General features: G+C 50.5%; 46 protein-coding genes and 1 pseudogene (1 of these 47 running past the window's edge). 32 read left to right on the top strand and 15 right to left on the bottom strand.

What is annotated here, in order from left to right:
- Window positions 1-44: 44 nt before the first annotated feature.
- Complete coding sequence (locus TX85_RS00005) at window positions 45-1,088, bottom strand: anthranilate phosphoribosyltransferase (RefSeq protein ID WP_044477117.1); 1,044 nt, start codon at window positions 1,086-1,088, stop codon at window positions 45-47.
- A gap of 33 nt (window positions 1,089-1,121) precedes the next feature.
- Complete coding sequence (locus tag TX85_RS00010; RefSeq protein ID WP_044477118.1) at window positions 1,122-1,730, bottom strand: ANTAR domain-containing response regulator; 609 nt, start codon at window positions 1,728-1,730, stop codon at window positions 1,122-1,124.
- A 498-nt stretch (window positions 1,731-2,228) separates the two neighbouring features.
- On the opposite strand from TX85_RS00010, the gene nirB reads away from it, so the two are divergent.
- The 4 genes and pseudogenes from nirB (at window position 2,229) to cobA (ending at window position 6,730) form a co-directional block, all read left to right on the top strand.
- Window positions 2,229-4,649 carry a nitrite reductase large subunit NirB gene (gene nirB, locus TX85_RS00015; protein WP_044477119.1) on the top strand — a complete coding sequence of 807 codons (2,421 nt, stop codon included), beginning with the start codon at window positions 2,229-2,231 and terminating at the stop codon, window positions 4,647-4,649.
- Between the two features lie 78 nt (window positions 4,650-4,727).
- The gene (gene nirD / locus TX85_RS00020) at window positions 4,728-5,045 is read left to right on the top strand and encodes a nitrite reductase small subunit NirD (RefSeq protein ID WP_044477120.1); all 318 of its coding nucleotides are present in this window, start codon (window positions 4,728-4,730) and stop codon (window positions 5,043-5,045) included.
- Window positions 5,046-5,064: 19 nt separating this feature from the next.
- Window positions 5,065-5,949, top strand: a complete 885-nt coding sequence (locus tag TX85_RS00025; RefSeq protein ID WP_044477121.1) for a formate/nitrite transporter family protein — start codon at window positions 5,065-5,067, stop codon at window positions 5,947-5,949.
- Window positions 5,946-6,730 (top strand): annotated as a pseudogene (gene cobA, locus TX85_RS00030) (uroporphyrinogen-III C-methyltransferase). The gene TX85_RS00025 and the pseudogene cobA overlap by 4 nt, the downstream one beginning before the upstream one ends.
- 120 nt (window positions 6,731-6,850) lie before the next feature.
- Here the strand turns inward: cobA and TX85_RS00035 are convergent.
- On the bottom strand, window positions 6,851-8,239 hold the full coding sequence (locus TX85_RS00035; RefSeq protein ID WP_044479680.1) for a glycosyl hydrolase family 18 protein: 1,389 nt from the start codon (window positions 8,237-8,239) through the stop codon (window positions 6,851-6,853).
- A gap of 355 nt (window positions 8,240-8,594) precedes the next feature.
- Here TX85_RS00035 and TX85_RS00040 point away from each other — a divergent pair, with 355 nt between their 5' ends.
- Together TX85_RS00040 and TX85_RS00045 are read left to right on the top strand one after the other, a co-directional pair.
- On the top strand, window positions 8,595-10,226 hold the full coding sequence (locus TX85_RS00040; protein WP_044477122.1) for a formate--tetrahydrofolate ligase: 1,632 nt from the start codon (window positions 8,595-8,597) through the stop codon (window positions 10,224-10,226).
- A 53-nt stretch (window positions 10,227-10,279) separates the two neighbouring features.
- Window positions 10,280-11,470 carry a GNAT family N-acetyltransferase gene (locus tag TX85_RS00045; protein WP_044477123.1) on the top strand — a complete coding sequence of 397 codons (1,191 nt, stop codon included), beginning with the start codon at window positions 10,280-10,282 and terminating at the stop codon, window positions 11,468-11,470.
- A gap of 108 nt (window positions 11,471-11,578) precedes the next feature.
- Here TX85_RS00045 and TX85_RS00050 read toward each other — a convergent pair whose 3' ends face one another.
- A complete protein-coding gene (locus TX85_RS00050) occupies window positions 11,579-15,442 on the bottom strand; it encodes an endo-1,4-beta-xylanase (RefSeq protein ID WP_044479681.1) in 3,864 nt (1,287 codons plus the stop codon).
- Between the two features lie 292 nt (window positions 15,443-15,734).
- Between TX85_RS00050 and TX85_RS00055 the strand changes: the two genes are divergently transcribed.
- The 6 genes from TX85_RS00055 (at window position 15,735) to TX85_RS00080 (ending at window position 23,795) form a co-directional block, all read left to right on the top strand.
- Complete coding sequence (locus TX85_RS00055) at window positions 15,735-17,090, top strand: ABC transporter substrate-binding protein (protein ID WP_044477124.1); 1,356 nt, start codon at window positions 15,735-15,737, stop codon at window positions 17,088-17,090.
- A gap of 92 nt (window positions 17,091-17,182) precedes the next feature.
- Entirely contained in the window at window positions 17,183-18,139 is a 957-nt protein-coding gene (locus tag TX85_RS00060) for a carbohydrate ABC transporter permease (protein WP_044477125.1), read from the top strand.
- Window positions 18,136-18,999, top strand: a complete 864-nt coding sequence (locus TX85_RS00065; protein WP_044477126.1) for a carbohydrate ABC transporter permease — start codon at window positions 18,136-18,138, stop codon at window positions 18,997-18,999. Before TX85_RS00060 ends, TX85_RS00065 begins: the two co-directional genes overlap by 4 nt.
- Before the next feature lie 89 nt (window positions 19,000-19,088).
- Window positions 19,089-20,810: a cache domain-containing sensor histidine kinase gene (locus tag TX85_RS00070; RefSeq protein ID WP_044477127.1), complete on the top strand. Its 1,722-nt coding sequence runs from the start codon at window positions 19,089-19,091 to the stop codon at window positions 20,808-20,810.
- Between the two features lie 11 nt (window positions 20,811-20,821).
- Window positions 20,822-22,171 (top strand): ABC transporter substrate-binding protein, encoded by a 1,350-nt coding sequence (locus tag TX85_RS00075; protein WP_044477128.1) that lies wholly within the window; start codon window positions 20,822-20,824, stop codon window positions 22,169-22,171.
- A gap of 16 nt (window positions 22,172-22,187) precedes the next feature.
- Complete coding sequence (locus TX85_RS00080; protein WP_044477129.1) at window positions 22,188-23,795, top strand: response regulator; 1,608 nt, start codon at window positions 22,188-22,190, stop codon at window positions 23,793-23,795.
- Between the two features lie 85 nt (window positions 23,796-23,880).
- Here the strand turns inward: TX85_RS00080 and TX85_RS00085 are convergent, their stop codons facing one another.
- The 4 genes from TX85_RS00085 to TX85_RS00100 all read right to left on the bottom strand — a co-directional run bounded on the left by TX85_RS00085 (window position 23,881) and on the right by TX85_RS00100 (window position 27,505).
- The gene (locus TX85_RS00085; protein ID WP_044477130.1) at window positions 23,881-24,138 is read right to left on the bottom strand and encodes a GlsB/YeaQ/YmgE family stress response membrane protein; all 258 of its coding nucleotides are present in this window, start codon (window positions 24,136-24,138) and stop codon (window positions 23,881-23,883) included.
- A 130-nt stretch (window positions 24,139-24,268) separates the two neighbouring features.
- Window positions 24,269-25,969 carry a CotH kinase family protein gene (locus tag TX85_RS26185; protein ID WP_392391826.1) on the bottom strand — a complete coding sequence of 567 codons (1,701 nt, stop codon included), beginning with the start codon at window positions 25,967-25,969 and terminating at the stop codon, window positions 24,269-24,271.
- A 111-nt stretch (window positions 25,970-26,080) separates the two neighbouring features.
- Complete coding sequence (locus TX85_RS00095; RefSeq protein WP_044477132.1) at window positions 26,081-26,779, bottom strand: DUF4956 domain-containing protein; 699 nt, start codon at window positions 26,777-26,779, stop codon at window positions 26,081-26,083.
- Window positions 26,780-26,782: 3 nt separating this feature from the next.
- On the bottom strand, window positions 26,783-27,505 hold the full coding sequence (locus TX85_RS00100) for a polyphosphate polymerase domain-containing protein (protein WP_071784140.1): 723 nt from the start codon (window positions 27,503-27,505) through the stop codon (window positions 26,783-26,785).
- 176 nt (window positions 27,506-27,681) lie between these two features.
- Here TX85_RS00100 and TX85_RS00105 point away from each other — a divergent pair, with 176 nt between their 5' ends.
- On the top strand, window positions 27,682-28,953 hold the full coding sequence (locus tag TX85_RS00105; protein ID WP_049894725.1) for a purple acid phosphatase family protein: 1,272 nt from the start codon (window positions 27,682-27,684) through the stop codon (window positions 28,951-28,953).
- Window positions 28,954-28,973: 20 nt separating this feature from the next.
- On the opposite strand, the gene TX85_RS00110 is transcribed toward TX85_RS00105, so the two are convergent.
- The 4 genes from TX85_RS00110 to TX85_RS00125 form a co-directional block, all read right to left on the bottom strand.
- On the bottom strand, window positions 28,974-29,528 hold the full coding sequence (locus tag TX85_RS00110) for an HXXEE domain-containing protein (protein WP_081671593.1): 555 nt from the start codon (window positions 29,526-29,528) through the stop codon (window positions 28,974-28,976).
- Between the two features lie 45 nt (window positions 29,529-29,573).
- Entirely contained in the window at window positions 29,574-31,361 is a 1,788-nt protein-coding gene (locus TX85_RS00115) for a SulP family inorganic anion transporter (RefSeq protein WP_044477134.1), read from the bottom strand.
- Between the two features lie 24 nt (window positions 31,362-31,385).
- The gene (locus TX85_RS00120) at window positions 31,386-31,718 is read right to left on the bottom strand and encodes an ArsR/SmtB family transcription factor (protein ID WP_044477135.1); all 333 of its coding nucleotides are present in this window, start codon (window positions 31,716-31,718) and stop codon (window positions 31,386-31,388) included.
- Window positions 31,719-32,059: 341 nt separating this feature from the next.
- Entirely contained in the window at window positions 32,060-33,427 is a 1,368-nt protein-coding gene (locus TX85_RS00125; RefSeq protein ID WP_044477136.1) for a PepSY-associated TM helix domain-containing protein, read from the bottom strand.
- A gap of 322 nt (window positions 33,428-33,749) precedes the next feature.
- On the opposite strand from TX85_RS00125, the gene nikB reads away from it, so the two are divergent.
- The 9 genes from nikB to TX85_RS00170 all read left to right on the top strand — a co-directional run bounded on the left by nikB (window position 33,750) and on the right by TX85_RS00170 (window position 41,871).
- Complete coding sequence (gene nikB, locus TX85_RS00130) at window positions 33,750-34,667, top strand: nickel ABC transporter permease (RefSeq protein WP_262362639.1); 918 nt, start codon at window positions 33,750-33,752, stop codon at window positions 34,665-34,667.
- 28 nt (window positions 34,668-34,695) lie between these two features.
- On the top strand, window positions 34,696-35,544 hold the full coding sequence (gene nikC / locus TX85_RS00135; protein ID WP_044477138.1) for a nickel transporter permease: 849 nt from the start codon (window positions 34,696-34,698) through the stop codon (window positions 35,542-35,544).
- A complete protein-coding gene (locus TX85_RS00140; protein WP_049894727.1) occupies window positions 35,541-36,332 on the top strand; it encodes an ABC transporter ATP-binding protein in 792 nt (263 codons plus the stop codon). Before nikC ends, TX85_RS00140 begins: the two co-directional genes overlap by 4 nt.
- A gap of 70 nt (window positions 36,333-36,402) precedes the next feature.
- Window positions 36,403-37,218: an ATP-binding cassette domain-containing protein gene (locus tag TX85_RS00145; RefSeq protein ID WP_044477139.1), complete on the top strand. Its 816-nt coding sequence runs from the start codon at window positions 36,403-36,405 to the stop codon at window positions 37,216-37,218.
- A gap of 28 nt (window positions 37,219-37,246) precedes the next feature.
- Window positions 37,247-38,929, top strand: coding sequence for a nickel ABC transporter substrate-binding protein (locus TX85_RS00150; protein WP_044477140.1), 1,683 nt, complete (start codon window positions 37,247-37,249; stop codon window positions 38,927-38,929).
- Window positions 38,929-39,696, top strand: a complete 768-nt coding sequence (locus TX85_RS00155) for a class I SAM-dependent methyltransferase (protein WP_049894936.1) — start codon at window positions 38,929-38,931, stop codon at window positions 39,694-39,696. The genes TX85_RS00150 and TX85_RS00155 overlap by 1 nt, the downstream gene beginning before the upstream one ends.
- Before the next feature lie 86 nt (window positions 39,697-39,782).
- Window positions 39,783-40,109 carry an antibiotic biosynthesis monooxygenase gene (locus TX85_RS00160; protein WP_044477142.1) on the top strand — a complete coding sequence of 109 codons (327 nt, stop codon included), beginning with the start codon at window positions 39,783-39,785 and terminating at the stop codon, window positions 40,107-40,109.
- A gap of 149 nt (window positions 40,110-40,258) precedes the next feature.
- Complete coding sequence (locus tag TX85_RS00165) at window positions 40,259-41,026, top strand: exodeoxyribonuclease III (protein ID WP_044477143.1); 768 nt, start codon at window positions 40,259-40,261, stop codon at window positions 41,024-41,026.
- On the top strand, window positions 41,023-41,871 hold the full coding sequence (locus TX85_RS00170) for a lipoate--protein ligase family protein (RefSeq protein ID WP_081671595.1): 849 nt from the start codon (window positions 41,023-41,025) through the stop codon (window positions 41,869-41,871). The genes TX85_RS00165 and TX85_RS00170 overlap by 4 nt, the downstream gene beginning before the upstream one ends.
- A 38-nt stretch (window positions 41,872-41,909) precedes the next feature.
- Here TX85_RS00170 and TX85_RS00175 read toward each other — a convergent pair whose 3' ends face one another.
- Together TX85_RS00175 and TX85_RS00180 are read right to left on the bottom strand one after the other, a co-directional pair.
- The gene (locus TX85_RS00175; protein WP_044477145.1) at window positions 41,910-42,947 is read right to left on the bottom strand and encodes a hypothetical protein; all 1,038 of its coding nucleotides are present in this window, start codon (window positions 42,945-42,947) and stop codon (window positions 41,910-41,912) included.
- A 13-nt stretch (window positions 42,948-42,960) separates the two neighbouring features.
- Window positions 42,961-43,293: a PadR family transcriptional regulator gene (locus tag TX85_RS00180; RefSeq protein WP_044477146.1), complete on the bottom strand. Its 333-nt coding sequence runs from the start codon at window positions 43,291-43,293 to the stop codon at window positions 42,961-42,963.
- A gap of 219 nt (window positions 43,294-43,512) precedes the next feature.
- On the opposite strand from TX85_RS00180, the gene TX85_RS00185 reads away from it, so the two are divergent.
- Window positions 43,513-43,965, top strand: coding sequence for a flavodoxin (locus TX85_RS00185; protein WP_044477147.1), 453 nt, complete (start codon window positions 43,513-43,515; stop codon window positions 43,963-43,965).
- A gap of 213 nt (window positions 43,966-44,178) precedes the next feature.
- Complete coding sequence (locus tag TX85_RS00190; RefSeq protein ID WP_044477148.1) at window positions 44,179-45,591, top strand: deoxyguanosinetriphosphate triphosphohydrolase family protein; 1,413 nt, start codon at window positions 44,179-44,181, stop codon at window positions 45,589-45,591.
- A gap of 81 nt (window positions 45,592-45,672) precedes the next feature.
- Here TX85_RS00190 and TX85_RS00195 read toward each other — a convergent pair whose 3' ends face one another.
- The gene (locus TX85_RS00195) at window positions 45,673-46,242 is read right to left on the bottom strand and encodes a thymidine kinase (protein WP_044477149.1); all 570 of its coding nucleotides are present in this window, start codon (window positions 46,240-46,242) and stop codon (window positions 45,673-45,675) included.
- A gap of 1,128 nt (window positions 46,243-47,370) precedes the next feature.
- On the opposite strand from TX85_RS00195, the gene TX85_RS00200 reads away from it, so the two are divergent.
- From TX85_RS00200 to TX85_RS00235, 8 genes are all read left to right on the top strand, one after another.
- Window positions 47,371-48,999, top strand: coding sequence for an alkaline phosphatase (locus TX85_RS00200; RefSeq protein WP_199558813.1), 1,629 nt, complete (start codon window positions 47,371-47,373; stop codon window positions 48,997-48,999).
- 179 nt (window positions 49,000-49,178) lie between these two features.
- On the top strand, window positions 49,179-50,171 hold the full coding sequence (locus TX85_RS00205) for a LacI family DNA-binding transcriptional regulator (RefSeq protein ID WP_044477152.1): 993 nt from the start codon (window positions 49,179-49,181) through the stop codon (window positions 50,169-50,171).
- 208 nt (window positions 50,172-50,379) lie between these two features.
- Entirely contained in the window at window positions 50,380-51,720 is a 1,341-nt protein-coding gene (locus TX85_RS00210; protein ID WP_044477153.1) for an extracellular solute-binding protein, read from the top strand.
- Between the two features lie 45 nt (window positions 51,721-51,765).
- Window positions 51,766-53,139, top strand: a complete 1,374-nt coding sequence (locus TX85_RS00215; protein ID WP_101781114.1) for a carbohydrate ABC transporter permease — start codon at window positions 51,766-51,768, stop codon at window positions 53,137-53,139.
- 4 nt (window positions 53,140-53,143) lie between these two features.
- Entirely contained in the window at window positions 53,144-53,989 is an 846-nt protein-coding gene (locus TX85_RS00220) for a sugar ABC transporter permease (RefSeq protein ID WP_044477154.1), read from the top strand.
- Between the two features lie 19 nt (window positions 53,990-54,008).
- A complete protein-coding gene (locus tag TX85_RS00225) occupies window positions 54,009-55,160 on the top strand; it encodes a glycoside hydrolase family 53 protein (RefSeq protein WP_044477155.1) in 1,152 nt (383 codons plus the stop codon).
- A 15-nt stretch (window positions 55,161-55,175) separates the two neighbouring features.
- Window positions 55,176-57,239 (top strand): beta-galactosidase, encoded by a 2,064-nt coding sequence (locus TX85_RS00230; protein WP_044477156.1) that lies wholly within the window; start codon window positions 55,176-55,178, stop codon window positions 57,237-57,239.
- Between the two features lie 178 nt (window positions 57,240-57,417).
- Window positions 57,418-57,671, top strand: the start of a protein-coding gene (locus TX85_RS00235; protein WP_044477157.1) for an oxidoreductase. The gene runs 421 nt beyond the window's last position; only the first 254 of its 675 coding nucleotides appear in the window; it begins with the start codon at window positions 57,418-57,420; its stop codon lies off the right edge, out of view.

The following is a 57,671-nucleotide window of genomic DNA, read 5'->3' on the forward strand; positions in this document are numbered from 1 at the left end:
AACACAAAGAGCACTGCCGATAATCCGGTGGTGCTCTTTTTTGCTTATAAACTATTTACTTGAGCGTCCGACAGGGCTTCCCTCCACCGACAGAACAATTGCCACGGAGATTTGCCTTCGAGTAGGGATTTACTCGTATAAACACCTTCTTCTACAGAATCGAATAGCCCGGCCAGATGAAGGCGAAGCCCTGCGTTTAGAATCGTCTGATTGATGAATGCCATGTGAGCTTCCCCGGTTAACACCGTTTCCGTGACATGCAACTGCTTGGCGGCGGTCCATGTGATGTCCGGCAGAGAAGACTCCAGCCCGTACGTTTCCGGATCGATCAAATGAAGCTTGGCATTACCGTTTTCAACAAGATAAGTTCGGGTAGGGCGGTCGACATAAACATCCTCCGAGCCTTCAGCGCCCTGAACGATCAGGGCCTTGCGGTAATCTAGCCGTTGAAGCAGTTGGGCCGTCCGGTCGAACATCGTATTATGAAATACCCCATAGACAAGGTAAGGGGAGTGGCTGTAATCGGCGAGCTTTTCTACAGTATTAAGGATCGTCCGCAGCCCGAGCTCTACGCGGATTTGCCGTAGCCGTTCGAGAGGCGGGCACCATGACTCTGCCGGTACGAATAGAACCCCGGTCTGCTGGGAGGCTCGAATCGTCTGCTCCCGTCCCCTCACCCCCTCATCTATGCCCATTTCCCGGAGCACGTCGGGCAGGGTGATGCCCCACTTGGGCGGGAGTGATTCGGTACCGTGCAGTGTCACTGGCAATCCTGCGGAAGCCAGAACAAAGGCTGCAGCAAAGCTGGCCATAAAGGAAGACTTCCTGCCGTCATAGGGGCCGGCACAGTCGAGCGAGTCAGGGCGGGGGAAGCGGATGGCATGGCTGCGGCAGGCATTTACGAAGGCATAAAGCTCATCCACGCTCTCCATTTTGATGCGTTCCGCCAGAAAGAAAGCGCCGATTTGCGCCGGAGTTGCAGACTGGTCAAATATCATTTCCGCTGCGGCAACAGCTTCCTCGTAGCCCAAGTCGCGAGCTCCGCGCTTGCCCCGGCCCACTTCTTTTAAAACTTCCGTCATATTCATGTAGGGCTCCTCCTCGTCGATACTTCTTATAGGCTAAGTTCTTAATTGTTGATGCGCTTTAACGATCAAGGTTGCGATGTCGACAATTCTCTTACGCTCATTCATCGCCCGTTTTCGCAGCACCTCGTAAGCTTCCGCCTCTGAAATCAGGTTAATCTCGCACAAAATCCCTTTGGCGAGGTCGATCCATTTCCGTTCTTCCAGCCGGGAAACGAGCTGAGCCCGTTCATCGATCCATTGCTGACGTTCAAAAAAATGCTTGGCACCGAGATGAAGCGCCCAATGAAGCTCTTGAGCAGACATGGACGGAGTCAGGATCCCGTCAACCGGGATATCGTCTTCACAGGATTCCAAGGATGATGCAGCCATAGCTGCACTACACCACCACATTAAAGGGACGGCCTTCGATTTGGACACCAGGCTCCCCCAGACAGAGATCCCGGAAATAGGCAGATGAAGGACAACAGCATCCGCCGTTTTGACCTTTTGGCAAATTTCTTCTTCTATATCAGAGACGAACACTTGATATCCGTTATTTTTCAGCATGCGTTCAGGCTCGGCAAGGGGAGGGGATGCATCTGGAGTGTAGATCCTCTCTCCGCTAGGGAAGCCCTGTTCGCGAATAACCAGCAGAAAACGCATCTGGAGTATGCCTCCGTTCCATTCCGTTGACGGACATATTTATTTTCGAATCAGCAAATTTGATAAGAAACCTAACATTGGATCAACCGACAGATAATTTCTATTTTATTTTCACGCTATTTTTCTGAAAAATCAATACACTTTTCGCATGCTACACTCAAATTATATAATATTTTAAATAAAAGCAGAACAATTTTCAATTAGTTAACGATATATGTTAATTAAGATAACATAATTTGAATTTTATTTTAATTTTTTGTTATATATATTGACATGATAAAAATAGTTAGGTTATATTAGCCTCAACGAATCAAATTTTAAATTATTTACGGACACAATGGCGTGTTCGGCATGAAGCGGCAATGGAGCCTGTCTTCGCAAAATAGGGATCAGCATGAAGGTTGTATGTTCATGTCCATTCCCAGGCGGAGCGGGCTTTTTCTGTACCTTTTTACTGCATGAACATGGAGAGGAAAGATTGGGAGGAGAGAACCGAATATGGGAGGAAAAAAGAGATTAGTATTGGTAGGCAACGGGATGGCAGGTGTGCGTACGATTGAGCATGTGCTGAAATTGGCGCCAGATATCTATGATATCACCGTATTCGGAGCGGAGCCTTATCCGAATTACAACCGAATTATGCTGTCTTCGGTGCTTGCGGGCGGTTCCAATATGAAGGATATCGTTATCAATGATTGGGATTGGTACACGGAGAATGGGATTCGCCTCTATACAGGTGACGCAGTCACTCGAGTTGATACCGGAAATAAGAAGGTATTCTCAAAATCGGGGGTAGAAGCGGCATACGACGAACTGATTTTGGCGACAGGCTCTAATCCGTTTATCCTTCCGATCCCTGGCGCGGATAAAGAGGGAGTGATCGGATTTCGGGACATTCAGGACTGCGACCGCATGATGGAAGCCTCAAAAAAATATAAAAGGGCGGCTGTCATCGGAGGCGGACTGCTCGGATTGGAAGCGGCCAGAGGACTGCTTCATCTCGGGATGGATGTCACGGTGATCCACATTCACCCTTATTTAATGGAACGTCAGCTGGATGAGCCTGCTGCCAAGATGCTTCAGTTGGAATTGGAGGCACAAGGCATGAAATTTATGATGCAAAAGCAAACAGCCGGTGTTCGGGGAGGGCGTCGGGCGGAGGGACTTGATTTTGCGGACGGCAGCTCTCTGATGGCCGATTTGGTCGTGATGGCCGTAGGCATTAAGCCGAATGTGGCGCTGGCGAAAGCATCGGGCCTGAAAGTGGAGCGCGGGATCGTAGTTGATGATTATATGGAAACAAGCATGCCGGGGATATACGCAGTCGGCGAATGCGCAGAGCACCGGGGGATCGCCTACGGACTAGTCGCTCCGTTGTATGAACAGGGGCAGGTCCTTGCCAAACGGCTGGCCGGGGTGGAGACGGGCGGATATGAGGGTTCTGTCACTTCCACAAAATTGAAAGTGTCGGGGGTGGATGTGTTCTCGGCAGGGTTCTTCCAGGATGTCCCTGGGACGCGGTCGCTGCGGATTCAAGACGATCTGGACGGAACCTATAAGAAGATCGTGTTACAGGACGATAGGCTGGTTGGGGCCGTCCTGTTCGGAGATACCACAGACGGAGCTTCCCTATTCGCAAAAATTAAGAAAGGGGAGTCTGTCGCCGGAAAGGAAAAGGAGCTTCTGCTTGGATTCCCGGCGGGGAGTGCCGGAGAAAACTCCCAAGCGGCCAGATTGGCAGCCATGGCTGATGATGAAATCATTTGCGGCTGTAACGGTGTCAGCAAAGGCACAATTGTCGAAGCGGTGAAGGGCGGTTGCGGCACGGTCGGCGAAATTAAGGCCTGCACGAAGGCCTCCGGATCCTGTGGCGGCTGTAAGCCGCTGGTGGAGGGGCTCCTCCAGCTGTACGGAGACGGGGTATCCGGTGAACCGGTCAAGGAAGGAATCTGTGGATGTACCTCCCTTGGTCGCGAGGAAATCGTGGAGAGCATCAGAGCAATGAGCTTGAAGAGTGTCAAAGAGGTCATGAACGTACTGGAGTGGCACGAGCCTGAAGGCTGTTCCAAATGCAGGCCCGCTTTGAATTATTACTTGGGGATGCTCTGGCCAATAGAATACGTGGATGAGAAGGAGTCGCGGTTCGTAAATGAACGCTATCATGCCAATATCCAAAAAGACGGCACCTTCTCTGTCGTGCCCCGCATTTACGGTGGTGTAACTTCACCGGCCGACCTTAAAAAAATTGCGGAGGTTGCGGAGAAGTACGATGTTCCTATGGTGAAGTTCACCGGAGGACAACGGATTGACCTGCTCGGGGTGAAGAAGGAGGATTTGCCTAAAGTATGGGCGGAGCTGGATATGCCTTCCGGCCACGCTTACGGTAAAGCATTGCGCACGGTGAAGACCTGTGTAGGCTCGACCTTCTGCAGATTCGGCACCCAGGATTCGATCGGTATGGGAATCCGGTTAGAGAAAGCCTTTGAGCGGCTCAACACGCCGGGGAAAGTGAAGCTTGCCGTTTCCGGTTGTCCGCGCAATTGCGCAGAGGCAACGATTAAGGACTTGGGCGTCGTAGCCATCGATGGCGGCTGGGAGATCTATGTCGGCGGGAACGGCGGCGTGAAAGTAAGAGCATCGGACCTGCTCTGTACGGTGAAGACGGAGGATGAAGTTATGGAGTGGACGGCTGCCTACTTACAGTATTACCGTGAGCAGGCCAGCTGGAATGAGCGTACCGCACAGTGGGTGGAGCGGGTTGGGCTGGGCAAGATCAAGGCAGTGCTGGAGAATCCTGAGGAACGGCAGAAGTTGGCCGACCGGATTGAGGAAACGCTAAGCCGCTCGACCGACCCTTGGAAAGAGATTATCGAAGATGAGTCGCTGCGTAAAAACTTTGAGCCTTTGGCCAGTGTTTAGCTGGTTGCCCTATAACCGGTCACGTACGGACTTATTACAGGGAAGTAGTATCCATATATTGAATAGGAGGGAACGGCGATGTTAACAAAAATGAAGGTGGCCCAATTGCAGGAGATTGATGAGCAGGGAGCGCGGACACTTGTGGCGGGGGATAAGGAGATCGCCGTATTTCGACTCAGCGACGGGAGTATCCGGGCAATTGAAAACCGCTGTCCTCATAAGGGGGGACGGCTGTCAGAGGGAATGGTGTGTGGTTCTTCCGTTCACTGCCCGCTGCACGATTGGAAAATTGATCTGCTCACCGGCCGCGTCCGAGAGCCGGATCATGGAGTAGTCACGGTGTACGAGACCGAAGTGGACGCGGAGACCGGCTCCATCTATATCACCTTAGATTAGAAGAAGGAGGATGAGACCGATGGATTATGTAAAGCCTGCCGAAGTGCTGGAATCGATGATTGAGACAGGGATGAACAAAGCCCGGTTAACTATTTTACAAATGCTGGTCAAAGGGTTTCTCGCCGGTGCGATTCTTGCCTGCGCCACGACGCTTGCGTTCACGGCGACCGCACAAACTTCGCTGGGGATTGTAGGAGCGTTGATTTTTCCCGTCGGTTTCGTCATTATCATTTTACTTGGCCTTGAATTGGTGACTGGCAGCTTTGCGCTCATTCCGCTCGCGGTTCTGGAACGCAAGACAACCTTCTCGCGAATGCTGGCGAATTTCGGCTGGGTCATCCTCGGCCATCTGCTAGGTTGTGCTGTATATGCGATTCTGTATGGTTTGACAATTACGAAGATGGGGACCGATATGAGTCACCCGATGGTGCAGACTCTGATTCAGGCCAGCGAGTCCAAAACGATCGGATATGCGTCGATGGGGTTGCCTGGCATGGGGCTGGTAGTCATCAAGGCAGTGCTGTGTAACTGGATGGTCACGCTGGGAGCCGTGATGGCCTTAACCTCACGATCCACAACAGGGAAAATCGTGGCGATGTGGCTGCCGATTCTAATCTTTTTCGGGCAAGGCTTTGAGCACGCGGTCGTTAATATGTTCGTCATCCCTGCGGGAATGATGCTGGGAGCGGATGTCAGCCTGTCCGACTGGTGGCTCTGGAATCAGCTCCCCGTGCTGGGCGGTAACTTTATAGGCGGTGTGCTGTTTACGGGATTGGGACTGTATATTTCCTATAAAAGGAAAGCTGCTTTCGGATCCAGTCTTGCCACTGTTCGCAGTACCCCGGAAGTACCGGATCATAGGACGACTTCCGCGGTAGCACCCGGAACGGGGGAAGGAGCATGATCCGGCCGGGGCTGGTAAGCATCGTAGGTGCGGGACCGGGCGATCCGGAGTTGATTACCGTAAAGGCGCTGAAAGCAATCCGCGCGGCAGAGGTGATCCTGTATGACCGCCTCGTGAACGAGGCGTTGCTCTCGTACGCCGATGCCCGGGCGCTGCGGATTTACTGCGGCAAGTCGCCCGGACAACACGCGATGACGCAGGAGATGATTCAGCGGCGCCTGATCGATTACGCGCTGGAAGGGAAACGGGTGGTCCGCCTGAAGGGCGGCGATCCGTTCGTCTTCGGGCGCGGCGGCGAAGAGGCGCTTGTGCTGGCCGCCCAGGGTATCCCGTACGAGGTGATCCCGGGTATCACCTCGGCGATTGGCGCGGCGGCCGCCAGCGGCATTCCGCTGACGCATCGCGGCGTAGCAGCGTCGTTCGCCTGCGTAACGGGCAGCCGATGCCGGGGGGAACGGATGGGCCGGACGGACCGCCCATTCGCTGGGATTTGCTGGCCCATGCCGTCGATACGCTTGTGATCTACATGGGAGTGGGCCAATTGCGGGAGATCCGCGCGGAACTGCTGAAGCACGGCAAGGCCGGCACCACGCCGGTGGCGCTGATCGAGAGCGGCACGACCGGACTCCAGCGCACCTTCGTCAGCACATTGGCGGAGGTGCATCAGTTGGCTGCTGCCGTCCAGCTCAGCAACCCGGCGCTGATCGTGGTCGGCGAAGCGGCAATGATCCGGGAACAGCTGCATCAGTTGCAGCATCAAGCGGCGGCTAGGATCGGGTAACCCAAATATAGACTTAAGATGCATCTGTGAAAAAGATGCATCTTAAGTCTATGCGTGTTTCTGTGAAGCTTTATCCGTTGTGCCGCGCACTCCCCGCTTGTTTAGAATACTAGACCATACTTAGTTGCTTTGCGCCCGTACTTTATTGCCGATCGCTTGCAGCAAGCTCTTGTCCAGATTGGTTGTATCTTGGGTCAGTTCCCAAATCATCACGCCACCCAGATTATCGAGGGCATATTGCGTTTTGCGCTCGATGGTCGGAATGCCGTTATAATGGGCTTCCATTCCGTTAATCATTGAAATATCGGTGTTGTAAGCATTGGGATTGGCTTGCAGGATATCTCGATAAGGCGCCCAGGATGGCCGCCCATAGAAAGGAACACCCAGGACAACCTTCTCTGCAGGCATATTGCGAGTTTCTTTCCAGTACTTAGCCGATAAGACAGCAAAATCATAAGTGGAGTGGCGATCACCGTCTCCTCCGTCATAAGCCATCACGTTAAACCAATCAACGGCATTGATGACCGCATTCGTATGAGCCGCTGCGTCCCAATATATAATGCCTTCCGGCGTCACACCGCTGAGCACGGCGGAGGTAAGCAGCATATTTTCCTTCTTCAGCTCTTGACTCAAATATACCATCAAGCTTTCATATTGCTGTTTGCTAGAACCGTCGCTTCTTGGATGCTCCCAGTCCATATCGACCCCGTCAAAGCCATATTGCTTGGCCATCGCGATGATTGCATCGCCGAATTGCGTGACTTTTTGCGGTGTACTGGTGGCGGCCATGAACGTGTTCTCCAGCGGAGTTCCGTTATATGACCAGCCTCCCACGGCAAGCAGAACCTTGACGTCTTTGGCATGGGCGGTTTGAATAATTTGAGTTGCCGCAGCGGGATTCTCCAGCGGTAACAACGATCCGTCACTGGTAGGAATCGCAAAGGCATAGTTGATATGCGTCAGGTTCTGATATTGGATCGTTCCGATTTTGTCAGGCTCCCAGCTTGGATAGTAACCGACGACCTTGAAATCGCCTGAAATCGGCGGATCGTCTGGCCCTCCTGGGTTCGGATTCGGATTCGGATTCCCGGAGATCAGTTCCCAAACCGCAGCAATTCCCGGGATTTCTCCCAAGGTCCACCATTTTGCTTTGTAGAGCTGATCATTGTATGAAACAATGTCGTTGCCGACATACGCCTTGCTGCTGCTCCATACGGGATATTCCCCGTTGGATGGAGGAACCAGTTCCCACACGTCCGTTTCTCCAGGAACATCTCCCTGAGTCCACCATTTGGCTCTGTAATCGTTTCCATTATAAGTGACAACATCATTAGCTAGGTAGACGGCATTGCTATCCCAAGCAGAATAAGCGGCTATAGTTACATTTTCACTGGCATCCAGAGCGATTGCTGCCTCTGTTGCTTGCGCATCGAACGGGAGCGGGGCAAACAGGGTGATTAATAGCGCCAAAATAGCCAAGATTGAAATTTTTCCTTTACGCTTCTGCATCATCAATTCATCCTCTCTTAAATGTTAATAATAGATTTGTAGAAGGCTCGGGTAGTAGAAGTAGACAAAAAGCAGCCTTCGAAAGCCATGACACCTCCCTTTGGCAGAATGGTACAGGCGCCCGTATGAAGTTATCTTTATTTCTCTTAAATGTTAAATATAGGCACTCTATACAATGAATACTTTGATAGAGTTGTTAGATTTTGTCAATGACATTTTATGAATCTGTCGATTGATCTCACTGTTTTGCAAAATAGTGAAAAAATGCGCATATCTCCTGTGCAAATCATGTAAAATAAGAGTGTGGAATTTTCATAATTTGCATGGAAAATGATGGTGGAGGTAGCTTGCTGGAATGAAGCCAATTTTGGAAGTAGCCGGATCCTTCGGGATCGCGGAACAATATGTGGAAATGTACGGGCGTTATAAAGGTAAATTGGATTTGAGCATTAACCATGATCTGCGAAACCGTCCTGATGGAAAATTAGTGCTGGTGACGGCGATGAATCCAACACCGGCTGGGGAAGGCAAGACTTTGACGACCATCGGACTGGCCCAAGCGCTGAATGCAATCGGAGAACCGACGATAGCTGCGCTGAGAGAGCCCTCTCTCGGCCCTTGCTTTGGTATGAAGGGAGGGGCGACAGGGGACAACCGAGCTCAAATCGTGCCCGCTGATGAGATTAACCTACACTTCACCGGAGACTTGCATGCTATTACATCTGCGCATAATTTATTGGCTGCGATGATAGATAATCATATATTTCAAGGAAATTCTTTGCAGATTGACTTAAGTCGAATCGTGTGGAAGCGCGCCATGGATATGAATGATCGGAGTCTGCGGCAAATCGTAGTCGGAATTGGCGAAGGGAACGGCAATGTTCATGAGTCCGGCTTTATGATTACTACTGCCTCGGAGGTTATGGCTGTCCTCTGTCTGAGTGAGGATCGGGATGATCTGAAGCAGAGGCTGGCACGGATGGTCGTAGCTTACACCATCTCTGGGGAGCCTGTTACAGCGGACAGCATAGGAGCTGTTGATCCTATGCTTGTCTTGCTGAAAGAAGCGATCAAGCCTAATTTGGTTCAAACTATCGAAGGTACTCCAGTTATTGTACATGGAGGTCCTTTTGCGAATATTGCTCATGGCTGCAGCAGTGTGATCGGTACGAAAACGGCATTGAAGCTGGCGAAAGTCGTAGTTACAGAAGCGGGATTTGGCGCCGACTTGGGTGCGGAAAAGTTCTTTGATATCAAATGCCGCCAAGCAGGATTAAGCCCGGATGCTGCGGTGCTGGTAGTGACTGTCAAGGCGCTTAAATACAATGGAGGAGCGCCAAAGACAGAGCTGGATCAACCGAATCAACCCGCGCTTATATCAGGGCTGGCGAACATGCGGCGTCATCTTGAGAATCTCGTAAAATTCGGGGTCCCTGTCATGGTGGCGATTAACCATTTCAGCAATGATGATGATGATGAAGTAGCGCTTATTATTGAAGAATGTAAACGGCTGGGGATTCAGGCTACGATATCTGATGTATGGGCAGAGGGAAGCCAGGGCGGAGTGGAAATGGCAGAAGCGTTAAGAGAGATGCTGAACAGCAAGACTGCGAGCTATGCGCCGCTATACCCCAATGATTTACCGCTGCGGGATAAAATTGAGACGATTGTTCACGAGATTTATCGTGGAGCAGGGATCAAGCTTTCAGCCAAATCAGAAGCGAAGCTTAAGGAATTGGAAAGCGGCGGTTACGGGACTCTGCCGGTTTGCATGGCAAAGACACCGTATTCCTTCTCGGATCAGCCAAGTCTGCTTGGTGCGCCGGAGAATTTTACAGTGCAGGTTAAGGACGTAACCCTCTCGGCAGGAGCCGGCTTCGTAGTCATTCACACCGGCAATATTGTAACGATGCCAGGATTACCTAAGACACCTGCTGCGCACCGAATTCATCTTGATGAGCAGGGACAAGTTGCCGGTCTGTTGTAATATATATTATGGAAGGAAGCCCAGCTACGAAAAAATACGAAGGAGGCGGCATGATGAATAATGCTCAAGAAATCCGGCAGCTTACGAAGGAAGAGTTCGATGTAAGCATGGAATTATCCCAATATGCATTCCAGTATAAGGTGAAGCCAGAGGAGCTTGAAGAGCGGCGGACCAAATTCAAGGCCGAGCGCTTTTGGGGGGTATTTCAGGAAAACGAGCTGTTGGCCAAGCTAACCTTACTGCCTCTTAATCTTTACATTCAAGGAGAGGCTGTTCCTATGGGAGGCATCGCGGGTGTAGCAACTTGGCCCGAGAATCGGCGTGAAGGCCTGGTTGGCCGGCTGCTTACGCATATGCTTGCTCATATGAAGGAGCAGGGACAGGTGTTGTCATGTCTGCATCCGTTTCTGATCCCTTTTTACCGGAAATTTGGCTGGGAAGTGTATACCGATTATAAGAAGTACACCATTGAGGTGCCTAACCTGCCCGCCAGATCGGAGCTTCGCGGCACAGTGGAGAGAAATGTGAAGGATATAGCGTTGCTCGATTCGATCTATCATGGCTTTGCTCCAAGATATAACGGCACGCTGGTAAGAGATATCGAATGGTGGGAGCAGATGGTGTTGGGAGACGAGAGTCATACTGCAGTATTCTATTCTGACTCCGGTGTTGCTGAGGGATACATTCTATACCAGATCAAAAATCAGCAATTCGTCATCGACGAATTTGTGTATTTGAATGAAAGCGCCCGCCAAGCGCTGTGGACTTATGTTGGCAACCACGATTCCATGGTGAAGCAAGTTGTTGTCGATCATGTGCCGGCGGATGACCTGTTACCGTTCTTGCTGCGTGATCCTCGCTGCAAACAGGAGACGGTCCCCTATTTCATGGCACGAATTGTAGATGTGCCGTCCTTTTTGCAATATTATCGTTTTAACCCTGTGTCCTCTGAAATGAGAGAGCTTCGCTTCGGCATCAAGGACGAATATGCGCCTTGGAATGAGGGGGAATGGGACCTGAGTATATCCCCTGACGGAACAGCACGCATGGAACGTGCAGCAACTTCCGGGCCTGGGCAAGACCTGCTTATGATCGACATACAAGCCTGGACAGCAATGCTGCTTGGCTATAAAAGACCGCTTGAGATGCATGCCTATGGGCGCCTGAATGGACCGCAGAAGGCTGCCGAACTGCTGGAGCAATGGATTCCGGCGAGCAAGACCGCATTGCTGGATTTCTTTTAATCGCTGGATAACGTTTAAAAGTTTATATTTGCTCAAAGGAGCCAAGCAAAGAAGACATCTTCCTCTAGAGGTTGATGTCTTCTTTGCTTAACAAAGCTGAATATTGGATTATAGCCGGGACCATACCCGATACAAAATAACTGCGGTCTCTGCTCGCGTAAGTGCGTCTTGCGGAGCAAGCTGACGGTTCTTTCCGTTAATAATGCCGAGGCTGATTAGTGCAGCTGCACTATCCCGGGCATATTCCGGAACACTTGCCGCATCGGAGTAAGTTGCCAATTGCGCGTCACTGCTATGGTCAATACCTGCTGCAGCCAATGCTTGGGCTGTCAGGACGAACATATCCTGGCGCGTGATGACCGCATCGTTAGACAATGCAGCGAAGGCTGCTGCCTCTTGCGCATTCAGCCCTAATGCATGGACCAGGGCTGCTGCGAATTCACTGCTGGTGACCGCTTGTGCCGGGGAGAAAGACCCGCTGTCATTCCCTGTAAGAACGCTGCGGGCTGTCATGGCCCCTATGGCTTGCCCGGCCCAATGCGCTGGCTGCACATCATTGAAAGCAGGAGGTATATAGGCGGTAGCATAATTACCTAATTTGTCTGTCTCAAATACGATCTGGTTGGTGGCTTGATTAAATCGGCTGTTTACAATAGGGGTTGTCTGCATGCCTGCCTCCTGGCCAATGAACCAGACGACCAATCGTTCCGGATGCTCTTGATCCACAGCAGTAAGTGTATAAGGCAGCTTCACAACGACAGGCCGCTCCAGCGTGGTTACAGTCTCGCCGCCATATTCAAGCATGAAGCCAAAGGTTGGCCGGCCTCCAATGTAAGCACGTTCGTCCGCGGACAGATCGGATAATGTGGCACGGCCGATGCGAATACGGAGGGCTCCTTCAGAATCAGGGTCTGATTGCAGTGAATTTGCAGGGATATCCAACTCGGCATAATCCGTAATGATCAGAAGCCCAAAGTCTCCCAAGGCTTTCAAGCTTTGTTCCGGAAGTTCTAGTTCGTAGCTGTCTACATCGGCCTGTGCCGGGAGCTCAATAGTCAGTGTCTTTGTTCCACTCATTTTGGCTTGTGCCACAGCCTTGTTTAGCAACGAGGCAGAAATTACGGCTTTAGCCTGCTTGGCGGAGGTTGTAATTACCGGCTGGATAATCACATTTCCGTTTTGCAGAAGCACATTCTCCGATGATGAAGCTGAGGGATTTGAAGGGCTGGCCGTATTGCTATTGCCGCTGCCATTATTGTTATTGCCCCCATCGCTGCCGCCGCTTCCAGGTGTGCTGCCGGGCTTGCCGATCAGACTCAGTACTCCATACACCGAGGTATCCTGATATCCATTGCCTGTCGTATCGTTCCAGGCTGCGACACTTTGGCGCGCGCCATCCTTGGCGTCGTTAATTTGAAGATCAAAGCCGATCTTCATCTGATTGGCAGGCGACACTGTCTTGAACGGCAATTTCGCTTCAACAGTATAGCTGCTGCCGCTAATCTTTGTTGCGGATACGAAGCCCTCTGACAGACTGTCAGGATTAAAGGAAGCTTCATTATCAAAGTTGATTCTGTATTGTCCGTCATCTGCCTGATAAAATGTAGTTCTGGCGTTGTTTTCATCCAGGAAGATTTCAACAGAATCCTGCTCCCAGGCATTCGTATTTGTCTTATCCAGCTGAGCATCATTGACTTGAATCAGCACGTACAGATTTTCATCGTCCCATAATACCCTGGCCGTGCCGCTGGCTCCTTGCCAGGCCGTCTGATACTGGTTAATCGGGACGGCCGGCGTATCATTCCAGATTGTGTCGACAACGCCATCTATTACAGGTGTCGCGTATTTGGCAGTTGATTGGCGGGCTTCGGATGAATCGGGTTGATGCTCTGCTATAAATTTAGCCGGATCAATAACGGCATAATAGGCTGGCTTGGCTTGAAGATTCTTGTCAAACAACAGCGGATTCGAGGAAGCGCGCCAGCTTGTTCCGTCGTCCTGCCCCCAGAACGTTACGCGGCTGATCTGTTCACTATGCTCCTTGTACAGCTGCATGAGTTGGGCATATAAATATCCTTGTGCTTCGGCCTGCTTTTCAGATAACTGATAATCGCTTCCAGCCTGAATATCTAACTCGGTCACTCCGACCTCGACACCTAATGAAATGAATTGCTCCAGAGATAATCTGACATTCTCGGGGTTCGTATTAATATTGTAGTGACCTTGCATGCCGATCCCATCGACCAGCAGCTTGCCGGGATGCGTCTCGGCATACCTCTCATTAAGCTCCTTGACCATGCTGTAGATCGCGGTTGCTTTGTTGCGGTTGTCATCATTGTAATCATTATAGTACAGCTTGATGTTCCAATTCGGATGGTCATCCAGCACCTCGCGGGCGGCAAGGAAGGCTTGCTCCAAATAATCAGGTCCGATGGCCTGATACCAAGGCGATTTGCGCAGAGCATTCTCCCAATCGGTCGGATTGGTTGGATTGTCATTCATCGCTTCATTCACAACATCCCAAGAGATCACCCGATCGCCGAAATGCTCCATGACGGTGCGAATATGGGTACGCAGGTTCTCCAACGCCTCTTCTCGCTGGAGCGGTGAACCGTCCGGATTCATATTTAGCCAGTCCGGTGATTGCTGATGCCAGACGAGCACATGACCGTGCATTTGCATACCTGCATCCAGCACTTGATTCACCATGGCATCTGCATTATCGAAGGTGAAGCTGCCTTTGGTATTTTGCAGCGCATCCGGCTTCATCGCATTGCCCGCGGTAACCAGTCCGTGATGCATCTTCAGCAGCTCGAATCGAATTCCTTCCAAATCCTCCGCTGTGATCGCATTTCCAATTAAAAAGTCCGAGGCATAGGCGTCTTTAATCGGTATCAGATCGCGCTCGATATCAACGGTGCCTGAGCCCGTAGCTTCAAAGGAGATGTCGTCAATATAGAACGAGGCATCCTTGCTGCTGGAGCTTTCCACATAGAGCGTCAGGAATTCGTTCCCCACACTGTTATACCGATAGTTCCCTTCAAGCAGGACCCATCCATCATCAACACGAATCGTTTTTGGCGCGAGGACAACATAATTGGCACTGCTGCCTTCGCCGATTTGGGTGGATAACTGCAGCTGTGAGCTTTCAGGTGAAATCAGCTTGACCCAGGCGGAAATTTTATACTCGTGGCCTTTGTCCACGTATTTCTCTATCCGGATAGTTGGTCCGTGCCAGGTCTCTGAACGTCCTTCTACCTTCAAGGCATAGCCTCCGCCATCCGTATGGTTGGCTTCGTTGGTGATGCTAAGTGTCTCTGTGCCCGAACGTCCTGCAAAGCCGCCCGTTGACTGCTCCTCGAAGGTGATTGTGTTAAAAGGCAGGGCAGGCTCTCGAGGAGGATCCTCCCCGCCTGATGAAGCTGCGCCCGTAATATGAATATCTCCGATATAGAATGGCACTCCTGCTCCGGCGTCGTTGGATTGTACTCGTATAGCCGAATCCTTGGCGGTATCAACCGTAAATTCCTTGGTCAGTGTAATCGCGCCGCCGCTGATTGCATTTTTGCCATCCAGCCATCCATAGCTGTCAACGGTCTGCAGCGCAATTTGCGCGCCATCAGGCACGATAGTGTCAGCGTCAATGTACACAGATACGGTTACAGTGTAGGTCTGCCCATTCGTAAGTCCGATATCGGCGAAGCGAAAATCTGCGCCATCCCAATTATTCGTCCGGTTGCTGACGTATAGTGCGGCGCCATCCTCATTGCCGGCAAAGCTCTTATCCGTCACCAGGGTCAAGGCTGAACCTCCTGCTTGTATCGCTGCTCCTTTCCCGTTAGCGAAATCCTCGCGGTATACCGTAACAGGATCATTAATACCGGATGATTCGGCTCTCGCACGGCTTGGCAGCAGCCCTGATGAAAGCAGCAGGGTGAGAGCCAGACTGAGTGCAAGGGTCCGCTTGATCATCTGTGATTTCACATGCTCACGTCCTTTCGATATTTTCCTGCAAATAAAGCGCTTACAAAAATCAGGCTAGGAAATCCTCCTTTCTGGAAGTCATAGTAACATGATCCCAAATCGTTTGTACTTCTCCAAATTAAAGAACCTTACTGCATTTTTTTAGTTGTTTCGTATTCAGGAGCAACAGCAATCAGAAGAATCTCCACCATAAATCGCAAAAATGCCTCCTCAAAAAATGAATCCGTTTCCATTAGACTGAATATGAAAAATATGGAGAACAAGAGAGGGGTAACAAGCAATGAAGAGAAGCAAGCCACTTGCGATTCTGCTCATCGCTGCCTTAATGATTCTTTCCTTGGCAGCCTGCGGAGGCAGCGGTAATAATGCCTCTAACAATGGAGGCAACACACCGGCACCTTCCACAAATGAAAGCACCGGAGGCGATACTAACGAGCCGACCGATAGTGCAGAACCGGTTGTATTATCCTTCTGGTCGCTCGGTACAACAAACTATGAGGAACTGGCCAAGGAATACACGCAAGAGCATCCGAACGTTACATTCAAGTTCCAAAATACGTCGGACCAAACAGCTCACCATAATAACCTGACAACGGCATTGTCCGCAGGCTCGGGAGCGCCTGATATTTTCATGCTGGAAATTGCATTTATCGAGCGCTTCATTAATAACCAGGACAAATTCTATAACCTGTATGATCTTGGGGCAAAAGATATCGAAAGCAACTACCTCGACTGGAAATGGAAGCAAGCCACATCGCTTGACGGTTCCTTCCAGCTTGGACTTCCAACTGACATTGGTCCTACAGTCGTATATTACCGTACCGACCTGATTGAGCAAGCAGGACTGCCAACGGATCCGGACGGATTCAGCGCAGCGATCGATACCTGGGATAAATTCGCAACGGTGGCTAAGGACTTCAAGGCTAAGACCGGCAAGCCTTTCACCGATTTGACGGACCTGCTCTATAACGGTCTTCGTGACCAATCGCCAGATCAAATCTACTTCAGCACAGAGGACGGTTCGTTCATCGGCGATACCAATCCGCAAGTGAAGAAAGCTTATGACTTTACCGTAAAAGGCATTCAAGAAGGCTGGGTGGGCAACTGGACACTGTGGTCTCCGGAATGGCAAAAGGCAATCAACGACGGCGACTTCGGCGTTCTGCTCGGACCGGCTTGGATGGCAGGAACCATTCGCAATGGTACAGACGGCTCCGGTAAATGGCAAATTGCACAGCTCCCTGAAGGTGCAGGGAACTGGGGAGGTTCCTTCCTGACCTTGCCGAAGGAAGGGAAGCATCCGAAAGAGGCTTATGAGTTCATCTCCTGGCTCGTAAGCAAAGAAAACCAATTGAAATCTTTCAAGGCAAGCGGTCTGTTCCCGTCGATTCCGGCGGTATACACAGAGCCTGCTTTCTCAGAGGATAAGGATGAATTCTTCGGCGGTCAAGTGATCTCGGATGCTTACGCCAAATCGGCAGAACGCGTAAAACCGGTTTACTACGGACCATTGCATGACCAGACAGATGCCTTCTTCAAGAACGCCCTGAAGAACGTGCTTGAGAAAAAGGCTGATCCTGAAAAGGAATGGGAAAGTGCAGTGAAGCAAGCGAAGACGCTGGTAGATCGCAGCTAAGCAATTTATAGATAATTTCAAATCCGAATCGCATCAGGGAGCCCTCCCTCCATGCGGTTCGGATTTATCAATGACTTCACGGAGGTGCATTCATGCCAGAACTTGCTACCGCGCATCCGGAGCCGAGCACTCCCCGGAGGAAGCCTTTTCTGACGGAGACACGGCGGAGCCGGATTACGGCGTATACGTTTATTTCACCGTTCTTTATTCTTTTTTCAATATTTGGACTCTATCCTATCCTCTTTACCATTTACTTATCCTTTTTTAAATGGGATGCATTAGGTCCGATGAAGTATGTAGGCCTGAAGAATTACAGACTGGTCACGGAAGACCCGACCTTCTGGATTTCCTTCAGCAACACCCTCATCATGGCGATCATGGGGACACTTCCCCAGTTGATTGTGGCCTTGCTGGTGGCCATCATGTTGAACTCGGCGCTTAACCGGTTCAAGAACACCTTCCGGGTGCTGTATTTTATGCCGAATATTACGTCCATTGTGGCGGTTACGCTGGTATTCAGTACGATGTTCGGCAACAACGGGATGATCAATTGGATCATGAATAATTTCGGCTTGGAAAGCGTGCCGTTCAATTCAGGCTGGTGGGGAGTCAAAATTGCCATCTCCACGATGGTCATGTGGCGTTGGATGGGATATAACGCGATTATATTCCTGTCGGGTCTGCAAAGTATCCCTAATGATATTTACGAGGCTGCCAAAATTGATGGTGCCAACCGCACCCAACAGCTGCTGCACATAACGTTGCCGATGCTTCGGCCGTTCATCTTGTTCGTCACGCTGGTATCCACGATTGGATCCCTGCAATTATTTACAGAGCCTTATGTCTTCCTTGGACAGGGCGGTACAGGCTCGACTCGTCAGGAAGGGATCACGATGGTAACGTATTTGTACAATGAAGCATTCAGTAACGGATTCTTTGGAACGGCTGCCGCAACGGCGGTGCTGCTGTTCATTGCTACGATCCTGTTCTCAGTGCTTAATATGGCCCTATCCAGCCGGATGGGCGGAGATACAGGAGGTGGAGCATGAATCTGACCGCTCGTATGCGTCGTAAACCGGATGAGCCGGGAATCGTAGGCAAGCTCTTCTTTTACCTGTTCCTGATCATCGGAGCTCTGGTATCCGTCTTCCCGTTCTACTGGATGTTTGTAGTGGCGACCAATGACAAGAATGCAGCCTTTCATATTCCTCCGCTGTTAATCCCGGGCGGAGAGTTCTTTAATAACTTTGCTCGGGTGCTGGAACGTACAGACTTCTTCCGGTCCATGTTTAACTCGCTGGTCGTGGCTACTTCCGTCACTGCATCGGTGGTGTTCCTCTGTACATTAGCAGGCTTTGCTTTTGCCAAGTATGAGTTTCCGATGAAGAAGACCTTGTTCGTATTTGTTATTGCGACGATGCTTGTACCGGCTCAGCTTGGTGTATTGCCGCAGTACGTTATTATGGCGAAGCTGCACTGGATCGACTCCTATAAAGCGCTGATCGTCCCGGCTATGGTTAATGCGTTCGGTATTTTCTGGATGAGGCAATATATCTCTTCGGCCGTCCATTCCGAGCTGCTGGAGGCCGGTCGTATTGACGGGGGAGGACATTTCCGGATTTTCTGGAATATTGCGATTCCTGTAGTAACACCGGCAATGGCTACCCTGGGCATTCTTAACTTTATGAATGTATGGAATGATTTCTTCTGGCCGCTGGTCGTACTCAAGAACCGTGAGAACTATACGATTCAGCTTGCGCTGCAGCAGCTCTTTACCAACAAGGACGGCATCGATTTCGGGATGATCATGTCCGCAACCTTTACGGCGACGCTGCCGCTTCTGATCGTCTTCCTGCTCTTCAGCCGTTGGGTCATTGCAGGTCTGACGTCGGGTGCGATCAAGAGCTAGTCATTCCGGATGGACAGTAGTTCGCACAAGGAGTTAGCCTCCTATATGAAGAATAATAGATGCAGTAGATCAAAGGGGGAGAGCCATTTATGAAGCTCCGTCGAAAAATCCTGCTGGCTATTATTCTTCTTGTGTTTATACCGGTCATTCTTATGGGCTCGGTATCTTACTTTAGTTACTCGAAGACGATGGAGCAGAAGTCCAGCAATTTTTATTGGGTCTCGCTGCTTGAGACGGATCGGAAGCTGAATTATGCGCTGAACGAGATCACTACGGTGTCTAATTCTGCCATTACCCAGAAGCAGATTCAGCGGATTCTCAAACAAGCAGGCAGTCCGGTTACCTATGAGCAACGACAGGAAATAAACAATTTGTTTAATCATTCCATGATTCTTTCCTTCGACATTTATTCCAAGGAGAAGTTGGTCTATTCATCCGCCAATTCGATGTCGTTTGAGCAGATGAAGCGTCAGAACTGGCATCAAGCTATGGAGGCAGCGGAAGGGAGGCCAATCTGGTCCGGTCCCGGAGAGAACGGCAGTGCGGAGGAAGGCAAACCTTTACTGATTCAGGCTCGAATCATTAAAGATTTTTATTCTCTCGAGGATATCGGGACACTGGTTATCTATGTGAAGCCGGATATTTTGGATCAAGTATTCTGGGATGCAGCTACCCTCAAGCAGGGAGACATTTTGCTGGTGAACCGCCAAGGGAATATCGTCTTTGATAAATCGGGTGCGCATATTGGAGAAAACACCGCATTTCCTTTCCTGTCCGTAGCGGACGGCAGCGGTAAGGGGGATTACGTGGACAAATATGCCGGGGAGAGCTCGCTCATTACGTATTTGCCATCCCATAATAAAGAGTGGTATCTCGTTGCGATCACACCGCGTAAGCTAATCAACTCAGAGTCGGTAAAAATCCGCAATATTGCCGTTGTTCTGGTCCTGCTTTCGTTAATCTCGGCTTTTCTCTTCGACCGTTACTTCATCCGGAGATTGGTCAGCAGCATTATTAGCGCCGTTAACGGGATGAAGCGGGTGCAGCAAGGGATTTTCATGCCAATTACCAAGCCCGTCCCAGCCTTGGATGAGCGGGATTTGCTGATTGATGGCTTTAATCGGATGAGCCGCCAAATCTCGGAGCTGATTGAACAGGTACAGCTCGAGCAGGCACGGAAGAAAGAGGTAGAGCTGCAGGCGCTGGTGGCCCAGATTAATCCCCATTTTATATATAATTCTCTGGAATCCATCAACTCGATGGCCGTTTTGGAGGGAAATAAGAATATTAGCAAAATGGTCGTTTCTCTGGGGAAGCTGCTGCGAATCAGTATCAGCGAGAGCCAGCAATTAGTTCCTCTTTCTACGGAAATGGAGCATGTCAAGCACTATATGGATATTCAGAAGTTCCGTTTTGAGGACAAATTTTCATATCGGATTGAATTGCCTGAGGAGCTTAAGTATTACAAGACGCAGAAGCTGATCGTACAGCCGATTGTGGAGAACGCGCTCTATCATGCGATCGAACCGATGGAGGGCCAAGGACAGATTTCAATTATTGCCCATGACGGCGGGGGAGATATTCTGATCGATGTGGCCGACAATGGCCCGGGCTTCGATCAGGACACGTTATTGGGGCTCTGGGACAAGGATTGGGAGCATTTGAAGAAGTATCGGGAGAACGGTGTTGGTCTGAAAAATGTGCATGAACGGCTTCGAATCCGATTTGGAGCGTACTATGGCATCATGATCTGCTCCTCTCCGGGATATGGATCAATTATTCGGATACGTATTCCAAAAATCGGGTCATAGGGGGCAGCGTCGTGAAAAAGTGGGTTTTGAATTGGGGCTGGCTGGCCCTCTATGCAGTTGTATTAGGAATATCGGTCTGGATCATCACCTTGAATGGCCCGGAGCCCATTGAAGAGCCACAGACAGAGAAGATCACACTGACCTTCCGTCACTTCTGGATTAAAGAGCATGACCGGAATATGCTGAACATCTTCGAGGATGTGGTCGACTCCTTCCAGCAGTCGCATCCCAATATCAAGGTGAATTTTGAGGGCATGGATCAGACGGTGCACCGCGAGCAGAAGCTGAAGAGTGAGATGGTGACGGGGACACCGCCGGATATGTTTGTTCTGTTCGCAGGTGCTGAAATTGAACCTTATGTCCGTTCAAACCGCCTGATGGATTTAACGGATCACATGAATACGAACCGTATTGCAGGGAAATTTCGGAACCTGGACGCCTGGACCTATGATGGAAAAGTGTACGGGCTCCCGATAGAAGGAAATGCCGAGCCGCTCTTCTACAATCGAGATATCTTTGAGAGGCTGGGAATTGAGCCGCCAAGGACGATTGCAGAGCTGGATGAAGCGGTGCATACACTTAAAGAGAACGGAATTATTCCGTTTGCGCTCGGGAATGAGGAGCGGTGGCCCGCAGCCATCTTCGCTCATTATTTAATGGACAGATATGCCGGTTCAGGCCTGATTAACGAGCTGACACGAGGGAATAGCACGGCGAGTTTCAATAATAGCGCTTATCTTCAAGCCTTAGTTCACTTTAAGGACTGGGTCATGGAGGGAGCGTTCAGCGATCCTGCCAACGACTTGTCGACAGAGGATGCGATCGATCTGTTTACTTCAGGCCAGGCGGCCATGTATTTGAACGGAAGCTGGGATATCAATTTGTTTCATTCCGCCTCGGGAGGGGAGGATTTCTCGGAACGCGTAGGCGTTATGTCTTTTCCAACGGAAAAGCTGGGCCAACAAGCCGCCTTGGCCGGAGGCTATACGATAGGAATTGCACTTTCAGCCAACCTGGAGGATGCTAAACGGGAAGCCGCGCTGGAATTGCTTAATGCTTTTTACACAGAAGAAGTACAAAGACGCATCGTATATGAGGGACAGCGGATCCCATCGATGGACATTACGTTTGATGCAGAGAAGACCGGGCCTGTGTTTGAACAGGTACTTGGATTGATTGAGCAAAGCGACCATATTTTCTTGCCTTATGATAATGCTATGTCTCCGGAAGTCAGCCAGGCCTTCCTGAAGGTAATCGGAGAATTAATCACCGGCTCCGTATTACCTGCGGAAGGGCTGGATGAGATCCAGTCAACCTCGGAGCAGTATTGGCAGCTTCGCGGCAGCTCGATATCCGACTAATCAGGAGGGGTGATGTATGGAGGGCGGAGAAGTAAAGTATCGCGTAATTCTGGTTGATGATGAACCGATCATTCTGCGCAGCCTGAAGGTGGCTATTCCATGGGAAGAGCTGAACCTTGAGATTGTGGGAGAGGCGCGAAATGGTGAAGAGGCGCTGCGGTTGGTTCGGGAGCATGCTCCGCATATGATTATTAGCGACATTCGTATGCCTGGTCTGGATGGAATCAGTCTGATGAAGGAAGTTATGGCCGAGAGTGCCAAGAGGTTATTTATCTTTATCAGTGGTTATAGTGAGTTTGAGTATGCCAGGGAAGCGTTACGGGAAGGCGCATTCGATTATCTGCTGAAGCCGATCGACCATGATGAGCTGATAGTAATGATACAGCGGGCAATCAAGAAGCTGAACAAGCAGGAGGAGAACGAGCATTTACTGCACTCCGCACAGGTGCTGTCAGAGCTTGCGCGTGAGCGAATGTTTGCTGAGCTGATTGAGGAAGGCGAAAGCGGAAGCCACCTTCGCCATATGCAGTGGCTTGAAAGCGGGAAGCTGCAGGAGGGTTATTTTGTGGCGGTTGTTCAGCTTGACCATTATTTAAAGCTGGCGGATATGTGGCCGCCGCATGAGCGAAGATTATGGCTGTTTGCCATTCGCAATATTCTGAATGAATGGTCGCTCTCTCAAGGCGCGCTTACCGTGTTTCCATTTCACAGCGGAGAGTGGATTATCTTGTTCCCCGGGGGACTGCTTACGAACAGGGAGCAGTTGGGACAAGATTTAATCTCACAGATCAAGCTGCATACCAAGCTTCCTTGCTCCATTGGCTTCAGTCCGCTTGCGGCAGGGATAACGCAGCTGGGAGAAGCTTATCAGCAAGCCGGCAAGGCGCTTTATCAAAGATTCTATCGGGATAGCGAGGGAGTCTTTGTAGAGGAACTGGGGAGAGCGGGAGGACAGTCGGCCGATACGGCCAAGTATCCGAAGCATTTGGAGGAGCAGATGCTTGAATGCATCCGGACGCTGGATGATCAAAGGCTAATGAGACTGCTCGAAGAGACCAGGGACTTCATTGAAGGCCATGCGGTTGCAAGAGAGTCCGCTCAGCGCATGCTGGTGGAGTTGACGGTAGTCCTCTACAGGGAATTTGAGCATATGAAGCTGCCTTTGGAATGGTCATTGGAAGGCCTGCTACAGGAATTGCATGCCTCTGAGACGCTGCCTGACATCATCGATTTGCTCATCCGTATCTTCGGTGAGGGCATCTCCGCTAGCAAATTATCAGAGCCGAAGGAGCAAATTCATCGGCTGATCGAAAAGACTCGCGAATATATTGCAAGTCATTATCACAAGGACTTATCCATTGAAGAGGCTGCAGAATTTGCAGGGCTGAGCATCAGCCATTTCTGCCTGTTATTTAAACAAGAGACTGGATACACCTTCCTGGAGTATCTGACAGAATGCCGAATCGGTAAGGCAAAATATATACTGAAGAATAGTCAGGTCAAAGTGTACCAGATCGCCCCGCTGGTGGGTTACCAGGATCCAAGATATTTCACTCAGGTATTCAAGAAGATGACAGGAATGACACCGAGCGAATATCGGGAGAGCCCCAGCAGGGATGAATAACTTAGTACAGATACAAACAAAAAGCCAGTGCCCGGGTTAAAACCTAAGGGCACTGGCTTTGTCTGATTTCACGTTCAATTATGGATTAAGAACGTCCTCTTCGCATCGAGCCCATGATCAGACTCACGATAAAGACGAGAACAACGGCACCGATTAATGCCGGGACGAAATAGAAGTCTCCGATCACCGGTCCCCAGTTGCCCAGAATCAGACTCCCGAGCCAGGCTCCAATGAAGCCTGCAATTATGTTCCCGATTACGCCGCCGGGAATATCTCTACCCATAATAAGACCGGCCAGCCATCCGATGATACCGCCAATAATTAATGACCACAAGAAACCCATCATTTATCACCTCTTAAGTAATTAATTTTCTTGTCGTTTACTATTAACCAAAGGTGATGTTTTTAAACATGAGAGTAAGCTGATCGCACATTATTGCGGGGTATCATTCAGGGTTAGGCGGTCTTCCTTACTATCTCTTTCTTTTGAAAAAGGCCACGAAACCAGCTGCCGATAGTAAGAAGAGAAGAGATGCTCCTGTTGCAACCGCTCCCTCTGCAGAAGCTGCTCCGCGGCGGGCGCCATTCTCTTGTCCGAAGCCAAAGTCGAAGCTAAAATCGCCGCGTCCGCCCCCGCCCGGTTGTCCGTTCCATTCCGGAATTTGTCCCTCGGTCTGTCCGCCTGGAGCCTGCCCCTGAGGCATTTGTCCGCCAAACGCAGGGAACAGTCCTTCCGCTTCTCCTTGAGACGCTGTTGTATTATTCTGCCCGCGATTGCGGTTCATATCCCCGCCAAAGCCGCCCATACCTCCGCCGCTGCCGCTTCCGTCACCGGAGGAAGGAATGGTGCCGTCAAGCTGCTGGGAGATGTTCTCTACCTGTGAAGCATTCGTAGCAATCAGGCTTGGCACGGCCGCTTGGAATTCCTCATAGCTGTAGAACGCATTAGGATCCGCTTGCACGTAAGGCGAAATCATGGCTGCCAGCTCGTTTACTCTGGCTGTAAATGTGTCATTGGACAGGTATCCGTCAACCGCCTCCTGGAGAATGGAGTGGTAGAGCTCCTTGTACTCCTGAACCTCCAGAAGCTTGGCCACAAGCGGCCGGTCAGCCACCGCGCCTTGTGTCGGCTCATCAATCAACAGACTGCTGCCGGACGCTCTTCCGAAGGCCGGAGCAGCAGTCTCCTGCGGTTCACTCTGTCCGGCGGGATCGGTGCTATCGGTACTCCCCCCGCCTGGCGGTTCAGGTGTACTTTCATCTTCATTGCCTCCGCGGTTGCCGAAGCCTCCGAAGCCGCCCATACCTCCTGGCATACCTCCGCCCAAGCCGCCAAAGGCCATATTGTAATCCCAGGGCAAAATGGAGAAGATTCCGTCATCTTCATACAGGTAATAGTTTTGTTTATTCTGCCCGATGTAGCTGTCCATGTTGTTGGTTGCCACATTGAGCGCAATATATTTAAGCGATTCTTCAACATCAAGAACCTTCTCGTAATCACTGCCATTATTAAGCTCATTGATCATATCAATAAGAATGTCATCATTCGTCGTTTTAGACTTGAGCGCCAATCCGGTATAAGCGGAAGGATCGTCGCCAAGCCAGGTTAGATCGCTGCCGCTGCCGGTCATCTCGCCTTTATACAGCGCGCCATAGGAATTGCCGAAGTGACGGTTCAAATACGCATCCCCGATCTGTTCGATGGCGAGATAGAAGCCCCACAATTCATCATTGATGTACACATTGACATAGGAGTATTTTGGTGTGGGAAGACCCAGCTGTTCGGCCAGCTCATATGTTAAAAATTCCCGCATGGAGGAAGCGTCGCTATAGTTGTTATTCAGATTGATTTTGCTGATTCCATCCAATGTCTGGTCTACATACTCGTCGAACGACAGCTTGAAGCTGTATCGGTCAGAATCGGGCATTTGCACGACGCTTCGCAGGGAGAGGTTTCCTTTGGTACGAATCCCGATATGCTCGAAATGCTGGCCGTTGTAATCTACGGATGCCTGCTTGTATTCCTCGGCGCTGGCATTGTCGAGCATATCCTGAAAATCCTCGCTGTCGATCGTGATTTTTACGTCTACGACCTTGTCTTTAGGGAAGACCTCCTCATTCAGCTTCTGCTCTGTCTTGGATACCGTGGCCTGACTCCCTGAATCCTGAGTCATGGTCGCAGTGGCCCCTCCGCAAGCAGTCATACCTAGGATCAGAAGCAGCGAGCAGCAGGACAGAAGCAGCTTAGAATATCTGCTCTTCATGGTAGGTACCTCCATCTGAAATTAGGATACATAATCGCCGTTATAGCTGATCAGAACCGCATTTTTTACGCCGCCAAGCTCACAGATTTGATTAACGAAGCGGCCTTCGCCGTCACGCAGGCGAACCTCTAGTGTCATTTCAATATTGTGCGGGGTTACATTTTTCTGCTTCACATTGTACCGCTTCACAAGCTGCTTCATCTGATTGTGAACAAGCAGTTCGCTCTCATCGCTGTCGCAATTAACGACGAGCAGGTAGGGAGCGTCTGCCGAGGTATTCTTGATGAACAGGAACAGAACAAGACCGACGATGGCCGATCCGATAGCGGCAAGCGAGTAGAATCCGGCGCCGGTTACAATCCCGGCCGCAGCGGCCCAGAACAGAAAGACCAGGTCGGTAGGATCCTTAATCGGTGTTCTGAAGCGAACGATGGACAGGGCGCCGACCATCCCGAGTGACAGCACGAGGTTAGAGTTGACGGCAATAATCACCACTGCGGTAACCATAACCATCCCGATCAGAGATACATTGAAGCTTTTGGAATAGAGCACCCCGCTGAACACACGCTTGTACAGGATAAAGATGAATAATCCGATTAAAAAGGCAACGCACAGTGTGATAATGATATTAGAAATGCTGATATTCGATGAGAAATTTTCCAGGATCGAATTTTTGATAATATCGCTAAAGCTCGTCGAAGATGAATTCGCCGTTTGCATAAATTATTGATCCTCCCAATGATTATTTTTAAGATATTTGCAGCAGATGACGTATTTGGATGCGGCTTGCTGGTGAAGACCCTCCATTTGCACGGCTGCCTTGATATATTCAGGCAAATACTCGTCGTATTTGACCTCCATAATGATATGCTGGTCATCAAGGGCCGGTACGGGATTGAATGACTGATCGAAAAGATCCGTCGCATGCAGGCCGGTTCGAAGCTCCTTATCGAAGGTAATCCGGACATTGCCGTTCCCGCATACATAAGGCTCCCGCACATAGTCGACGATGACCCTTGGACGAAGGAGATGCTGCTTCATTTCCAGGTACAGCTCCATGGCAAAGGGGTTGGCCGGTCGATGCAGAACCTCATAGTTTCCGTTTAAAATAGCTTCATACATGTCCCGATCCAAGGGCTCCTTCAGCTTGGCGATATAATCTCCGCATTTGATCTTTTTCTCAAAAAGAATCAGCCGGTCGCTGCGGTTATAAACGCGGATCCGGTATTTATGACGATCGCGGAAGCCGCCGAGCTTCTCGGAAAGTGCAGAATTCTCATAATCGTCGAAGTAGAGGCTGCGAATATGGTACTCGCCATTCGTGGAAGCATATTTATCCGGTCGAACCAGATTTTTAAGACGCTGACGGATAATGAAGTATTGATGCCGATTGATCATAAACTTTAGCTCATGGCGAAACTTCAGGTTGTTGTATGCCTTGTTCACTAATACACCTCATTTCATTGGCAAAGTAACTGAACACTTCCTAACGCTAACAGGCATTGCTGATTTTAGACTTAATGGAAACTGAATATAGCCTGAATGTTTTTACATTCGCTTGACATATGGAAGTTACTAGTAAAAAATGCTGTGTATGAGCCCGTTAGACAGGAGGAAATAGAATGAATGATGGAATCGGCCTGAAGCTGGGCTGGGCGGCCCTATGTATATTTCTTGCAGTTGCACTTGTTCTGTTTTTGTTGCAATACAAGCCGAGCAATACCGGAGCGGGACGTGGGAAGAAGACGGACGAAGACACGGCTAGTCTGAATGTAAAATCGGTGGTAACCACATTTCGAGGGGATCCTCGTACCTCAAGAGCCTTCACCTGGTATTCCGAGACGAAGCTCGCAGGTATTCTTCAGATGGCCAAAGGGAATGCGCCGGATGCTTTCGATAGTGAAACGACCGTGATTTACGAGGCTCAGACTACGATCGTGAATACGAAGAAAGACGGCAAGCAATATTCACACAAGGTGGAGGTAACCGGTCTGGAGCCGGGATCGGAATACATATACCGGATTGGAGAAGGAAAAGAGGGCGAATGGAGCAATGCGGCAGTAATCAGGACAGAAGGAGTGGAGGAGGAGACGTTCACTTTCCTGAATGTAACGGATTCGCAAGGCGTGAGTAAGAAGGATTTTGCCGTATGGGGACGCTCGCTTGATAGCGCTTTTGCACAATTTCCCGATGCGTCCTGGATTTTGCATAATGGAGATCTAACCGAGGATCCGACAGATGAGAAGGCGTGGGATTACTTCTTTGGCATCCCGTCGGACTGGCTAAGCCGGCTTCCGTTGATGCCTGTGACCGGCAATCATGATGAGATTGCTGGTGAATCAGATCGATTTACAGCTCATTTCTACGTTCCTGATAACGGGGAGCAGAATTCTAATCCCGGCACGACCTATTCATTTGACTACGGCCACGCCCATATTGTCGTCCTGAATACCGAATCCAGCCTCAAGCAGCAGACAGCATGGCTTAAGCAAGACCTGGAGAACACAGATCAGACCTGGCTGATCGCAGCGATTCACCGTCCGGCTTACGGGGGGAACATGTACAAAAAGCTAGACGACTGGATAGCCGTATTTGATGAATATGGGGTCGACCTTGTCCTTCAAGGGCATAATCACGAGTATTCCCGGTCATTCCCTCTTCGGGGCGGGGAAATCGTGCAGCCGGAAGAAGGCACGGTCTACGTGACGACCAATGCCTCCGGCCGAAAATTCAACGAGAAGAAAGAGGATCAATTCTATCATGCGGTCCATTTTCAGAATGGACAGCCGATGTATGCGGGCATTACGGTCAGTGAAGATACCTTGACCTATCAGGCCTTTGACATTGAAGGCAAGCTGCTGGATGGATTTGTACTGGACAACCGGAAGAAATAAGATCTCGCAAGAATGGATTCTTATCGCTTTGACAGGGCGCCACGGTGCCGGCTTTTCACCAGCAATAGCAGACAGAATGGCAGAAGTACGGCCAGAATGGCGAGTCCCCACAGCATATCGCTCCAGCCGACGATGCCTTCTGACATCAGCCGATAATACGCGTAAAGCGAGTAAGGAAGTACCGGAACGATGGCGGTAGCCACACCAGGGGTGTACATCTTAAGCAAGAGAGCTTGCCCGATGTGCGTGAATACATGAAGAAAGTACAGGTGCAGTACAGCCAGGAACAGGAAATAGCTTTGAAAGAATGCAGCAAGCAAGGTTGCGGTTACGATGATTGAGTAGACTACGAGCACATCCTGGGCGAAGCGATGTGTATTCATTTGAAAGGAAGAGGCATACATCTTCTTAGCGAATCCGGGCAATGCTTTGAGGATTCCCGGTCCTTTCGCATTGCCCCATTTCTCTACTGTTAGGATTTCTTCAAAGTCATGGAACATGAATGTGATGGGAAACAGCCATAACAGGCTGGATACATCGATATGGGCATCAAAAAACTGAAGCACGAGCTGCATCACATATTCACTCCTCTTATTCGCCTTCGCCGGTCTCTGCGGCGGTTAATCCTTAAGCACAGTACGTGTCATTCGGCTGGCGGGCTTTGCGGTTGCTGCCGGATAAGCCGGTTCCCGAGGGTTAACTCCGCAGAGCTCGGCGCACTCGCGAAAGGCAAAATGCCGGCAGCCAAGACAATGGTCTTTGTTCAAATTCGAGAGCGCCGCATTGATCGCTTCTCCGGTATGCTCAAACAGATGCTCTTCACCGATAAGCTGAAGTCCGCCTGTCTTGGTGAGAAGCCTTCTTGGCTGCGCCCGGAGCGAGGTGACATGAACCGTTACCCCCAGGTGCTGAAGCCGCTTGATCAGATCCATCAGGTGAGCTTCGCCGGTTGTATCCATGAAGGGGACGTTACGCATTCGCAAAATAACCGACTTCAGCTGATGTCCGCTCTCGATCCAGTCGGAGAAGGCGGCGAAGCTCTGAGAGGCGCCAAAGAAGAGGGGACCTTCTACTGTGAAAATAGAGCATTGCGGACAGTCGTGTTCCGCGGATACGATGTCTGCGGATACCTTCGCCTTGCCGGACGAGAGGTCGGGCAGCACCTTGCGGACCGTCAGCATCTCGCTCATCCGCTTGATGAAGAGGAGAACGGCAACAATCAATCCAACCTCTACGGCTGTGGTCAAAGTTGTAAACACCGTGAGCAGGAAAGTCAGCACCAGCACGATACTGTCGCTTGTCCGTGCCTTGACGAGCGCGGTAAATGCTTTGCGCTCGCTCATGTTCCAGGCGACCATCATCAGAATCGGAGCCATGCTGGCAAGCGGAATTGCTGAGGCATACGGGGCAAACAAGATGACGATAAGAAGTACAAAGAAGCCATGAATGATGCCTGATATCGGGGAGACTGCGCCATTTTTAATGTTCGTAGCCGTGCGGGCAATCGCTCCTGTCGCGGGAATCCCCCCGAAAAATGGAGTAACTATATTGGCAACTCCCTGACCGATCAATTCACGATTGCTGTTATGGCGCGTACCGCCCATGCCGTCCGCCACAACGGCGGAGAGCAGGGATTCGATACTGCCGAGAAGCGCAATGACGAGCGCAGGCTGTATCATTGCCGTGATTCGATCCCAGGATAGATCCAGGCCATGAATGGTCGGCAGGCTGGCGGGAATAGCACCATAGGCAGACCCGATCGTGGCAACCTTGTCAGGGAACAACCAGACGGCAACCAGTGTGGACAGAATAATACCCACTAGGGAGCCCGGCACCTTGGGCAGTACTCTTGGCGTTACAATCAGGGCAGCAAGACAGATAGACGCCACCAGAATGCTGTACAAATTCAGTGAAGGCAAGCGGAGCACGATTTCTTTCATGCTATCGTAGAAGTACTCGTGCCGCTCCATATTTTGAAGCCCAAGAAAGCTGGCTATTTGTCCACTGAAGATCGTCACAGCAATTCCTGCGGTAAATCCGATCGTAACGGGCCGGGGAATAAACTTGATTAATGCCCCGAGCTTAAACACACCCATTAGTACCAGAATGATGCCTCCGAGGAATCCGGCAATCAGCAGATTTTCATAGCCATACTGCATAACGATCGCAAGGAGAATCGGGATAAATGCTCCGGTTGGACCCCCAATCTGGAATCGGGAGCCTCCCAGCAGCGAGATCAGAATTCCCGCGATGATTGTCGTGTACAGCCCGTATTCGGGCTTCACTCCCGAAGCAATGGCAAAGGCCATGCCGAGCGGGATTGCTACAATACCTACGATACATCCTGCAACAATATCCTTACGAAATGCTTCCTTCGAGTAACCGCTAAATCTCCCCGACCACTTCATCCAATAACCCTTCTTTTCTAATTATTAGCTCTTCCGAATACCTTTTAGCAGTGAGATAGACTCTACGAGATGATTATCAAAAATCTGACGCGCCACGGCGAGCAAGTCCTTAATTAACGGATCACGCAGTGAATATACGACGGTCGTCCCTTCTTTCACGGTATTGACCAGATTCTTTGCACGCAGGACCGATAGTTGCTGTGATACGGCGGAGCCCTCAGAGCCAAGAATCGTCTGGAGCTCGTTTACGCTCTTCTCTCCGTCACATAGCACCTCCAGAATCCGGATTCGCATCGGGTGGGCAAGTGCTTTGAAAAATTCGGCTTTAAACTGCTGCAAGTTCGTATGATCTTCCATACCAGACCTCCTAGCATTCAAGAATTCAAATATTCAAAGATTTGAATATTCAATACGGATAAGATGATAACATACAAAGAAATGATCTGTACAGGACAAAAAAGCACATTTCCTTCGGCAGCTCCAAGCCTCTATGATGTAAAAAAACAGCCTGCCTCCCTTGTTAGCAAGGGAGGGGGCTGCCTGTGGATGGCGATAGAGTCTAATTTGGCATAATCCGCTTCGAAGCATGTACCTGGAGTCGAAATAATGCTAGCGCCCCAGTCAGTGACGGACATTCGTTATCGGCCGGGGCATATCTTTTGGCACATTAATCCTCAAGCAGAGTAGCGCAGGGCAGACTAGCTGGCAATTCGTGCCTTATTTCTGGTGATATAGTAGATTGTTAATTCGATCAGCAAGATTATGAGGACGGACAAGCCGAACAAAGGCATAAGTACTCCCAGAATCAATACGGTGAGCAATGCGCCAATAGACCAAGGCTTATTGATTCTCTGCGGAAGATTGAGGTCTCCTGGCTTTATCCTTTTCATCCACGAAGTGAACCCCATTACAATAGTCGCCAAGAAGGTAAGACAGACTAGCAGATTCAAGATTTTATTAGCTACTCCGAATAAATGCCCTTCATGCAGAGGAATTCCCCAAGTGAACCATTTCCCGATGATTCCATAATCCGCAAAATCGATTTTGGCAATCAGTTCACCGGAATATTGGTCAAAATAAGCAGTTGTCTCCTCATAGGGACTCACATCCAGACCGGTAACGCCGGTGTTGCTGCCTTTGGAAACGGTAAATACACCAAACTCGTTGGACGGGTAGATAATAGAAAATGGGCGGGAGATCTGCTCGGCTTGAGCTTGTTTGATTATTGCCGCCAAGCTTTGCTGATAATCCAGATTAATAGAGATCTCGCCCGTTAGGTGATGGTCCTCATGACCATCACCTTGGCCTGAGACGGGTTGGTCCAGGCTTCGGGTGGCCCACGGAATTTCATTTACATCGGATTGAGGCGGATTATATCGCAACTCCGTTCTTCCCAAGGCCGGATATTCTTGTCCCAGCTTGCTGATATGGCTGCCCATGAAGACGGACCAGGGAATTCCGGTTAATATAATCACAATAAGCGGTATGGCAATAATCAACCCCAGCACGGCATGAATCTTCTGAAAGCGAAACGGTTTGCTGGCTTTGGCAGATTTAGCAGTGAGCAGTTTCTTCTTGAAGGTCATATAAATGCCCGACACAATAAGAAAGACTGTCCAGCAGGCCGTCAGCTCCACCATATAGCGTACCCAGGTCTCTTCCGTCAGCAGCGAACTATGGAAGTTTCGCATTAAATTGGAATAGGTCTGCTCGGCATTTTGACTAGCCACAATTTGATTATGATGGTCGAGGAAAATATACTGTGTCTCTCCTGTGGAATTCTGGATGGTTACCCGATTGTTGTAGGGGTCCTCCATGATACTGATTTTGGCAATCGTATAGTCCGGGTATTGATGACTGATTTGCTGAATCGCCTCATCCATACTTTGCTTGGTCGTGATGCCGCTGTCACCGAAAAATTCATGCTCGTATATATTCTTCTCGACATCCGTATAGAACAAGAAGCCAATACCGGACAGGCTCAATGTAATGAGCAGTGGAGTAATCAGCCAAGCCGCGTAGAAATGAAGTCGGCGAAACGGATTAAAGGTGTTTTTATGACCCATGGGGTTCTCCTTATTATCATATTTCCACGCTTCTGTGGATCCAATGCAACCATGTTAATCTATTTAGATAGGGAGCACATGACTCCAATGGGCTAGTTTAATTGTAATATTTTTAAATTTTAATGAAAATCTCCGGAAATGACTTGACCACCGCCATCCGGCTTGCCGGGCGGCATTTTCTGCCTTCATACATAACATGATGATTAGCATACCGTTGCTTCAAATCGTAATTTTTTTGAATAACACTACCAATTTCAAAAGATCATGTTATAATCGTAAATATTACTAATAACAAAGAGGGTGAAGGACAATTACACGCTATCTGCTTCAGCGACTCCTGCAGCTGGTTCCGGTGCTGTTGGGGATTTCTTGCATCGCTTTTGGTCTCATGCATCTAACTCCAGGTGACCCGGCGGAAATTATGCTGCGGGCGGATGGCATCAAGCCTACATATGAAGCGATTGAGGCGACCAGGCAAGCGCTAGGCCTGGACGGTCCTGTATATATGCAATACGTGCATTGGCTGTCCCGTTTATTTCGGCTTGATCTTGGTATCTCCTATAGCAGTGGACGGCCTGTTTTCACGGAACTGATGAGCCGCTTTCCCGCTACGGCGGTGTTGACTACCGGTTCACTGCTGGTGGCGTTGGGAGTTGCCTTGCCGCTGGGCATTGGCTCTGCCCTTTATCCGGGAAGCTGGCTGGATCGCTTGGGTCGGGGGTGTGCGCTGCTTAGTGTATCTATGCCTGGTTACTGGCTTAGCCTGATACTCATTTACTATGGAGGCGTCAAACTCAAGCTGCTGCCTGTGACAGGAATGGAGGGACCATCCAGTCTCGTCTTGCCCTCCATTGCCTTGGGATTTGGCTTGGCAGGCATTTATATCCGATTGATTCGTACCAGCTTGCTGGATATCCTTGGAAAGTTATATATCAAAGCGGCCCGGGCCAAGGGACTGGCCGGTTGGGCGGTGATTGCCAAGCACGCCCTCCGTAACGCATGGCTGCCCAGCATGACCTTACTCGGTATTCACATGTCCGCTTTGCTTGGTGGCTCGGTCGTCGTGGAGACTATTTTTTCCTGGCCGGGACTCGGTAAATATGCGGTTGATGCTATTTTTGCAAAAGATTACATTGTCATCCAAGGTTACGTATTACTGATGGCGCTTGTCGTTGTCCTGGTCAATTTGGCGGTAGATATGCTGCATATGCTGCTGGACCCCAGAATCAGGCTGCGCTAAGTGCTTGTAGAAGGAGCGGCATGCTTTGATGTTTCAGACACGACTACTACGAACGGGAGCCGCTCGGGTCGGGGCAGCTATCGTTCTGTTATTTCTGCTTGTGGGCATCTTGGCGCCGTGGCTTGCCCCATCTGACCCGCTCCAGATCCATATGGAGCATAAATTAAGTCTGCCTTCTCTGGAATATCCGCTGGGAACGGATCATTTGGGACGATGCGTGTTATCCCGCTTAATTTTCGGCATACGAACCTCGCTTTATTATTCGCTGATGGTTCTTACGGCTGTGTTCTCCATCAGCGTGCCTATTGGCCTGCTGGCGGGCTATGCCGGTGGCAAGGTCGATCATGTTATCATGCGGATCATCGATATTCTACTGGCCTTCCCGAGCCTGATCCTTTCCCTGGCGATTACCGCCATGCTGGGACCCGGCATGGAGAACCTGATGATTGCTTTCGTGGCGGTATGGTGGACCGGATATGCCCGTGTCATTCGTGGAATGGTCCTGCAAATCAAGGAAAGTGATTATATTATGGCAGCCCGAGCCGCAGGAACCTCACATCTGCAAATCGTATTTCGGCATATTCTGCTGAATACGGCTCGTCCGATCCTGGTCCTGGCTTCGCTGGAGGTTGGAACCATAATTCTATCCATCGTAGGCTTATCCTTCCTGGGTCTTGGCGCCCAGCCACCTACACCGGAGTGGGGCATTATGCTGAATGACAGCCGCCCCTATATTCAGACTGCACCACGCTTGCTCTTGTTCCCTGGGTTAACGATCATGCTCGTGGTATTGGGATTTAACTTGCTGGGTGAGGGGCTTAAGCCGTCTAATCACGGGCTGGCCGAAGCACGGAAAGAGGAGGAGGTATCTCCATGATGGTGGATGCAAGACCTCCCGTCCTTCGAATTGAGCATTTACGGGTTAGCTTCCGCACCGGACAAGGATCACAGGTGGCAGTGGAGGATGTGAGCCTGGAGGTGAAGCCTGGGCAGATCGTGGCTCTGGTCGGTGAGAGCGGGAGCGGCAAAAGTGTCACGGCGATGGCGGCGATGGGCTTAATCGATCCCCCGGGACAGGTGGAGGACGGCAACATTTGGCTAGGCGACTGTAACCTTCGCACCTGCTCGGAACGTCAGCTTCAGCAAGTACGCGGCCAGGAAATAGCCGTTATCTTCCAAGACCCGGTCAATGCGCTGAACCCTGTCATTAGCATAGGCAAGCAGTTGGTGGAGAGCGTGAGACAACACCGGCAAGTATCAGCGCAGGAAGCCAAGAAGCTGGCCTTAAGCCAAATGCAGCAGGTCGGGCTCGCTCAGCCGGACAGCTTGTTTCATAAGTATCCTTTTCAAATCAGTGGGGGCATGTGCCAACGGGTTATGATCGCAAATGCCTTGCTTGCGGGTGCCGATCTACTCATCGCCGATGAACCGACTACGGCTCTGGATGTGACGATACAGGCGCAAATACTTAAGGAGTTAAACCGCGTTCGGCATGAGGCGGGGATGAGCATTTTACTCATCACCCATGATCTTGGCGTTGTCGCCGAGCTGGCCGACTATGTGTATGTTATGCGTGCCGGAAGGATCGTGGAGCAAGGGGATGTGTACGACATATTCGCCGCACCCAAGCATCCTTATACGAAATATTTGCTGGATTGCCGCTAGCCGTGTGACTAAGCCTTTTTTATGAACTACACATATTTGACTAACAGAGAGCTAGGGAGAACACAGAGCTATGGAGCTGTTGAGAGCCAACAATTTAAGCAAAACTTATCATACTGAAAGGGGCTGGCTGGCCGCAAAGCTTCCCCCTGTGCGGGCGGTGAGCCAAGTCAATCTATCTCTCGCTCCCGGAGAGAACCTGGGGCTGGTGGGGGAGAGCGGCTGTGGCAAGAGCACCTTGGCCCGGCTGCTGATGGGACTGGAGAAGCCATCCTCCGGCCAGGTATTTTACCGGAACATGGAGTTTACGCATTGGAAGCAGCGACAGATGCAATCTATCCGGGGCAAGGTGCAGATGATCTTCCAGAATAGTCTGGCTGCATTTAATCCCCTGTTCACGATTGAGCAAATCGTTGATGAGCCGCTGCGCAACTATGGTTGGAACAACCATAAGGCTCGCCAATCCAGAGTGGTAGAGACCCTGGAACGGGTTGGATTGGGTTCGGGTTATCTCAAACGGCTTCCCCATGAGCTCAGTGGGGGCCAATTACAGAGAGTAGGCATCGCCAGGGCGATTGCCTTACAGCCGGAGTTAGTCATTTGCGATGAACCCTTTTCCAGCCTGGACATGACCCTGCGCAAGCAGATGATCGACTTACTGCAGGAACTGAAGCGAGAACTAAGTCTGGCCTACGTTTTTATCACTCATGATCTATCCATTGTACATCGCTTATGCGACAGTGTAGCCGTGATGTACCAAGGTGAAATCATAGAGAAGCTATCGGGAGCAGACCTGCTGCTGGATGCCAAGCATTCCTATACACGCACGTTGGTGGCATCTGTGCCCATCCAGGACCCGAGGCAGAGAGAGACATTCAATTACATGTAAAGCAGCGACAGAAGGAGAGTTATTATCCATGAATAAACCTTTTATTAGACAGCGTCGTTTGATTTCCAGCCTGACCCTGACCTTACTCGTCGTAGTGCTGGTGGTGGCAGGCTGCAGCAATAATGGACAATCCTCCAATAGTACAAATGCAGCAAATACCGGTAATGAGCAGCAACAATCCACTTCTGCGGGCGATGCAGCGAAAGAGCAGGCGCTTAAAGTAGCCATCTCAGCCGATTCGGGACTTGATCAATTGGATGCTGGTACTTATAAAGGCTCTATGACCGTGCATGCCATGATCTATGACGGGTTGGTAGAGTATGGGGAGAAGGGAGAGATCAAGCCTGCGCTGGCGGAGTCCTGGGAGATATCCGAGGATGGCAAGGTATACACCTTCCATCTGCGTCAAGGCGTCAAATTCTCGGATGGCACTCCATTTAATGCCGAAGCCGTCAAATTTTCCTTCGAACGCTGGATCAAGGACCCGGCCAACACCTTAAATGTAGCTACTTCCCTGGAAGCTCTGGAGGTGGTGGATGAGCACACGGTAACGATGAACTTTAGCAAATCCTACTATCCCTTCTTGACGGAACTGTCCTTTGCCCGTCCGGTACGGATTATTAGCCCATCGGCTGTGGAGCCGGCTGGCGATGTGAACGGTCAATTCGTCAGTCCGATCGGGACGGGGGCTTGGATGGCCGAGAGCTATAAGACGGAACAGGAAGCCGTGCTCGTAGCCAATCCTTATTACTGGGGCGAAAAGCCGAAGCTTACCAAAATTGTTCTGAAGGTTATCCCTGATCCGCAGTCACGTGTCATGGCCCTGCAAAGCGGTGATATTGACATCGCCGGAGGCCAATTAGGCAAAATTCCGGTAGAGAGCATCCCGGTCATTGAAGGCGATGCCTCACTGAGTCTGGAGCGGACCCCGGGTACGAACTCCCATTTTATGATTTTTAACTATGACACGCCTGCCTTGCAGGAGCTGAATGTTCGTAAGGCAATCAATCTGGCAATCAATAAAGCAAGCATTGTCAACGATCTGATGAACGGTATCGGCAGCGAAGCTACCGGCTTGTTCCCTATGACGGTGCCGTATGTCACCGAATCCAATCAGACCTGGTATGGATTTGAGCCGGAGGAAGCCAAGCGGCTGCTGGCAGAAGCGGGTTACGGCGAGGCTGACGGTGAGGGCGTGGTCTCGAAGTCCGGGGAGCCGCTGGAGCTGAACCTGGTGTTGCAGCAGGCGGAATTTCCGGAATGGAAGCCTTTTGCCGAACTGATTCAATCGGAGCTGCAGGAGATCGGTATCCGGGTTAACCTGCAGGTGCTGGAACCTAACGCTTATTATGATGCTCTATGGAAAACAAGGGAGTATGATCTGATACTGTACCGTACGTATGACGATGCCTATAATCCGCATTCCTTCCTGCTATCCTTATTTCATGCAACAGGTGAAGCGCCGGCTGTCGTATGGTCCGATGCGAAGCTGGAGGCGCTGATTGACCAAGCGGTAGGCACCACTAATTTGGAAGAGCGTCAAACTGCTTATGACTCTATATTTGCTCAGATGTACGAGCAGGCCATGTTTGCAGCCATTTATTTTCCTGATGATGTCCTGGTTAGAAGTCAGCGGGTTACGGGTTATAAGGCCGGATACACTACGTTTACACCGATCTTCTGGAATCAACTGAATGTGGGTGAGCAATGATGCTGAAGGAAATTTCCAAATATTGGACTTCCAGTTCGAGCAGTTATGATAAAGTGATCCAAACTCAATTTCGCAGTAAAAAAACAGTTGCGCTGTGGAAATCCCTGCTTGTGGAAGGGATGGGGGAGCGTTCCGGGCAGAAGGTACTGGATGTTGGCACCGGCCCCGGGTTTTTCTCCATCTTGCTGTCCCAGATGGGACATAAGCCGACGGCGGTGGACGCCTCTTCTGGTATGATCGAACGAGCAACGGGAAATTTTCGCCACTTCGGTTATGAGGTTCCCGCTTATGTGGGTGATGCTGCGAATTTGCCAGCCGAGGCGGACAACAGCTATGATACCGTCGTATGTCGCGATGTGGTCTGGACATTGCCAGAGCCACAGAAGGCTTATGCCGAATGGTTTCGGATATTGAAGCCAGGGGGTGTCCTGATTGTGTTTGACGGGAATTACATGTATCAGGAGAGCCGGAGCTTGATGCATCGCTTGTGGTATGCCCTCTCCTGGGTCTTGATTCTAGTGACGGAGAGACGAGTGCGGCAGCGGAATCAGGAGGATCGCAGCCTGCTGAGCGGCTTGCCCTTTGTGCGCGTCCTGCGTCCGGAGGCGGACGAGGAGGCCTTGAAGGCTGCGGGCTTTACCACTCTTAACGTAAGACGGAACTACATTCCTGCGGCTGCCTTGCCGCTTCAATATTTGAAGTACGGACATCAAAATGTCAATCGCTTTATGATTGTTGCAAGGAAGGAATTATCACACAAGCACTGAACTTCCTCTCTCATCTGCTTGTTAAAGGGTTGGCTCGAAGGGCTGACTGTGTTAACGTATACTATAATGAGAGGAGGCGGATTCACATGTTCATCGTGACAAGAACTACGATCATAGAGGCAGGAAATAGCGAGGAAGTTCTCAAGCGCTTCAGCGAAGACAAGCCGGTGGACGGCATGGAGGGCTTAATTGATCGGATCGTCATGGTCAATACCAAGAGCAAGGAGCATGAAGAAGTCGTTATGATCATCCGCTGGGAGTCGAAGGAAGCCTGGAAGAATTGGGAGAAGAGTGATGTTCATATCCAAGGACACCGGGAAAATCGGGGACAGCAGCCTCCGGCTTATATTATCAGCACAGATGTTAAAACCTACGATGTTCATGCTGTGAAGAAGGGGAAAGCTTCAAATTAAGCGTAGTGAATGCACCACTTTAAAGCATACGGAATGCGCCAATACCGCCGAGGTGTTGGCGTTTTGTCTTTATAAGGAATGAGCCGGCCTGTTGACAGACTTTTTTCATAAAAGGTAGACTTTTAGCAAGGGAAGAGGAGGCGTGCGCTATGAAACTAATCTCATGGAATGTAAATGGGCTGAGAGCCTGTGTCAATAAAGGATTCAATGACTTCTTTGCCGGCGAGGCTGCGGATATTGTCTGTCTTCAGGAGACGAAGCTGCAAGAGGGACAAATCTGCATGGAGATTGGCGAGGAATATGAGCAGTACTGGAACTATGCGGAGAAAAAGGGCTACTCCGGAACCGCGGTCTTCACGCGGCTCAAGCCGCTCAGCGTCCGGTACGGGATGGAGGAGGACAGCGAACCGGAGGGGAGAGTGCTCACTCTGGAATTTGAACACTTTTTCCTGGTGAATGTCTATACGCCCAATGCCAAGCGCGACTTATCAAGACTGGCGTACCGCATGGAGTGGGAGGACCGCTTTCGCACCTACTTGCAGGGACTGGATTCAGTGAAGCCCGTGATCGTCTGCGGAGACTTGAATGTGGCGCACCGGGAGATTGATTTGAAGAATCCGAAGCCGAACATCGGTAATGCCGGATTTACTGATGAGGAGCGGGGGAAAATGACAGAGCTGCTGGAGGCGGGCTTTATCGATACCTTCCGCTATTTTTATCCTGATCGAGAAAATGTGTACAGCTGGTGGTCCTACATGCCAAAGGTACGTGAACGGAATGTGGGTTGGCGGATTGATTATTTTCTGGCATCAGAGCGTCTGGCTCCACAGCTTGAGGATGCACAGATTTCTTGTGAGGTCATGGGCAGCGACCACTGTCCGGTGGTGCTTTATCTGAAGGAAGGAAGCGTCGCTTGATCCGGCCGGTTCTGATACTGGATCGGACCCATGCTGCCTTGGAAGGCGACGTGCTTGAGCATTTCGCATTGGACGAGCTGTTATGCAGGTATACTGGAGAGGGAGGGCCGGCGGTTTGCCATTTGTGGAGACATGCCGGCTCCTTTGTCATGGGCTCGCGTGACAGCCGGCTTCCGCAGACCGGTACCGCAGTAAGGGCGCTGCATGCCAGCGGGATCGATGCCGTCGTAAGACATTCCGGCGGGGCGGCGGTTCCATTGGATGCCGGTGTAATCAATGTTTCTCTGATTCTTCCTATTCCGGGGGTTAGCCATCGGCAGGATTTTCGGCAGGATTTTCAAAGGATGGTCAGCTTGATTCAAAGGGCTGTGGTGCAGGCATGCAGAGCGGCTGGCGCGGAGGAGGCGGAGGTGGCAGCGGGTGAGATTGAAGGGGCATTCTGTCCGGGAGACTATGATTTAAGTGTCGGAGGACGCAAGTTTTGCGGAATAGCCCAGCGCAGGCAGCGTAAGGCTTTTATCATCCAGGCCTTCGTCATTGTGGAAGGCTCCGGAAGTGCAAGGGCGAGACTGGTTCGCTCCTTCTATGACACGGCAGCTGCAGGTGCCGATCCGGGGCAATATCCCCTTGTCATCCCGGAATATACAGCAAGTCTTGAGGAACTAACCGGCTTAGGTAGCGGAAAAGCGGCCATTGCTCGATTTATCGAAGGCGTGAAGCAGGTCATTAGTGCTGGGAATGCAGAGCAGGTTACGAATGCTGACGCTGTGGAGCTAATCTTGGCCGATAAGGCCAGGATTAAAGAAACTGCCGCCAAGCTAAGGCAGCGATATGAGCTACCATAGTCTGACGGCAGAAGGCTCTTAACTATTCATTTCCGGCATTAGGGGATGTTAATGATGACCGGTCCAGCCTTTTTAATGCGCAGCCATTTGAAAACTTCCGAACCGATATCAATCAGTGTGACCAAAATAATGAGATAAATCAGGTTTCCGGTGACCGCCTCCCAGATCCGGTTAACAGTCGTGAAGAACTCGCTGCCTGCTTCAGTGAACATGCCGGTTGCCTGCAGTTGTTCCATAAAGGCAGGATTCCAGAAGTTAGGCTGTGACAGCAAGAATCCGGCAAAAATGACGACTGCTACGCTGAGCACAATGTGGTAGGCAAGCAGCCCGGCAGTCCGTTGACGAACCAGCATTTTATAGATTTCCTTCCCAACGCCTGCAACGCCAAAGGCCACGATGAATGGCCAGAAGCGGTATAGAACATCAAAGTTGATTAAGGGTACGATGCTTAATTTACCGTTTGCCGTCGTATAAACGGCAAGCAGTTCAGCACCGCTAAGCAAGACAATGGTTAAGAGAACCGTAAAGATAATTCCCGTAATCGGTTCGCTCAGCTTGATCTCGGCACGGGAGTCGGGAACCGGGGGCAGATCGGAAGGCTGCCATGACATGGAACCGGACTCGCCAGGCGTCTTTTTGCGGATTCCGTATTCGATCAACGCGAACACCACAGTTACCCAGACAAAGCCTTGAGAAGCCGCACTGACGATGGAAGTAATGTAGCTTGTAAACTGATTTGTAATCTCGTTCGGCCGAAGCGCAGTCTCAACCACAAAAATAACCGACAAAGATGCGATAACCGCGATCATTACAATCTTGATGACGGAAAGATAGGATTCGAACAATTGAGGACCCACCAAATAACGTTCATGTCCCCGGTATTTGGCTGCCATGGCGGCAGGGTGGCCTAATTGCAGCAACACTTGCTCGGCCTCTTCAGGAGTCGGAGCCGGGCCAGCGGCTTGCTCCTCCAGCATATCTTCAATCAGGCCGTGGAGCTCCTTGCGAATATCCTCCCGCATGCCTTCAGGCAGCCTGCGGATCACCGCATGCACATAACGATCGACAACCTCCATACATCATGCCTCCTCAATTAATGATTTTTGTCACGGCTTCATTAAGCGTCTTCCATTCCAGGCAAAGTCCCGCATATACCTCGCGTCCAAATGGAGTAATCACATAATACTTGCGAGGACGCGCCTCGTTTGTGTCCCAGTTGCTCTCCAACAGCTCCTGCTTTTCCAGCCTTCTAAGAAGCGGATACAATGTTCCTGGATCGACAGGGATCCCCTTATCTTCAAGTACCGTTACTAGCGAGTAACCATATTGCGGTTCCTCCAGCTGGCTCAGTACACCGATAATGATCGTACCTCTCCGCAGTTCGCTTAGTATCGTCTGTATAGTCTCAGCTACATCGGCCATATGATCAACTCCTTAATCTCACTATACTGTATGACGCACACTATTGTAAATAGACTAATAATAAATTGTTGACAATAATAATCAACACGTTAAAGCCCACACATCAAAGCCACATCAAATCCCAATATTGACAATGATAATCATTATCAATTATAATGCGGGTGTTGATTCCACATCGCTTAAGTCGATAGTGATTAAGAATAACGAGGGATGAGAGAGATGAGCAGAGTACTGATTGTATATGCGAGCCTGACGGGGAATACTGAAGAGATGGCCGAATTCATTGCGGAAGGAATCCGTACTGCGGGATCTTCGGCAGATTTGAAGGAAGTTGAGCAATGCAGTGCTTCGGAAATGATGCGCTATGAGGGTGTTCTTCTGGGCGCTTACACTTGGGGAGATGGAGAGCTCCCGGATGAGTTTGAGGATTTCATCGATGAGATGGAGGAGCTGGAGCTTGCGGGGAGGAAGGCGGCTGTATTCGGAAGCGGGGATACGACCTATCGCCTTTACTGCGGCGCTGTTGATGTCTTGGAAGAGAAGCTGAGGGAGTTCGGCGCTGTTGTGGAGCAAGAAGGATTAAAGGTGGAGTATGGACCCAATGCAGAAGAGAAGCAATTGTGCAGGGAATTCGGTGCGCGTTTTGCCCAAAGCCTGCTTGGCGCCTCCTGATTCTTAAAGGCTGAGGATAGCAGCGGACTTCGAGGGCGAACGAAAGATTCGATGTCCAATCAGCCAGCTCAAATACTTCGTGATCAGAGATGATTTTTTGAAATGCCTCTTTAAGTTCATGGCTTGCAGGGCTACAATAACATAAAAGTGCGTGTTCAAAAGATGACTTTTTGAACAACCTCTAAAGCGCTGTGTTATGAAGGAGTAAGGCTAATGAACCTACAGACATTAAGACATCACCGGCAGCATCCGGATAACATTGGACAGGAGACTGCCCGTTCAACCTATGACCGCGATTATTCGCGGTTAATTCATTCCCCCACCTTCCGCCGGCTTCAGGGAAAGTCCCAGGTATTCGGGGCAGGGACCGGCGATTACTACCGGACCCGGCTGACCCATTCCCTGGAGGTGGCGCAGATTGCTCGGGAGGCGGCTAGAAGCTTGCTGCGGGCCTACCCGCAGGTTGCGATCGAACAGGCGGAGCATCCCGGGCTCGTTATTGATCCTGAAGTGGTGGAATGCGCGGCGATATGCCATGACTTCGGGCATCCTCCCTTTGGTCATAAAGGAGAGGAAGTGCTGGGGCAAATCCTTGACAATCTGATCGAGCGCAAGGCGCAAGAGGCCATGTCAGGCAGAGATAATCTATCGCCAGATATGCAGCAAGAGCTGTATGATGCTATGCGGCGGAAGTATGAGCATTTTGAAGGGAATGCCCATAATTTTCGATTAATGATGTTTCTTGAGAAAAGGGAAAACATTGACGGGCTCAACCTGTCGGATGCGGTTCTGCTTGGAACGAACAAGTACCCCTACCCCGGAACCCTTAACAAAAAGGGGCTCTACCGTCATGAATGGCAATATATATCAAAGATCCGGGAACGATGGAGAATGCCGGAAGGCAAAAAGACGTTTGAGGCGCAATTAATGGATTTATGCGATGATATCGCTTATTCGGCGCATGATCTGGAGGACGGAATCAAAGCCGGCAAAATTGAAGTACATGAGCATTTCCTGTTTGACTCGCACATTCAGCGGCTCATTGTCGAGAAAATTATGACGCTGGATGATTTTTTCTGGGCAGGGTGGATGCCTGAGCAGATTGAGATCAAGGTCATGCAGGTGTTGAATCTGTTCCTAGACGTATGGAATGCAAAAATGCCGATATGCGATCACGACTACTCCAGAACCCGCAGAGAGGTAAAGGCCCATTGGGTCAGTCTGTTTGTCGGCAGCCTGGGGGTGGTCGAGGAGGAGAATTGGCAGAAGGTCACATTTGTCAAGGAAGGCAGGGAAGACGAGGATATGCTGCGCACGGTCAGTGTGCTGAAAAGCTTTGCTTGGGTGACAATGATCCGGGATTTGCGTGTTCAGCGGCTTCAGAAGCGCTCGTCCTGGGTCATCAAGCGTCTATGGGACGCCTTTGTCGATCCGGTTACCTCCAAGTCGATTATCCCCGGAGACTGGCTGCGCAGATTCGATCAAGATCAGAAGAAGTCCGACCCGATCTGGACCTGGGAGCATATGATTATTGACTATATTGCCGGAATGACCGATGCTTACGCGGAGAAAATATATAATGAGCTCTATGGACTCAAGGTAGGTACGATTTACGATTTGGATTAAGCTAAGCAGATGCGTCAAAAGGGGGCCAAATCATCGATAATGATGATTTGGCCCCCTTTTTCAGCGGGCTGCGTGCTCGCGCTATAGCGGCGGATTAGCATGGCATTTGCGGCAGACCGGATAATAGGATTCATTTCCCCCGATCTGAATTTGCTCTCCGGTATAGACAGGCTTGCCGTTTTCCACGCGCAGATTCATCGTTGCCTTTCGGGCACAGAACCAGCAGATGGTTTTCATTTCCTCAATTTTATCGGCATAAATGAGCAACTGGCGGCTGCCCTCGAACAACTGATTCTGGAAATCATTCTTCAAGCCGAAGGCCATCACCGGGATGTCAAGCTCATCGACAATTCGGACTAGCTGCCGGATGCTCGTCTCCCCGAGGAACTGACATTCATCAATCAGAACGCAGTACAGCTTCGGGGTGTGATCGCGAACGATGGCGAAGATGTCGGTATCCTCATAGATCGGAATCGCATGTCGGCGAAGACCGATCCGGGAAGAGACATAACCGATCTCGTCGCGGTTGTCTACAGCGGAGGTGAAGATAAGTACAGGCTTATTCTGTTCTTCGTAATTATGGGCAACCTTGAGAATCTCGATGGATTTCCCGCTGTTCATTGCTCCGTATTTATAAAACAATTGTGCCAATTCGGGACGTTCCTCTCTACAGTTCTTTTCATTGCAAGCAGGTTCTATTTTAACATAAAACGCTCGCCGGGTTTACCGTTAATTTACTCATACTTATGCCCTAACTACTTTGCCTCTGCAGTTCAACTGCAATGCAGCTTGCACCTCGATGTGTTATGCTGCAATGCAACAACTGCACTGCTATTAACTTACCGTCCTGACATACAAGCAGGAGATTAAGCACAGCCTTGAGCTAAGCGTGAATGGCAGCTTGCGCGATAGCTTATGCACGACGTCGATGACCTACCGCGCCTCCGGTCGCGATTTAATGAAATTACTTCCCTTAAAATCTTCATTCGACGCTCGAACCCACTTTTAGTGAAAAAACTTACCTTAGAACGCCAGTAACTAACCAAACCCACGTTTTAGTCAACTTTAAGTACAAAAATTTCACTATATCCGCATTTCTATCATTTCCACTGAATTTAAGGTAACTTTTTTCACTAGATGCGTAATAGTCCTATTTTCATGCAGTCGACCGATCCCGTCATACTGCGAAACACCGCGTACTGGAGGCTGTGCTCGGTGCAAGGTGTACTCATGCGTACTTGGTTGGTATTTTGCAGAATCTGCTGGAATTGCCTTGCTCTGCGGGCTTATTGAAATGGGGGTATCCCCAGTAATGATACGGTGTTGTCTACTTACTGTTTGAATGCATCTGCGTTTTAGAGGGAGTGCGGTGCAATCAGCACTATAAAGCCGAGCTCAAGAGCCGCGTAATAAGGGCATAAGTGTGAAGTGTTACAAGCTTTCTGTAGGAAAGCTACTTCGGAAGCATAAAGCGTAAGCGTTCGCCTTTGTGAGTGGATTTCTTCCTTTTCAGAACTTGGTCCAATCAAAGAAATTCGCGAGCAACAGCGGTCGTAAGCACACTTCACACGTTGCCCTCGGCACGCAGAAACGTTAGCCTGTTTTATATTTGCTTCACAATTGCAGCAAACCGCGACGAATGGAGCGTGGGCATAAACCTCCAAAATGACTCCATTTTACAATAATTTTACATCCGGTTGGCTTGTCGTTATCAATTCTAGGTTACACTCTCTATGTAAGTTCAACCAAATTTCAATGGTTCTGGAGGAGATGGAGAGGATGAAAAGGTACGGCAACGCTACGAAGCTAATCATTGCACTTGCACTTACTGCTGGAATTACGACAGGCGGAATCTCGCCAGCCCAGGCAGCGAATGAGACGAAGCAGATAAAGAATGTGATTATCCTTATTCCTGACGGCATGCCTAGCGATGCTACGGCATTGGCCAGATGGTATAAGGGATCGGACCTCGCACTGGACGAAATTGCGAGCGGCCTGGTGCGCACTCATTCCGCTGATGCGCCGATTGCGGATTCGGCTCCGGCTGGAACAGCACTGGCCACCGGACACAAGTCGCATACCGGCTTCGTAGGAGTCTTGCCGGATGAAGCGACCATGCCGGGAGAGGATCCGATTGCACCCGGTGATGCCAGAAAGCCGGTAGCTTCGGTACTGGAGGCCGCCAGACTGGCAGGCAAGTCGACGGGCATTATTGCGACCTCGGAAATCATGCACGCTACTCCGGCGGATTTCACCTCCCATTATCCGAGCCGTAAAGAATATGATATTTTGAGCAAGCAGCAAGTATACAGCGGCGTCGACGTCGTGCTCGGCGGGGGAAGCAGCTACTTGTCTCCGGAAGGAAGAGCGGACGGCGACAATCTGATCGCTTCCATTAAGGCGCTCGGCTATGAATATGTCACAACGCCTGAAGCCATGGCGAAATCCAGTTCTTCGAAGCTGTGGGGCATGTTCTCCTCCAAGGCTATGGCTTATGATATGGACCGGAACCCTGCTGAACAGCCGAGTCTGGCAGAGATGACAGCCAAGGCAATTGAAGTATTGTCCAAGGACGAGGACGGCTTCTTCCTGATGATAGAAGGAAGTAAGGTCGACTGGGCAGCTCATGCCAACGACCCGATCGGTATCCTGAGCGATGTGCTTGCCTTTGATGATGCGGTTAAAACCGCTCTCGACTTTGCCAAGCAGGATGGCGAGACCGTTGTGGTTGCCGTGACTGACCATGGCAATGGCGGACTGACCATTGGCAACAGCTCGACCACCGGAACCTATGACACCGAGCCTCTCTCAACATTCATTGATCCGCTTAAACGGGCGAAGCTGACAGGAGAGGGATTGGAAGCCAAGCTGAACAGCGACCGCACCAATATTCAAGCTGTAATGGCAGAATACTTCGGAATTACAGACCTGAGCAACGAAGAGATTCAGGCCATTCGTGATGCGAAAGCCGGCAGTATGAATTACACGGTTGGACCGATGATCAGCAAGCGTTCGGGCATTGGCTGGACCACAGGCGGACATACTGGCGGGGATGTTGTTCTCTACGCATACTCCCCTACCAATGACCGTCCAAGCGGGGTAATCGACAATACGGATGTGGCCAAATACATGGCTCGTGTACTCGGTCTGGACCTTGACGCAGTATCCAGCCAATTGTTCGTACCAGCCAAGCAAGCTTTTGCCGCTAAGGGAGCGGAGGTTGTGCTTGACCTGAACGATGCCAAGAACCCGAAAGCGATCGTCACCAAAGGCAGCACGAAGCTGGAGCTGCAAATTCACAAAAATATCGCGATTCTGAACGGTGCCAAGAAGACGCTCAAGGGCGTTATCGTCTTTAATGGCTCGGATCTGTTCGTACCGCAGGATGCCGTCGATCTGATCAAGTAATCTCGATTACACCGGTTATTCCGATACAGGCACCCTTCGCTAACCCAGCGGGGGGTGTCTTTGCGTGCCCCAGAAGCCAAGTGCTATTTTGCAGAAAAATATAAGTAAAATATTTTACCTGATTTATTTACTTGGTTCCTGGAATAGTGTAACATGGTAATCGATATAGGAGGGATAACGTGGCTACGATCAAGCAGATAGCCGAGATGGCGAATGTGTCCATCGCAACGGTTTCCAGAGTGTTGAACAGCGATCCCAAGCTGTCGGTCACGGAAAAGACGAGGGAGCGCATTTTTGAAATCGCCGATCAGATCGGATACCGGAAAAAGACGGTTCAGCCGATGATCAAGAACATCGCTTTCCTTTATTGGTTCTCCGAAAAGGAGGAGCTGGAGGACGTATACTATAGATCGATCCGGCTCGAGGTCGAAAAGCAGGCGGCGGAGCGGAATATCGAGCTTATTACATACAAGATCAGCGACGGCATCGAGGCGATCCGTCCGGATATCGAGGGCTTCATCGCTGTAGGCCGGTTTTCCAGCCGCGAGCTGGATCGCCTGCATGAGCTGACGCCGAGCGGTGTATTCATCGACAGCGTACCGGATCCTGATCATTATGATGCGGTCAAGCCGGACTTGCGCTGGATCACCAGAAAGGCGATCGATTTCTATGTGGCAGGAGGGCACAAGAACATCGGGTTCATCGGCGGCGTCGATATCGATCCCGATACGAAGGAGGAGCGCATCGACGTGCGCGAGGAATCATTCAGGGATTACATGGATAAGCTGGGTTTGCTGAATGAGGCCTATATATTCCGCGGAAAGCATTTTTCCGTAAATGACGGGTATGAGCTCATGCACGAGGCGATCGGCAAGCTGGGGGATCGTCTTCCGACGGCCTTCTTCGTCGCTGCGGATCCGATAGCCGTAGGCTGTTTACAGGCCTTGAACGAACAAGAAATCTCGATTCCGGCCAGGGTCAGCGTATTGAGCATGAATAACATCAGTGTCACGAAATATGTATCGCCTCCATTAACTACTTTTCATATCGATATCTATGAACTGTGCAAGGATGCGATATCGCTGCTGCTGGAGAGGCTGATAGCCAAGCGAACCTTGGTTAAAACAATTTACTTGAACTCCGAATTAATAGTTAGAAAAAGCACAACCTGAATCCAGCCGAAGCTATCGGGAGGGCAGTCGAATCATCCATTCGCTGCCCTTTTTTCATTGGCGAAAAAGGATAAATCAACCAGCCTGTTTTTACTAATTTAACTTAAATATTTTATCTATTTTCGTTGATGTTTTACTGAAATAATGATAGTATTTGTTGATGTAAGCGCTAACTAATGTAACTATTTTTTGCACAGGGGGCAAAGAGATGAAAAGATGGGGATTACTTAGTTTGACATTGTTGCTGGTAAGCATGCTTGTACTGGCCGGGTGCGGAAACGGCTCGGGCAATACCGTGAATTCGGGCGGTGCTGCGAACGACGAAGAAGGCGGCGGAATCGAATGGAATGCGGAGACCAACGAGTACGTGATGGAAGAAGAAATTGCTACCGGACAAGTCCCGCTTAAAGTATGGGTGGAGTATGAGGATTATGGAAAGGCGCTGCAGGAGGACTTCGCCAAGAAGTATCCCGATGTAAAGGTCGAATATGAGATCGTTGCGAAGGTGGACAGCGTGGAACGCATGGCGCTTGATGGAGAAGCCGGAAAAGGCGCGGATGTCTTCATGACGAACCATGATGATTTGGCCAGTGCAATCGACAATGCAACAGCTGCTCCTATCGGAAATTATGATGCGCAGATCAAAGAACGGGTTTCCGAACAGTTCGTAAATGTCGTGAGCCGGGACGGACAAATGTACGGAGCGCCAATCTCTACGGAATCCATCGCTCTTTTCTACAATAAAACATTGCTGAAGCAGCTGACGGGAAGCGAAGAGCCGGCTGCGACCTGGGAGGAAATCAGCGAGCTCGCCCAAACCTATAACAATCCGGCCAAGAATCAGTGGACGATTCGTTTCCAGGCGGGTCAAATCTACTACTCGTATGCGGTCCTGTCTTCCTTGGGATGGCATCTGTACGCGGACGGAGACTTGGACAATCCGAACTTTGAAGCTCCGGAGCTGAAGGCGGGCCTTGAATACTATAAAGGGCTAAGAAGCATCTGGAATGTGAATTCCGCCGATGCAACCTACGACTCGATCGAGAACGAATTCATCAAGGGTCAGACGCCGTATGTCATAACCGGTCCATGGGTGTTCGCAGACTTTGATAAAGCTGCGGTGGAGAATGGATTTGAATATGGAGTTGCGAAGCTGCCTAAAGTGGCAGCAGGCGAAGACGCGGCATCCTTCTCGGGACTATCGGTGGCCGTGGTGTCCGGTTATACGAAATATCCTGCAGCTGCGAGAGTCTTTTTGAATTTCATGGCTTCGGATGAAGGCGCGGCCGCATTGTATCAATCGACGGGAGCCATCCCGGCCCTGGATGAAGAGCATGTGGTCAATGTGGAAGGGATTATCGGTAACGAGCATATCGCCGGAATCGTCGCCCAATCCGAAAATGCGGACCTCATGCCGCAAATCCCCGAGTATCTTTATACCTCCGGAGACTCGCTTTCGGTTAATGTATGGGACAACCTGTTGAGCGTCGAAGAAGCACAGCAAAAGGCGACGAAAGAGTATAACGAAATGCGGGCTTTGGTTGATTAATTCGATTAATCGGACAATGCTGGCTTCAGATAAGGGAGTGGAGAAGTGAACGGGACAGCAGATCGAAAAGCTCCGCTTTGGATAGTGGGTCTCTTCTCCTCCGTGATATGGGGAGCGGGACAACTGCTGAACAGGCAGTATCTCAAGGGTTTTATTTTCTTCTGTATATTCGCCGGAAGTATCGGTGTTGAATTTTTAACAGGGAACTATGGTTCCATGCAGAATGGATTTTCCTTTCGCGGGCATGGCGGATTCTTTCTGAAAGGGGTATGGGGGCTCATTACATTGGGCACCCAGCCCCGCAAGATGGGAGTCACGGGTCTGTCGGAAGGCGACCATTCGATTGTGCTGATGGTCAACGGAATTATTGCTGTTATGTTCCTTGCGATCTTGTTGTTTTTCTATATTTGGAATATTCGCGATGCTGTGAAGGTTAGAAGGACGATTCTGAGGACGGGAGCTTGGCAAAAATCATCAGAGTATTTTAAAGAGCTGTGGAGCTCCATGTATGCCTATATCATTCTGTCTCCTACCGTACTGCTGCTTCTGTTCGTCAGTCTGCTGCCGATCGTCTTCGGGATCTTGATCGCCTTTACGGATTACAGCAGAAACAATATTCCGCCGACAAAGCTGATTCATTGGGTGGGGCTGGACAATTTTATTACCGTCACCCAGGTATTCTCATGGATGCACACCTTCCTCGGCGTATTGAGCTGGACGATCGTCTGGGCGATTCTAGCGACAATAACGACGTATTTCCTGGGATTTTTCCAAGCGGTGATCATCAATAGTCCTCGGGTAAAATTCAAGAAGCTGTGGCGCAGTATTTATATTCTGCCCTGGGCGATTCCGGGCATGGTGTCTGCTCTGGTATTCAAATCGATGTTCAACGGACAGTTCGGGCCAATCAGCCAATTTCTGGTGGATATCGGTCTAACCTCCGAAAGAATCTATTGGTTTACGGATCCCAGCAATACGACGCTGGCCCGGGCTATGGCCCTCATCATCAATCTCTGGCTCGGTTTCCCTTATTTCATGGCCTTGATCGGAGGCACGTTGACGAATATCTCCGACAGCTATTACGAGGCGGCCCGCATTGACGGCGCAACATCGGGGCAGATGTTCTGGAACATCACCTTTCCGATTGTCTACAAAGCGACCGCGCCGCTGCTGACGATGGCCTTTGTGAGCAATTTCAATAATTTCGGAGTGATCTACTTCCTGACCGGAGGCGGTCCTGCGAATCCGGATTATAATTTTGCCGGCAGCACCGATCTGCTCATCACCTGGCTCTATAAACTGACTCTGGATAACCGGCTGTACAATATGGGAGCCGTTATGTCCATCATCGTCTTTTTCATTGTCGGAACGTTCTCACTATGGAATTTAAGGAAATCGAAAACCTTCGAGGAGCTATGATGGTATGAAGAACAAACGGAACAGCCCATCGGGGAAATGGAAGACGGCATTGATTTACTTGGAGCTGATCGTCATGGCCGTCATCATCATCTATCCCGTCACCTGGATTATCGGATCATCCTTCGGCAGCTCCAAAGGGCTAGCCAACGCTACGGCCATCCCTGCGAATCCGACCTTCAACAACTATAAGGACTTGTTAACCAATACGAAATTTCCCATTTGGTATATGAACACGTTAAAGGTCGCATTTGCCAATATGGTCTGCGGAGTGCTGCTATCAACTTTGGGCGCGTACGCGTTCTCCAGATTCAAATTCAAGGGGAAGAAGGCCAGCTTGTTGAGCATCTTGATTCTGCAAATGTTTCCGACCTTTCTGACCGCGATCGCGGTATATATGCTGTTCCTGAATTTCGGGTTATTGAACAGTCTGACCGGCCTGATCGTAGTCGGGGTCGCAGCGCAGCTACCGTATAACCTATGGCTTTTAAAAGGGTATTTAGACGGGATTCCGTCCAGCTTTGACGAAGCGGCGCTCATCGACGGCGCGTCCCGTACGCAGATATTTGCGCGGATTATCTTGCCGCTGGCGAGCCCGATGCTGACCTTCGTTGCGGTCACGCAGTTCGCTGCGCCGTGGATGGACTTTATTTTACCTAAACTGCTGATCTCCAGCGAAGAGAAAAAGACGGTCGCTATCGGTCTGTTTTCCATGATCAGTGACGAGACGAGAAACGAATTTACGCTGTTCGCGGCGGGCGCCGTACTGGTCGCTGTCCCGATTGCTATTTTGTATATCGCCCTGCAGAAATATTTGATCAATGGCCTTACGGCCGGCGGAGATAAAGGATAAAGAGTGAGGAGAGAAAACGATGGAGCAATTCTTTATGAAGGGCGCCGACATTTCGACGGTGAAAGAAGTTGAGGAGCTTGGCGGTGCATTTTATCTGGACGGGGAGAAGAAGGATCTCTTTGAAATTTTAAGTGTGAAGGGAATCAATACGGTTCGGCTCCGGTTGTGGGTCGATCCGTATGATGACAACAAAGAGCCTTATCTGGGCGGCACAAATGATTTGCAGATGACAATCGAATTGGCCAAGCGCGCGAAGAAGCACGGACTGCAATTCATGCTGGATTTTCATTACAGCGATTTCTGGGCGGATCCCAAGAAGCAGTCCAAGCCGAAGGCCTGGCGGGATTTGACCGGAAAGCAGCTTGAGGATGAGGTCTATCGCTATACGAAAGCAACCTTGGAAGCATTCAAGGAGCAGGATATTGGGCCGGAATATGTGCAGATCGGCAATGAGATTACGAACGGCATGCTCTGGCCTGACGGGAAGACGCCTTCTTATCTGTTCGAAGAGCGGAGGTTCCAGGAGGCGGCCCCGCAAGAAAAGAAGGATAGCTATGCCCGGCTTGCCCGGCTGCTGAAGGCAGGTGTGCGGGCGACTAGAGAAACGCTGCCGGCTCCAAGCGGCAAGGTGATCTTGCATCTGGATTTTGGCGGAGCCAATGACCTGTACCGGGGCTGGTTTGACGAGATCACCGCTCATGAAGTGGATTACGACATCATCGGATTGTCCTATTATCCGTTCTGGCACGGCACGCTGGAAGACCTGCGGCTCAACATGGAGGATATCAGCAAGCACTATAACAAGGATGTGCTTGTCGTAGAGACCTCGTACGGGTTTACCGGAGAGAAGCCGAAGGGCAGCGAAGCCATATTCACGGAGGATTTGGCCCGAATCGGAGGCTATCCTGCGTCTGTGGAAGGCCAGGCGGCATTTTTACGGGACTTGATGAAGACGATGAAGGGAATCTCAGGCGGCCGGGGACTGGGTATTGTCTATTGGGAACCAGCCTGGCTGCAAGTAGCCGGAACGAGCTGGGCCAGCTATGCCGGGATGAAATACGGCAACGACATGGGGGATATGGGGAATCACTGGTCTAACCAGGCGATGTTCGATTTTGACGGCAATGCGCTGGATTCGTTGAATGTGTTCAAAAACGGTGCGTCCGAGTAAGGAGCTAACTTTGCGATGACTAGAAGGTGGAAGACGATTCATCCCCGCGTAAAGGGGCTGCTGCATGGAGGAGACTACAATCCCGATCAATGGCTTGACTCTCCCGATGTGATCGATGAAGATTTTCGCTTGATGGAGCTGGCGCATGCCAATACGTTCTCCGTCAATATTTTCGGATGGAGCGCTATCGAGCCGGAGGAAGGCGTTTACCGCTTTGAGTGGCTGGACCGGATTATGGACCGGATTGCGGAGCGCGGCGGGCATGCTATTCTCGCGACGCCGAGCGGGGCCCGGCCGGCATGGCTCAGCGAGAAATATCCCGAGGTGCTTCGGGTAGGGGCGAATCGGGTCCGGAATTTGCATGGGCAAAGGCATAACCATTGCTATACCTCGCCGGTTTACCGGCAAAAGACGGCGCGGCTAAACCGCATGCTGGCCGAGAGATATAAGGATCACCCGGCACTCATCCTGTGGCATGTGTCCAATGAATATGGCGGCGAGTGCCACTGCGATTTGTGCCAAGAAGCGTTCCGAAATTGGCTCAAGCAGCAATATGACCATGACCTCGCCAAGCTGAACCATGCCTGGTGGACCGTATTCTGGAGCCATACGTTTTCGGAGTGGAGCCAGATCGAATCACCGGCGCCGCATGGGGAAGACCAGGTGCACGGGCTGAATCTGGACTGGAAAAGATTCGTGACGAGCCAAACGATTGGTTTCTACAACAACGAAGTCAAGCCGCTCAAGGAAATTACGCCGGATATCGAGGTCACCACGAATTTCATGGGCAGTTATCCTTTAATGAAGCCGGACACCGGACTCAATTACGAGGAATTCGCCAAGGCCGTCGATGTCGTCAGCTGGGATTCCTATCCGGCGTGGCACAATGATTGGCAGTCCACGGCTTCGCTGGCGAAAGACGTGGCTTTTGTGAACGATCTATACCGGTCGTTGAAGGATGGGCGGCCTTTCCTGATCATGGAGAGCACGCCAAGCCAGGTGAATTGGCATGAGATCAATAAGGCAAAGCGGGCGGGAATGCACAAGCTGTCCACGGTGCAATCCGTCGCGCACGGCTCGGACTCGATTCTGTATTTTCAATGGCGAAAGAGCCGCGGATCTTCGGAGAAATTTCATGGAGCGGTCATTGACCATGTCGGCCATGAACACACGAGAGTCTTTGCCGATGTGGCTGAAGTTGGGGACCTGCTGGGAAAATTGCCGGAGATTTCGGGAACCACGGTCAAGGCTGAAGTAGCCATAATGTTCGATTGGGAGACGGAATGGGCGCTTGCTGATGCCCAGGGCTTCGGCAAGAACAAGAAATATATCGATACTTGCCAGGAGCATTACCGGGTGTTCTGGGAAGCGGGAATCCCCGTTGATGTGATTACGCCTGACAAACCGGTAAATACCTATAAACTGGTCATTGCGCCGATGCTGTACATGATTCGTGAAGGGTTTGCGGAAAAAATGGAGCGATACGCTGAACAAGGCGGAACCTTCGTGACCACCTATATGAGCGGGATTGTTGACCGGCACGATCTTGTCTTCAGCGGGGGCTTTCCGGGGCCCTTGAAGCCGCTGCTGGGCATTTGGGCCGAGGAAGTGGACAGCCTGTATCCGAAGGAAGTCCGGCACCTCGTGACGAGCGAGGGTGTGCGCTACCAGTCGCATGACTATTGCGAATTAATTCATGCTGTTGACGCCGAGGTTCTCGCCCGGTTCGATTCCGACTTTTACGAGGGACAACCGGCGGTGACCGTTAACCGCAGGGGAGCAGGCCAGGCTTATTATATTGCTTCCCGCAATGAAGCGAGGTTTCATGACGACTTCTATGCCCGCTTGATGAAGGAGCTGAACATGGCTCCCCCGCATGCGATCCAATTTCCGAAGGGGGTCTCCGTACAGGCAAGAACTGATGGAGAGACGGATTATATTTTCGTGATGAATTTTACCGAGGAGCGCCAGACAGTAAAGCTGGATCAAGACTATCGGAATCTGGACTCGGGCCATTCGATTCGCGGTAATGTAGAATTGCAGCCATACGGTGTTCTTATTTTAAAGCCAATTTCATAATATAAGCTATTTCTGATTGAGGCACCCTTGTCATGGACATTGGAACGATACTTTCGTGTTAACCGATGCTGTGACAGGGGTGTTGTTGCTCCGGGCGGATTTCTCTCTGTAGTCTCTTCTGATATATAATATATGAAACAGATCATCGCGGCGATGTGATCGGGAGAGGAAGTGCGTCATGAGTCATTTGGGGAAAAAAGCGCTGATCATAGGAGCGACAGGTCTGGTTGGACGCGAATTGCTGACTGAATTGTTGAAGGATGAACAATATGATGCGGTTTATGCTATTGTCCGCAGACCGCTTACATTCAGTCATCCCAAGCTGAGAGAGGTCGTAAGCGACTTCGAACGATTGGAGGAGATTACCGAGGCTTATGCCGTCGAGGATGTATTTTGCTGTCTGGGGACGACGATCAAAAAGGCACGAACCCG

It is taken from the genome of Paenibacillus antibioticophila, assembly GCF_000455265.1.
GTDB lineage: Bacteria > Bacillota > Bacilli > Paenibacillales > Paenibacillaceae > Fontibacillus > Fontibacillus antibioticophila.

What these genes read in the sequence shown, in the direction of transcription:
- TX85_RS26185 (WP_392391826.1), bottom strand. Translation starts at nt 25,969, where the DNA reads ATGACTCAGGATTCAGGGAGTCAGGCCACGGTATCCAAGACAGAGCAG.
- TX85_RS00065 (WP_044477126.1), top strand. Translation starts at nt 18,136, where the DNA reads ATGAATCTGACCGCTCGTATGCGTCGTAAACCGGATGAGCCGGGAATC.
- TX85_RS00025 (WP_044477121.1), top strand. Translation starts at nt 5,065, where the DNA reads ATGGATTATGTAAAGCCTGCCGAAGTGCTGGAATCGATGATTGAGACA.
- TX85_RS00105 (WP_049894725.1), top strand. Translation starts at nt 27,682, where the DNA reads ATGAATGATGGAATCGGCCTGAAGCTGGGCTGGGCGGCCCTATGTATA.
- TX85_RS00070 (WP_044477127.1), top strand. Translation starts at nt 19,089, where the DNA reads ATGAAGCTCCGTCGAAAAATCCTGCTGGCTATTATTCTTCTTGTGTTT.
- TX85_RS00160 (WP_044477142.1), top strand. Translation starts at nt 39,783, where the DNA reads ATGTTCATCGTGACAAGAACTACGATCATAGAGGCAGGAAATAGCGAG.
- TX85_RS00115 (WP_044477134.1), bottom strand. Translation starts at nt 31,361, where the DNA reads ATGAAGTGGTCGGGGAGATTTAGCGGTTACTCGAAGGAAGCATTTCGT.
- TX85_RS00045 (WP_044477123.1), top strand. Translation starts at nt 10,280, where the DNA reads ATGAATAATGCTCAAGAAATCCGGCAGCTTACGAAGGAAGAGTTCGAT.
- TX85_RS00200 (WP_199558813.1), top strand. Translation starts at nt 47,371, where the DNA reads ATGAAAAGGTACGGCAACGCTACGAAGCTAATCATTGCACTTGCACTT.
- TX85_RS00050 (WP_044479681.1), bottom strand. Translation starts at nt 15,442, where the DNA reads ATGATCAAGCGGACCCTTGCACTCAGTCTGGCTCTCACCCTGCTGCTT.
- TX85_RS00035 (WP_044479680.1), bottom strand. Translation starts at nt 8,239, where the DNA reads ATGCAGAAGCGTAAAGGAAAAATTTCAATCTTGGCTATTTTGGCGCTA.
- TX85_RS00110 (WP_081671593.1), bottom strand. Translation starts at nt 29,528, where the DNA reads ATGCAGCTCGTGCTTCAGTTTTTTGATGCCCATATCGATGTATCCAGC.
- nirB (WP_044477119.1), top strand. Translation starts at nt 2,229, where the DNA reads ATGGGAGGAAAAAAGAGATTAGTATTGGTAGGCAACGGGATGGCAGGT.
- TX85_RS00145 (WP_044477139.1), top strand. Translation starts at nt 36,403, where the DNA reads ATGGAGCTGTTGAGAGCCAACAATTTAAGCAAAACTTATCATACTGAA.
- TX85_RS00225 (WP_044477155.1), top strand. Translation starts at nt 54,009, where the DNA reads ATGGAGCAATTCTTTATGAAGGGCGCCGACATTTCGACGGTGAAAGAA.
- TX85_RS00165 (WP_044477143.1), top strand. Translation starts at nt 40,259, where the DNA reads ATGAAACTAATCTCATGGAATGTAAATGGGCTGAGAGCCTGTGTCAAT.
- TX85_RS00085 (WP_044477130.1), bottom strand. Translation starts at nt 24,138, where the DNA reads ATGGGTTTCTTGTGGTCATTAATTATTGGCGGTATCATCGGATGGCTG.
- TX85_RS00040 (WP_044477122.1), top strand. Translation starts at nt 8,595, where the DNA reads ATGAAGCCAATTTTGGAAGTAGCCGGATCCTTCGGGATCGCGGAACAA.
- nirD (WP_044477120.1), top strand. Translation starts at nt 4,728, where the DNA reads ATGTTAACAAAAATGAAGGTGGCCCAATTGCAGGAGATTGATGAGCAG.
- TX85_RS00005 (WP_044477117.1), bottom strand. Translation starts at nt 1,088, where the DNA reads ATGAATATGACGGAAGTTTTAAAAGAAGTGGGCCGGGGCAAGCGCGGA.
- nikC (WP_044477138.1), top strand. Translation starts at nt 34,696, where the DNA reads ATGTTTCAGACACGACTACTACGAACGGGAGCCGCTCGGGTCGGGGCA.
- TX85_RS00120 (WP_044477135.1), bottom strand. Translation starts at nt 31,718, where the DNA reads ATGGAAGATCATACGAACTTGCAGCAGTTTAAAGCCGAATTTTTCAAA.
- TX85_RS00060 (WP_044477125.1), top strand. Translation starts at nt 17,183, where the DNA reads ATGCCAGAACTTGCTACCGCGCATCCGGAGCCGAGCACTCCCCGGAGG.
- TX85_RS00140 (WP_049894727.1), top strand. Translation starts at nt 35,541, where the DNA reads ATGATGGTGGATGCAAGACCTCCCGTCCTTCGAATTGAGCATTTACGG.
- TX85_RS00010 (WP_044477118.1), bottom strand. Translation starts at nt 1,730, where the DNA reads ATGCGTTTTCTGCTGGTTATTCGCGAACAGGGCTTCCCTAGCGGAGAG.
- TX85_RS00080 (WP_044477129.1), top strand. Translation starts at nt 22,188, where the DNA reads ATGGAGGGCGGAGAAGTAAAGTATCGCGTAATTCTGGTTGATGATGAA.
- TX85_RS00185 (WP_044477147.1), top strand. Translation starts at nt 43,513, where the DNA reads ATGAGCAGAGTACTGATTGTATATGCGAGCCTGACGGGGAATACTGAA.
- TX85_RS00175 (WP_044477145.1), bottom strand. Translation starts at nt 42,947, where the DNA reads ATGGAGGTTGTCGATCGTTATGTGCATGCGGTGATCCGCAGGCTGCCT.
- TX85_RS00055 (WP_044477124.1), top strand. Translation starts at nt 15,735, where the DNA reads ATGAAGAGAAGCAAGCCACTTGCGATTCTGCTCATCGCTGCCTTAATG.
- TX85_RS00210 (WP_044477153.1), top strand. Translation starts at nt 50,380, where the DNA reads ATGAAAAGATGGGGATTACTTAGTTTGACATTGTTGCTGGTAAGCATG.
- TX85_RS00095 (WP_044477132.1), bottom strand. Translation starts at nt 26,779, where the DNA reads ATGCAAACGGCGAATTCATCTTCGACGAGCTTTAGCGATATTATCAAA.
- TX85_RS00180 (WP_044477146.1), bottom strand. Translation starts at nt 43,293, where the DNA reads ATGGCCGATGTAGCTGAGACTATACAGACGATACTAAGCGAACTGCGG.
- TX85_RS00220 (WP_044477154.1), top strand. Translation starts at nt 53,144, where the DNA reads ATGAAGAACAAACGGAACAGCCCATCGGGGAAATGGAAGACGGCATTG.
- TX85_RS00190 (WP_044477148.1), top strand. Translation starts at nt 44,179, where the DNA reads ATGAACCTACAGACATTAAGACATCACCGGCAGCATCCGGATAACATT.
- TX85_RS00150 (WP_044477140.1), top strand. Translation starts at nt 37,247, where the DNA reads ATGAATAAACCTTTTATTAGACAGCGTCGTTTGATTTCCAGCCTGACC.
- TX85_RS00155 (WP_049894936.1), top strand. Translation starts at nt 38,929, where the DNA reads ATGCTGAAGGAAATTTCCAAATATTGGACTTCCAGTTCGAGCAGTTAT.
- TX85_RS00230 (WP_044477156.1), top strand. Translation starts at nt 55,176, where the DNA reads ATGACTAGAAGGTGGAAGACGATTCATCCCCGCGTAAAGGGGCTGCTG.
- TX85_RS00125 (WP_044477136.1), bottom strand. Translation starts at nt 33,427, where the DNA reads ATGGGTCATAAAAACACCTTTAATCCGTTTCGCCGACTTCATTTCTAC.